Here is a 55,020-nt window from a genome sequence, read left to right on the forward strand (position 1 = left end):
CCAGAGCTTGCCGCCGGGGCTGTATTGGTACCAGATCGGCAACGTCAGGGGACCGCGGTCCGGGCCGGCGTTGACCGACAGTGCCCCGATGTGTGGTTCGGCCAGAAATTGTTCGCGTTCATCCTTGGAAAGGGCCATGAACCCAACGTAGCGAAAAAGGGTGACAGCGCAGCGGCTTCGGCCACACGCGCAGACGTCAGTCGGGCAGCGGCATGGTGTCGTACAGCCGGACGCCCTTCGCGTTGAGCCGGGCCAGGCGCCCGGTCAGGCCCCGCGGCAACACCGAGATGGTCCGCGCGACGCCGACGAGTGTTCGTGCGCCCCAATCAGATCCGGGCACGATGGTCCTGGCGTTGACGCGCGCCATGGTGCGGCTGCCGGCCACCGGCGCGGCCATGGTGCGCTCGTAGGCGGCGAACGCGGCAGTGTGATCGCCGCGAGCCGCGGACAACGCGTGGGCCAAGACGTATGCGCCGTACACCGCCAGGCTCGTGCTCCCGCCGACGGCAGGGCCGGGGCAATACCCCGCGTCACCGACCAACGTGACCCGTCCCCGCGACCAGGTGCTCATCTCCAGTTGGGTGATGGCGTCGAAGTAGAACGCCGGGGTGTGGTCCACCTCGCGCAGCCAATGGTCGACCTCGGGAACCAGGCCGGCGAACGCCGCCCGCAGGTGGCGCTGCTGAGCTGCGATGTCGCGGTAGTGGTAGTCCAGCGGCTCATCGGTGCGAAACAGGAACACCGCCCGGGCATCCTCGAGGTGGTCGGCGCTGTACACCATGGCCATCTTCCGCGGCGCCAGGTAGCCGCTCATCTCACCTTTTGGCGCAAGCATTTTCGGCACCGACACCACGGCCAGATAGCCGCCGAGGAACCGTTCCCGAACCTCATCGCCGAAGGTCAGTTGCCGGACCCCCGAGTGCAGCCCGTCGGCGCCGACCACCAGGTCGTAGCGCTCGGGCGCACCGTTCTCGAACGTCACCTCGCCGGCGTCGGTGATGGACGTGATCTGGTCGCCGAAGCGGAACTCGGCGTCGTCGCGGACGGCGTCGTAGTACGCCTGGCTGAGGTCGTCGCGCATGATCTCGACGTGCCGGTCGGACATGGCCGCGATGAGCTTGACGTAGTCGATGTGGGTCCACCGGGTACGCGGCGGACGGTTGACGGTGAGCGCGGTCGTCCCGGTGGCCCGGGCCTCGATGCGCCCCAGTACGCCCATCCGTTCGGAGATTTCCATGGCCGGCCGGAAGAGGTCGACGGCATGGCCGCCGGTCTTGCGCAGGGCCGGTGCACGTTCGACGACCGTCACATCGAATCCGCTGCGGGACAGCCAGTAGGCCAGGACCGGGCCGGCGATGCTGGCGCCGGAGATGAGCACTTTCATGGATTCCTCCGCATTTACTTAACGGTCGGTAAGTGGATGTCGGGTCAGCTTACCGCCCGTTAAGTAAGTTAGGGTGGCTACGTGGCGAGAACCCCGTCCGAGACCCGTGTGCGCATCCAGGATGTGGCGCGCGAGCTATTCAGTCAGAAGGGCGTGCAGCGGACCAGCCTGCAGGACATCGCCGATCGGCTCGGCATCAGTAAACCCGCGCTCTACTACCACTTCAGCTCGCGTGAGGACCTCGTGCGCAGCATCCTGCAGCCGCTGGTCGAGGAGGGCGAGGAATTCGTCGCCGCCCACGAACGCCTGCGCGGCTCGGCCCGCGCCACTCCGCGCGAGCTGTTGCAGGGCTACTTCGACTTCCACTACCGGCACCGCGCCGACCTCATGCTCATCGTCACCGACCTGACCACGCTGGCCGACCTGGGACTGATCGACAGCATGCTGGCGTGGCGCGAGCGGCTGGGCAAGCTGGTCTTCGGACGTCGGCCCACCCTCGAACAAGCCACCCGCGCCGTCATCGCGTTCGGCGGCCTCCAGGACTGCTGCCTGCAGTTCCCGGACGTGCCGGCCGACCAGCTGCGGCGAGCGGCGGTCGACGGCGCGATGGCCGCGCTCGGACTGCCGGACTGACGGACCGATCGCGTCCGGCGCCGGCCGCATCCGGTACCGCACTCGTCGGCGTCGGTACGATTGCCCCATATCAGTCCGAGCGACGACGCCGAACGCAACGGAGAGTGCCTGTTGGAGATCCCCTTTATCGGGCCACTGACGCTGTCCGGGTTCTCGAGTGCCTGGTTCTTCCTGTACCTGATCGCCGTCGTCGGCGCCGTCGCGATCTACCTGCTGCTGCGCAAGGCCCGTCGCAAGCGGGTGCTGCGGTTCGCCAACACCGAACTGCTCGAACAGGTCGTCGCGGCCCGTCCCAAGACGCGCTCGCGCTGGCGGCACCTGCCGGCGGTGCTGCTGGTGATCTCCCTGGTCCTGCTGACCACCGCCATGGCCGGACCGACCCACGACATCCGGATTCCGCGTAACCGCGCCGTCGTCATGCTCGTCATCGACGTCTCCGAATCGATGATCGCCACCGACGTCAAGCCCAGCCGCATCGAGGCGGCGAAAAGCGCCGGCAAGACGTTCGTCAAGGGCCTGACGACCGGGATCAGCGTCGGCCTCGTCCAATTCTCGTCCAGCGCAACGATGCTGGTTGCGCCGACCAGCGACCACGACGTCGTGGCGCGCACCATCGACACCCTGGAGCCGTCGCCGCGCACCGCGACCGGCGAGGGCATCTTCACGGCCTTGCAGGCCATCGCCACGCTCGACGCGGTCATGGGCGGCGGTGACGGTCCGCCGCCCGCGCACATCGTGCTGATGTCGGACGGTAAGGAAACCGTGCCGGCGGACCCGAACGACCCGCGCGGCGCACTGACGGCGGCCCGCGCGGCCAAGGACCAGGACGTCGTGATCTCGACCATCTCGTTCGGTACACCGTCGGGTGTCATCACCTACGAGGGTCAGGAAGTGCCGGTCCCGACCGATGACCTGTCGCTGCAGAAGATCGCGAAGGTCACCGGCGGCGAGTCATTCCGCGCCGAGACCCTCGATCAGTTGACCCGTGTGTACGCCAACCTGCAGGAGCAGATCGGCTACCAGACCATCCGCGGCGATGCCAGCGGCAGCTGGACGCGCGTCGGGTTCTTCGTGCTGGTGCTCGCGCTGTTCGCGGGCCTGCGGATCAACAACCGCCTGCCGGGCTGATCAGCGTCCCGGCATCGTCGTGCCGATGGCATTGCCCGCCGCGGCGTCGGTGCTCTGGTAGTTGGTGGCCGCGGTGCGCAGCGAGTCGGCGAAGCCGGTGACGGCCTTGCCGAGGTTCTCGCAATCGGTGTTGAGCACCGGGCCGACGCGCTGACAGGCGGCGCCGGAGGCGAGCCCGGACATGCCGGCCGCGGCCGAATTCAGCGATTCTCCCGGCTTGGCTCCGCCGACCGCGGAGCCGCACGACGCCATGGTGCTCGCCGCGGCCGTCAGAACCTGCGGATCGACGCGCAATTCGGGTGCCATGGTCTTCAGCCTAAGCCCGGGCCGTGATGGTTCCCGACGCCGTTTCGTGGAGCGGCCCGCACGTATTGCATAAAGTCGGGACCATGCGCTTCGGATTGTTCATCCCGCAAGGTTGGCGACTCGATCTGGTGGGGATCGCGCCACAGGACCAATGGCAGGTGATGCGCGACCTGGCCGCGTACGCCGACGCCGGACCCTGGGATTCGCTGTGGGTCTACGACCATTTCCACACCGTGCCGATGCCGACGGCGGAGGCCACGCACGAGGCGTGGACGCTGATGGCGGCATACGCCGCCACGACCTCGCGGATCAAGCTGGGCCAGATGTGTACGGCGATCAGCTACCGCAACCCGGCGTATCTGGCGAAGGTCGCGGCGACCACCGACATCATCTCCGGCGGCCGGGTGCAGATGGGCATCGGCGGCGGCTGGTACGAACATGAATGGCGCGCTTACGGTTACGGCTTCCCGTCGGCCGGTGTGCGACTCGCCCGGCTCGACGAAGGCGTGCAGATCATGCGCACCGCCTGGCGTGACGGCGTCGTGAGCTTCGACGGCAGGCACTACCAGGTCGACGGCGCCATCGTGCAACCCAAGCCGTTGCAGGACAAGGGCATTCCGCTGTGGATCGCGGGCGGCGGTGAGAAGGTGACGCTGAAGATCGCCGCGAAGTACGCGCAGTACACCAACTTCACCTCCGAGCCCGATGGCTTCGCGCACAAATCCGAAGTCCTGCAACAGCATTGCCGCGAGGTCGGCACCGACTACGACGGCATCGTCCGCTCGGCCAACTTCAACGTGGTGATCGGGGAGTCCGAGGCCGACGTCGCCGCGCGCATCGCGCGGATCCGGGACCGCCAGGTCACCGTCGCGCACGAAGCTGCCGTCGACGCGATGGTCAAGAACCTGACCTCGCCCGACTCCGCTTGCGGCACAACCGAACAGGTCATCGAGACGCTGCGGAAGATCAAGGATCTCGGCAGCGAGTACGCCATCGTGTACTTCCCGGAGGCCGCCTACGACAGGTCGAGCATCGAGGCGTTCGAGCGCGACGTCGTCCCCGCACTCAGTGACTAGCGAGCATGGACGGGTTTCTGGTCGACGCACCGCCGCTGCGGCCGCCGGTGTGGGTCGAACAGTTCTGGGGTGACCTCACGTTCCTGCACTGGCCCGTCGATCCGGCGAGCGTCGCGCACCTGTACCCGCCCGGCACCGCGCCGGACATCTTCTCCGACGGGCTGACGTACGTCGGCCTGGTGCCGTTCGTCATGCACCGGTCGGCGGTGGCCGGCGGTGTGCCGCTGCCGTACTTCGGGACCTTCGCCGAAACGAACGTGCGGCTCTATTCGGTGGACGCCGCCGGCCGGCACGGGGTGCTGTTCCGGTCGCTGGAGACGACGCGGCTCGCGGTCGTCGGGGCGACGAGGCTCGGCATGGGCGTGCCGTACACCTGGGCCAAACTGCGCGTCACCCGCACCGCTGACCGGATCACCTACGCGGGCACGCGCCGGTGGCCGGAGCGCGGCCTGCGGACCCTGGCGGAGCTGGCCATCGGTGCGCCCGTCGACCCCACGCCGTTGGAGGTGTGGCTGACCGCGCGGTGGGGCGCGCACACCCGCAAGGCCGGCCGGACCTGGTGGGTGCCCAACGAGCACCCCGCCTGGCCGCTGCGCCAGGCCGAGGTGGTCGAGCTGACCGACGATCTGGTGCCCGCCAGCGGTGTCGTGCCGGTGGGGCCGCCGTTGCGCGCGTTGTTCTCACCGGGCGTGCCGGCCCGCTTCGGGCGGCCCACCGCGCTCCGTTGAGCCTTTCCTCGAAGGTGTCCGGTTGCGGTCCGGAAGATGAACGGCTGGTAGCGCAAAGGTGCAGTCTCGGTGATCATTGCGCCATGTTGCCGACGATGCGCGAAACCGGACGCCGAGCCGCCCCGGTGCCGATCCCTTCCAATGCCACGGCCACCCGGCGCACGGTGCGCCCCGGCGCCGTGGGCGGGCGGTCGCGGTTCGATGCCGAGGCCCGGCCCGCCCACCGCGCGGACCTGGCTCAATCGCGCCTGTTCGCGGCACTGCTGCTCGACGAGATCGCTGATCTGGAAGACCAGATGACGGTGCTGGAGCGGCGATCGCGGCGCGCGCAAGCCACCGCGCAGGCGGCAGTGGAGTCCCCGACGGACGCTCTGCTGGCCCTGCGCCGGAGGGTGCTGGAGGTGCAGCGGATGCTCGACGCACTGCGTCGTCGCTTCCCGGGCGAGGGGGATTCGCTGCGCGTGATTTAAACCGTCAAACGGTTCCGGCGGGCATTGCTGAAGCGGATATTTGAGGCATGGAGAAAATCTCGCTGACCGCGCTGGCCCGCCAGCATCTGGACATCGCGCGCGATGGAAATGGCGGGCGCAGCGCTCACACGGTCTTCGGCGGCCACGAGCATGCATTGCGGCAGACGCTGATCGCTCTCGCCGACGGCAACGAGTTGGGCGAGCACGAGAGCCCCGGCGAGGCCACGCTTCAGGTGCTGCAGGGCCGGGTGCGCCTCGTCGCCGAACAGGCCAGTTGGGACGGCATGGCCGGCGACCATCTCATCATCCCGTCCACCCGGCACAGCCTGAAGGCGCTCGCCGACTCGGTGGTGCTGCTGACCGTCGTCAAACAGCCGGCGCGTTAGCCGGGATGAACGTCATCGCGCGCTCGGCGAGCGCGGTGATCGTCAGGCTCGGATTGGCGCCCACATTCGCCGGGACGGCCGCACCGTCGGTGACCAGAAGGTTCTCGTAGCCGAAGACGTGGTTGCGGCTGTCGACGACACCGGTCTCGGGGGACTCGCCGATCACCGCACCGCCGAGGATGTGCGCTGTCGACGGGATCGCGAAAATGCCTTCTGTCACACCGGAATACGCGACGCCGCCCATGCGGCGGGCAAACCATTTCGCCGCGTCGTAGGCGGCCGGCACGAAGTCGGGATTGGGGTTGTCGGGGTCCTGCTCGGTGGTCAGGGCGACGTTGCCGTTGGGGAGGCGCATCTTCACCTTGAGGCGCATCGCGTTGTCGATGGACTGCATGACCAGCAGGATGATCACGCGCCGCGACGTGTCCTTGATCTTCCAGGCCGCCAGCGCCGCTTTCGGGTTCTTCGCGGCGGCGGCCAGGAAATGCAGCGGCCGGCTGCCCCGCTTGCCCGCCTCGATCATCAGATTGAACAGCAGCGACTGGGTGTCGCCACCCTTGCCGTAGGTGACGACCTCGATGTGCGTGGACGGGTCGGTGTAGATGCTCGAGGTGATCGCGATCGAGTGCGTGAAGTCGTCGGGGTAGTCCTTGGGCGCCATCACCGCCATGATCGATTCACTGTTGGTGCGCACCACATAGCCGAGCCGATCGGAGATGTTCGGTAGCGAACCGCCGAGCTTGCAGCGCTGCAGGAGGCGGTTGGTGCCCAGCGCCCCGGCTGCGACGACGACCCCGCGGGCGCGCAGTTTCTCGGCCGACCGCTTGCCGAGCGCGCCGCTCTTCTGGTGTGTCACTTCGTATCCCGTGGCACCGTCGGCGTCGAGCGGTTTGATGTCGGTGACCGCGCGCTCGCTGAAAATCTGCACGCCGAGCTTCTCGGCGAACCACAGGTAGTTCTTGCGCAACGTGTTCTTGGCGCCGTGGCGGCAGCCGACCATGCACGAACCACACTTGATGCACCCCGTCCGGTCGGGGCCGTCGCCGCCGAAGTACGGGTCCGGCACGGTCTTTCCCGGCTGCCCCAGGAACACGCCGACATGTGCCCGCCGGTACGTGTCGCCGACGCCGATCGCCTCGCCGTACTCCTTCAACAGCAGGTCCGCCGGTCCGTCGTCGTCGTACTCGACGACACCGAGCATGCGCTCCGCCTCGTCGTAGTGCGGCGCGAGTTCGGACTCCCAGTCGGCCAACCCTTTCCACTGCGGGCTCTCGTAGAAATTCGGGAACGCCCGGTAGAGCGTGTTCGCGTACCCCAGGCTGCCGCCGCCGACGCCGCAGCCGGAGCCGATGAAGATGTCCTTGAACAGCGTCAGCCGGAGGATGCCGCGCATCCCGACCTGCGGTGCCCAGTAGTAGTTCTTGGCGTCCTTGGTCTCATCCGCGAAGTCGGCGTCCTCGAATCGGCGGCCGCATTCGAGAATCGCTACGCGATAACCCTTTTCGGCCAGCCGCAGCGCCGAGACGCTGCCGCCGAAGCCGGAGCCGATGACCAGCCAGTCATAGTCGTACGTCATCAGTGACCTCCGCAGGTGGGCGAACTGCGAAGAGCGTATGTCCCGGCGGTCGCGGCCGCATCCGATTGCTGGGACTGGCTAAATAGCCGGCCCCAACAGGTCGTCGGCGTCCTTGATGACGTAGCCGTAGCCCTGCTCGGCCAGGAAGCGCTGCCGGTGCGCGGCGTACTCGGCGTCGAGGCTGTCGCGCGAGACCACCGAGTAGAACACCGCGCCGCCACCGTCGGCCTTCGGGCGCAGCAGCCGGCCCAGGCGCTGGGCCTCTTCCTGACGCGATCCGAATGTGCCCGAAACCTGAACGGCAACAGAGGCTTCCGGCAGGTCGATGGAGAAGTTGGCGACCTTCGACACCACCAGGGTGCGGATCTCGCCCGACCGGAACTGGTCGAACAGTGCCTCGCGTTCGGCGTTCTTGGTCGAGCCCTGGATCACCGGGGCGTCCAACTCCTGGCCGAGCTCTTCCAGCTGGTCCAGGTAGGCGCCGATCACCAGCGTCGGCTCGTCGGGATGCCGGGCCAGGATCGACTTCACCACCGCGATCTTGGTGTGCGCCGTCGAGCACAGCTTGTAGCGCTCCTCGGGCTCGGCCGTCGCGTACGTCATGCGCTCGTTCTCGGTCATGGTGACCCGGACCTCGACGCACTCGGCCGGCGCGATCCAGCCCTGCGCCTCGATGTCCTTCCACGGGGCGTCGTACCGCTTGGGCCCGATCAGCGAGAACACGTCGCCCTCGCGGCCATCTTCGCGAATCAGCGTGGCGGTCAAGCCGAGTCGCCGGCGGGACTGCAGATCGGCCGTCATCCGGAACACCGGCGCGGGCAACAGGTGCACCTCGTCGTAGATGATCAGCCCCCAGTCGCGGCTGTCGAACAGCTCCAGGTGCTTGTACTCGCCCTTGGTGCGCCGGGTGATCACCTGATACGTCGCGATGGTGACGGGCCGAATCTCCTTGCGCTCGCCGGAGTATTCGCCGATCTCCTCTTCGGTCAGCGAGGTGCGCGCGATGAGTTCGCGCTTCCACTGCCGGCCGGCGACGGTGTTGGTCACCAGGATCAGCGTCGTCGCACCCGCCTTGGCCATGGCCGCAGCGCCGACCATCGTCTTGCCCGCGCCGCAGGGGAGCACCACGACGCCCGACCCGCCGGCCCAGAACGAATCCGCGGCCAGCTCCTGGTAGTCGCGCAGCTTCCAGCCGTCCTGCTCCAGCGTGATCGGGTGTGCCTCGCCGTTGACGTATCCCGCCAAATCCTCTGCGGGCCAACCGATCTTGAGCAGCATCTGCTTGACGCGGCCGCGCTCGGACGGGTGGACGATGACGGTGTCGTCGTCGATCTGGGCGCCCAGCATCGGGGTGATCTTCTTGTTGCGCAGCACCTCGGCGAGCACCGCGCGGTCCAGGCTCACCAGCGTCAGTCCGTGTGCCGGGTGCTTCACCAGCTGCAGGCGCCCGTAGCGGCCCATGGTGTCGACGATGTCGACCAGCAGCGGCTGCGGCACCGCATACCTGGAGAAGCTGACCAGCGCGTCGACGACCTGCTCGGCATCGTGGCCCGCGGCGCGCGCGTTCCACAGCGCCAGCGGCGTGATCCGGTAGGTGTGCACGTGCTCGGGCGCACGCTCCAGCTCGGCGAACGGCGCGATCGCCGCCCGTGCCGCCCCGGCCTGCTCGTGGTCGACCTCGAGCAGCACGGTCTTGTCCGACTGGACGATCAGGGGTCCGTCAGTCATGCGCCATCCACTCCATTACTTGCTCGCAAGCCATCCGATCCATTATCCAGACGCGCGCGAGTGGTCCGTTTTTCCGCGCGAGCAGACGTAAAACTGTCAGTTTTGGCTCGAAAATGACAGTTTTACGTCTGCTCGCGAGGAGAACGTGACCTCGCAGCGTCCTATTCCGGCGCGACGACCGAGGTCACCCGGTGGATCGCGAATTCGCGGACCCGGCCGGCGGCCGGGTCGTAGGCGGTCAGCTGGCCGCCACGCACGTTCACCGGCGCCACCACGCGCTGCGTGGCAACCCCGGCGGCGTCGACGTACCCGATCACCACCGACGACTGGGTCACCGCGGCGTCGGTCAGCAGCGAGATCGCGGCCGCCGGGTCCAGTCGCTCCCCGTTGCCGCCGCGGCCGGTCTGGCGCAGGACGGCGACGATGGCGCCGAGAGTCTTCTCGTTCGGTGCCTGCGGGTGCCGGAAGGTGCGCCGGTGGATCGGCGTGGACACCCGCGCGCCGAGCGGGCGCAGGTCGACGATGGTGCCCGACCAGTCCTCGGCGGCCGGGGCGAAGCCCGCGGTGCGCAGGCCGGCCAGCACGTCGGCGATCGGCGCTGGTGACACCGCGACGGTGGGGGCCAGGGCCCGCAGGCTCAACTGCTCGAGCGTGGGGGAGGCCAGCGCCTGTGCCAGCAGCGCCGGGTCCTCGCACCGGATGAACGACGACGCCATGCCGACCCGCAGCTGTCCGTGCCGGCGGGCGACGTCGTCGATCAGATAGGTGAGGCCCTGCGGCACCGGCGTCTTGGAGTGCCGGGCGAACAGGGTGTGGATCTCGCTGGCGGTCCTGCCGGTATCGAGGGCACGCCGGATGGACTGCTCGCTGATGCGGTAAACCGTTGCGGCCCCGGCGGATTCGATGTCGGCGACGGTCGCCAGCTGGTCGGCGAGGTCGCGTTCCAGCGGCCCGGGGACGACGACCGTCAGATCGGCCTGCAGCAGGAAATGGTCGATCGGATCGGGCAGTGCCGCCGCCATCGCGGCGACGACGTCTTCTTCGGGTGCGCCGGCCAACAACATCCGGATCGGCCCGGCGAGCGCGCCGCGGCCGACCATGCCCAAAGCGTGTGCCTCGGTGAGCAATTCGTCGGTGGGCTCGGGCTGCAGGCGGGCGGTCCAGCGCGGCCGGCGCCACAGCATCGCCGCCGAGGCGGTGGCGGTGTCCATGGTGCCGCCCGGCGGCAGTTCGGCGAGCACCGTCAGCAGCAGCCGGCGGTCCAGCGGGGCGGCCGACGAATACAGCGCATTGGTCAGGGCGGCATACGGCTTGCCGTCGGGCCCGCGCTTACCCACCAGGCCGGGGCGGCACGGCAGGTCCAGCCAGGTGGTGGCCAGCAGGTGCCAGCGCGTCGCGGCGCTCGACTCGATGAATCGGTCCGCGGCCACGGTCGGTGCCCAGTACGGGCCGTCGTCGTAGTCGTCCGAGTCGGGGATGCCCGACGCGATCAGCGTCGCCGACGCGCACAGTTCCAGGATCAGCGACAGCCGACTCTCGTCGATCCCGGTGACCTTGGTCAGCCGCTTGGCGTCGCGCACGCCGAGGCCGCCGCTGCGCAGCTCGGGAACCGGTGTCGCCGAGAGGGTTTCGAGAACCAGTTCGACTTCACGCAGCAGGTCGATGGCCGAGCCGGCCGCGGCCGCGTCGACATCCTTCTCGGCCAAGACCGGAGTCGAGGGTGTCGGCGGCGTCAGCGTCGTCGGCCCCGGCGTCTGTCCCCGCAGGACCTGGCCGACGAGCCGTGGCAGGATCACCGTCTCGTCGTCGATCGGGCGCAGCAGTCCGGCCGCGATCAGCTGCGGCACCGGACGGTCGGGTGCGGTCCCCGGCGCCGCATCCTTGGTCCGGCCGATCGGCGACCCGTCGGCCAGCCGCTCGAGCAGGTCCCGCTGCGGCGTATCGATGGCGGCCAGCTTCGCGGCGATGCCGTCGGCGTCTGGGTCCTCGACGGTGACCTGCCCCGGATACCAGGGCAGCACCGACGCCGCCTCCGAGACCACCCGCACCGTGTCGGCGCCCCACACCAGCCCGCGGGTGCGCAGCTCGTCGAGCGCCGAGGTGACGACCTTCTTGTTGGCGCGCCCAGCCAGCAACTTGAACAGCGCGCCGGTCGGCACGGCGATGGTGGTGGCCTGCAGCGTCAGCAGCGCGTCCAGCACGGCGAGCTGCAGAAAATCGAGATCGTCGGTCGCGGCCTTGACCGATTGCCGGGACTGGGCGCGGGCCGCCAGCGCGGACAGGGTTGCCGGCGGCGGTTGGGTGAGGTCGGGCCGGACGCTGAGCAGCTGCACCAGCTGCGCGTCCGACATGTCGGCCAGCCAGGAGCCGAGCGGCACACCCGGGGTTTCGTCGATCATTGCTGACCAGCGTAAAGCAGGTGACTTTGTCCTCCGCGCGTCCTCCGGCGCCCGGCCTCGCCAGCGGGCGCAGCGCCTGCCACAATGTCTCCGTGGCTGACAAGAAGAAGAACCAGTACGTCGACAATGGCTGGCCCGAGGTGTCCGGCGACGACCACGCCGTGAGCGAGCTGGCAACCGACCGTACCGGCGCGCTCTCGCCGTTCGGCGACCTGGAGTTCCCGCTGCCGGCCGAGAAGCTGCCGTACATGCACCCGGTCACCGTCGTCAACAAGTAGCCGTGGAGCTCTCGCACCTGGACGAAACGGGTGCGGCCCACATGGTCGACGTGTCCGCCAAGGACGCCACCCGGCGTACTGCGGTCGCGGCGGGCGTCCTGCACACCCGCACCGACGTCGTCGACCTCATCACCAGCGGTGGACTGCCCAAAGGTGACGCGCTCGCGACCGCCCGCGTCGCCGGCATCATGGCCGCCAAGCGCACCAGCGATCTGATCCCGCTGTGCCACCAGCTGGCGCTCACCAAGGTCGAGGTGGCGTTCGAGACCAGTGCGAGCGGTGACGCCATCGGCATCACCGCCACCGTGCGCACCACCGACCGCACCGGCGTCGAGATGGAAGCCCTCACCGCCGTCAGCGTCGCGGCGCTGACGCTGTACGACATGATCAAGGCCGTCGACCCGGCCGCGCGCATCGACGACATTCGGGTGCTGCGCAAGGAGGGCGGCAAGACCGGTCTCTGGGAACGGGCATGACCCGCACCGCCCGCGTCGTCATCGCCTCCACCCGCGCCGCCGCCGGGGTCTACGCGGACCGCACCGGCCCGCTCATCGTCGCCTGGCTCACTGAGCGCGGGTTCGACGTGCCCGCACCCGTCGTCGTCACCGACGGCGCCCCGGTGGGCGCCGAACTGCGCCGCGCGGTCGCCGACGACGTGGACGTCGTCCTCACCTCCGGCGGCACGGGAATCTCGCCGACCGACGCCACCCCGCAGGCCACGCTCGAGGTCCTCGACTACCAGATTCCCGGGCTGGCCGACGCGATCCGGCAGTCGGGGCTGCCGCACGTCCCGACCTCGGTGCTGTCGCGTGGTGTGTGCGGCGTCGCCGGCCGGACGCTGATCGTGAATCTGCCGGGCTCGTCCGGGGGAGTGAAGGACGGGCTGGGCGTGCTGGCCGGGGTGCTCGACCACGCGCTCGACCAGCTCAGCGGAAAGGACCATGCCGGGTGATCGTGCGCCGCGCCGACCTCAGTGAATCGCCGATCGATGTCGCGTCCCACGAGGCGCTGGTCGACCACAGCTCCGCCGGAGCCGTCGTGAGCTTCGCCGGTGTCGTACGCAACCACGACGGCGGCCGCGGGGTGACACGGCTGGAGTACTCGGCGCACCCGTCGGCCGCGGAGGTCCTGGCCGAGGTCGCCGCCGACGTCGCCGCCGCCTCCGAAGGTGTGCGGGCCATCGCGGTCAGCCACCGGATCGGGGTGCTGCAGATCGGCGACGCGGCGTTGGTGGCTGCGGTATCGGCCGACCACCGCGCCGCGGCGTTCCGCACCTGCGCGCTGCTGGTCGACACCGTCAAGGAGCGGCTGCCGGTCTGGAAGCACCAGTTCTTCACCGATGGCACCGACGAATGGGTCGGCTCGGCCTGAGATCGTGTTCCCGCTCGGCTCGCCCGAAGACGGGCACAGAAGTACATAGCGTCAATCACCGCCGCGCGCAGCCGCCGTGATTGAGGCCAGGTACGTATTTCGGGCGTCGGCAGTCCCTGAGTGCAATAACCGCCCGCTGGTCGCTCACCGATTGCACTCACGTACTTTCGCCGGCGCCCTGCACTGACTGGCCACGAAAAAAATCGCCCCGGTCGAATGACCGGGGCGATTTCTCTATGTACGTATTACGGAGCCGGAGGGGCGTCGACGATCGGGGCCGGGCCGGGCGCCGGAGCGTTCGGCGGGGCCGAGATGCTGCCGCCCGGTGCGCCGGTCCGCGTCGAGGCGACGGCGAGCAGGGCGTCACGACCGGAGATGTCGTTGTTCTGGACCGCGTGCCACAGCTGCTTCAGGTAGCTCATGTTGGCGCTGTCACCCGTCTCGGGCGCATCCATGGTCGAACCCGGGGGCAGGTTGGTCGGGCTGGCGAGGTGCGGCGTGCCGTCCGGCGGGGTCTGCAGCGCGACCGGGGCGGGAGCCGCGGCATCGGCAACCGGAGCGGGGGCCGGCGCCGGGGCGTCGACGACGGGGGCCGGGTCGGCCGGCAGGTCCTGCTTCGCGTGCAGGGCCCACGCGCCGTTCTCGGCGGGGGCCTCGCTGGTGTCCCAGTTGGCGGCCTGGATCACGGGCGCCGGGGCCTCGACCGGAGCTTCCGGGGCGGGCGCTTCGACGACGGGTGCCTCGGGAGCCGGGGCAGGAGCCTCAGGGGCCGGGGCGGGGGCCTCGGGGGCGGGCGCGGGAGCCTCGGGCGCGTCCAGGACGGGGGCCTCGGGGGCGGGGATCTCGTTGGAGACGTTGACGATCGCGGGGCCCTCGGGGGCCTCCGGCAGCGGCGCGTCGAGCGGAGCGGCGGCCTCTTGCACCGGAGCCGGATCGGCCGGGGCGTTGAGTTCGGGGTTGTCCAGCGTGGCGGCCGGGGCCGGCGCCGGGTTGTTCTTCACGGCGTTGCGCGGGGTGGAACCGGACAGGCCGGTGCCGCAGACCGGCCAGGCGCCGCGGCCCTGGCTGGCCAGAACGCGCTCGGCGACGGCGATCTGCTGGTCCTTGCTGGCCAAGTTGGCGGCGGGCGCGTACTCGCCACCGCCGTGGGCACTCCAGGTGCTGGGCGAGAACTGCAGCCCGCCCTGGTAGCCGTTGCCGGTGTTGATGGCCCAGTTACCGCCGGACTCGCAGCGGGCTACCTTGTCCCATTCGCCGTCGGTCGCGGCGGTGGCCTGGGCGGCGAGGGCGATGCTGCCGCCACCAAGAACCGCGCCGGTGAAGGCGATCTTGGCGACAGAGACGCTGGACGTGGTCGGTTTGCGGTGGCGTCCACTCATGAAAAAAGCAGTCCTCTCGTCAACGCCTGCGAGGTCAGCTGTCGGGTTCGGGCTGGAGAGGTTGCCCGGCCTGCAGAGCAGGCTTCACCCCAAGGAGCCGAGGCTCCTGGTCCTGATTTCTCGGTGGACCGGTTGGGTCCCCCGCCTCCATCCACGGGTTGTCGTCGGCCGCACCTGATGGATGGAGCTAGGCGTTTCAAGTGCGGGTGCCAAAGGGTCGCTCTGGCTTGAGAGACGACGGTATCGGGTCAGGTGGGTTCCGTCACCTCGACCGATTTCGGGCGTTTCGGGCCCGAGCAAATCATGAGAGGACTTTAAAGCCGCTGGCTGATTCGGCGTTTTCGCAGGTATCGATGCCGGTCAGGGGCGCCGCAGCCAGGTCGTTACCGTTTCGTTATGTGAGGCATTTCACAATTAGCCGCCGGCGAAGGGGGGTAGGACATCGAGCGTCCCGCCCGTGGCGAGCGCGGTGTCCAGATCGCGCACGGCGACGCCGTCGCGCAGAAATGAGCAGCGTGAGAGCACTTTTGCCACATCTGCCCCACGTGTACCAATGGAGTTCACCAGATCGCGGACGGTTACACCCTCATTGAGCTGCAACGTTTCGGTCTCGATTCCGGTTGCGGCCTTCGCGGCGGCGAAATAGCGCACCGTCACCACCAAATCCGCCACCGTCAGCCGCCGATCGCGCTCATCGGGCGGTCCGGCTGGACGAAACCCGGATCGTTTATTCCATGGCCCGCCGGCTTGGCCCACATCGCGGCCCGCCAGGCGGCCTCCACCGCATCGTCGTCCGCGCCGCCGCGCAGCAACGCCCGCAGATCCGTCTCCTGCTGTGAGAACAGACAGCTGCGCACCTGACCGTCGGCCGTGAGCCGGGTGCGGTCGCACGTGCCGCAGAACGCGGCCGAGACGGACGCGATGACGCCGACGGTGCCGAGCACCGCGCCGTCGTCGTGCACCTGCCACAGCTCGGCCGGGGCGGAACCCCGCGGCGCCGGGTCCGGGCGCAGGCTGAATTCGCGGCGCAGCGCCGCCAGAATCTGGTCGGCCTGCAGGACCGAACCCCGCTGCCAGTGATGCCCGGCGTCGAGTGGCATCTGCTCGATGATGCGCAGCTGGTACCCGTGCTCGAGGCAGAAGCGCAACAGCGCCGGGGCGTCGTCCAAGCCGGTTTCCGGGTCGAGCACAGCGTTGACCTTGACCGGACTCAGCCCCGCCGCCTTTGCGGCGGCCAGGCCGTCGAGCACCTCGGGCAGTCGCCGACGCCGCGTGATGGCCGCGAAGCGGTCCGGGTCCAGGGTGTCGAGCGAGACGTTGACGCGATTCAGGCCGGCCTTCTTGAGCGCTGCCGCGCGCTTGGCGAGTCCGATGCCGTTGGTCGTCACGGCCATGGCCGGCCGCGGCTGCAACGCGGCGGTCGCCGCGACCACTTCCTCCAGATGTGGAACCAGCAGCGGCTCACCGCCGGTGAACCGCACACCCGTGATGCCCAACCGCGTCACGGCCACCCGGATCAGCCGGGTGAGCTCTTCGGGAGTGAGCAGGTCGGCGCCGGGCAGCCAGTCCAGGCCCTCGGCCGGCATGCAATAGGTACAACGCAGATTGCAGCGGTCGGTGAGCGACACCCGCAGATCGGCGGCGACACGGCCGTACGTGTCGATCAGCGGCCCGGATGCCGGGGCCGGACCGACAGGCCGCGCGACGGTGGGGAGGCCGAGGGGTGTGAGTGTCATCGTTCGGGGCGAGCGAAGCGACGGGATGATGTGGGCCAGGTGGGTTCGGCATGAATCTGGTCGACCGGGACGATCTGCTTGCCCAGCGGCAGCAGCGACACCGGGATCAGCTTGAGGTTGGCCAGCGCCAGCGGGATACCGACGATGGTGATGGCCTGCGCGATGGCGGTGGCGATATGGCCGAGCACCAGCCACCAGCCGCACAGCACCAGCCAGATCACGTTGCCGACCAGCGCCCCCGGGCGCGGTCCGGGCTTGTCGACGACCGTCTGGCCGAACGGCCACAGGGCGTAGACGCCGATGCGGGCCGCCGCGACGCCGAACGGGATGGTGACGATGAGGACGAAGCAGATCAGGGCTGCGAGGAAGTAGCCGAGCGCCAGCCAGAAGCCGCCGAAAACCAGCCAGATGATGTTCAGGATCAGGCGCATGTCACCTCCTCTACATAGAACCTTCAGCCTACCGAGTAATGGGGATGCTGCGATCTGAGGTGGCCGAGTAGGATCAACGGCAACGCGTCCTGCGGAGGTGGGGCGCTTTCGTTATGTAACCGTATGTTGAGAACGAGCAGGTGAGACCAGTGCCAAGCGGCCGGGTTAAGTGGTACGACACGGAGAAGGGCTTCGGCTTCCTCTCCCAGGAAGAGGGCGAGGACGTCTACGTCCGGTCTTCGGCGCTGCCCGCCGGGGTTGAAGGTCTCAAGGCCGGTCAGCGCGTCGAGTTCGGTGTCGCGGCCGGGCGTCGCGGTCCGCAGGCGCTGAGCCTCAAGCTGATCGACCCGCCGCCGAGCCTGTCGCGCACCCGTCGCGAGGCCGCGGCCCCCGAGCACAAGCACACGCCCGACGAGCTGCACGGCATGGTGTCGGACATGATCACCCTCCTCGAGGACGTCGTTCAGTCCGAGCTGCGCCGGGGGCGTTACCCCGACCGCAAGACGGCCCGCAAGGTGTCCGAGGTGGTCAAGGCCGTCGCCCGCGAGCTCGACGCCTGATTCACACGCCGAAGGTTGGCTTGTGTTCGAGAGTCGGCTGATTTCTCGCACACAAGCCAACTTTGGGCGGGCAGACTGGGGATGTGACCTACGTCAACCCCGGTTCTGAGTTCACCCGCGACACCAACTACATCAGCACCCGGATCACGGCCGACGGTCGTGACGGGTACCCCGTCGAACCCGGGCGGTATCGGCTGATCGTCGCCAGGGCCTGTCCCTGGGCCAACCGCGCCATCATCGTCCGTCGGCTGCTGGGCCTGGAAGATGTTCTCTCCATTGGCTTTTGCGGTCCGACGCACGATCAGCGTAGCTGGACATTCGACCTGGATCCCGGCGGCGTCGACCCGGTGCTGAAAATCCCGCGGCTGCAGGACGCCTACTTCAAGCGCGACCCGGACTACCCCAAGGGCATCACGGTGCCCGCGATCGTCGACGTGCCCACCGGTGCCGTCGTGACCAACGACTTCGCGCAAATGACGCTGGACCTGTCCACCGAATGGACGGCGTACCACCGCGACGGTGCGCCGCAGCTGTACCCCGAGCATCTGCGCGACGAGATCGACAGCGTCGCCAAGCGCGTCTACACCGAGGTCAACAACGGCGTCTACCGCTGCGGGTTCGCGGGATCACAGGAGGCGTACGACGCCGCCTACGACCGGCTGTTCACCGCGCTGGACTGGCTGAGCGAAAGGCTCAGCGGCCAAAGGTATCTCGTGGGGGACACCATCACCGAGGCCGACGTGCGGCTGTTCACCACGCTGGCCCGGTTCGACCCGGTCTATCACGGGCACTTCAAGTGCAATCGGTCCAAGCTCGCCGAGATGCCGGTGCTGTGGGCGTACGCCCGGGACCTGTTCCAGACCCCCGGCTTCGGCGACACCGTCGACTTCGTGCAGATCAAGCAGCACTACTACATCGTGCACGCCGACATCAATCCGACGCAGATCGTGCCGAAAGGTCCCGATCTGGCAAATTGGCTGACGCCGCACGGCCGGGAAGCGTTGGGCGGCAGGCCTTTCGGTGACGGCACGCCGCCCGGGCCGGTTCGCGACGGTGAACAGGTGCCGGCCGGCCACGGCGCTGGGTAGGTCAGGGCCAGACGGTCCGCACGGACCATTCGGCGTGCGGCAGGGGGAACTCGTTGCCGTCGGAATCCCTTGCCAGAGTGGGCAGTTGGACGGCGAGCCCGAGCAGCTTGCCGTGATGCGGGTCGACGGTCGGGATGGTCACGGCCAGCCGCTGGTTCGGCCGGAACTCGCTGACGGTGGAACCGCCGTCCTCGTAGGCGAGCAGCAGCACCCACGGCGCCCGCGCCACGGGCTGCGGCACGGACAGCTGAATGGGGTGCCGCGCCGTGACGCGCAGTTCGCCCGTCGTCGCGGGGACGTCGCACGCCTTCAGGTGGACGTCGCAGTAGCGGTACGGCCCGATGCGGGTCAGCTGGCCGTCGGTGAAGGCGCTGATCTCGGGGAAGTCGGGACCCTGGTGCCGCGTCAGCCGCCAGACCAGGACACCTGTAGCCGTCGCCGACAGCACCGCGACCACTGCCAACAGCGCGAGAACTCGTTTCATATCCATCCTTGACGCGCCCCGGGCATTGCCGCGGGATCGGGCCGTGGTCCTTCCTGCTCGGCGAGTACGGGCCGGTTGCCGCCGAAGCCCGGGATCAGTGAGCCACCGTTGTAGCTCACGAGGGTCTGGGCGAGCCCGGGGATCAGCAGGGCGCTGACCGCGGTGAACCCGACCCAGAGGTCGGTATAGATCAGCACACCGACGGCGCCGCCGACCACCCAGGCCAACTGCAGCACCGACTCGGACCGGCCGAAGGCCGACGCCCGGGACGCCTCGGGCAGGTCGTGCTGCAGCGAGGCGTCCAGCGACGCCTTGGAGATCGCCGTGGCGGCCGAGGTGATCAGCGCGGCGGCCGCGGCCACCATCAGGTTGCCGGCCACCGCGGCGGCGATTGCCGCAGCAGTGACGATGACAGTTGCGCGCACGACCACCTGCGCGGGATGCCCCAATTTGAGGCGAGCACTGGCGATGTTGCCGGCGAAGTTCCCGATGCCGGCGGCGGCGCCGATGAGGCCGAGGATCTTCAGCTGTTCCCACGCACCCGCGTCGTGCGACTTGGCGACGAACGCGGGGTAGAGGAACAGAAAGCCGACGAGCACCTTGATGGTGCAGTTGCCCCACAGTGACGTGATGATGTTGCGGCCCAACGGCTGTCGCGGGGACTTGTCGTGATGCGGATGTCGCAGCTGCTCGGTCGGCGCGTGATACGACAGCGTCGCCGGCACCTCACCCTCGGTGACCTCGACCCACTTGGGGATGCGCATCGTCAGGACGGCGCCCGCGACCGCCACGACGGCGACGACGTAGAGCGCGCCCGGCAGATGCATCAGGCCGAAGGTGTACTCGAACGCGGCTGCGACGCCACCGCCCAGACCGGTGCCACCGAGCAGCCCGAACATGGTGAGCCGGGAATTGACCCGGACCAAGTCGATCGTCGGTGGCAGCACACGTGGCGTCACGGCGCTGCGCAGCACGCTGAACGACTTGGACAGCACCATCATCCCCAGCGCGCACGGGTAGAGCACCCACGGGGGATAGCTGCCCGTGGCGCCGTCGTAGTTGCCGATCAGCACCAGCGCCAGCACCACGCGCAGCGCGAACGACACCGCAAGGGCGACGCGCCGGCCGTGCTGCACGCGGTCCAGCGCCGGCCCGATGAGCGGGGCGATCACCGCGAACGGCGCGATGGTGATGAGCAGGTACAGGGCCACCTTGCTCTTGGACTCACCTGAGGCCGCCGCGAAGAACAGCGTGTTGGCGAGCGCGATGCCCATCGCCGCGTCGAGCGCGTTGTTCGCGACGACGGGCCACGTCAGCGCCGTCAGACCGGATTTGTCGGCGCCGTCGGCCGTCGCGGCCCGGTGCACCAGGCCATACACCTTGGTGCCCATCTCACGGCTGCGCTGCGCGGCGGCCCGGGTGACGGTGATCTTCTCGCCGCCCGCGGGGCCGCGGCGCCGGTCGTCGTCATCGCGGCGCCGGTCGTCGTAGCCGTCGTCGTATCCACGGTCGTAGCCATGGCCGTCGTGGTGATCGTCGTCGAGCGGCGGCAGCCAGCGGTTGTCGCTGTGCGACGACGACCCCCGCGGCGGCGGCCGGCGGCGGGCCTGACCAGGATCGCTCGGGTAATTGGCCATGCCTGGATGCTCTTCGTCATCGCGGCGCGGTGGGCGCGGCGGGTAGTAACGGGGATCCCCCGACCTCCCGGCATCCCGCGGTCCACTCATGAGCACGATTGTTCCCCATGCTGCCGACGGCGGCGCGCAGGCAGGCGGTGTGGCCTTGTCCTGGGTGGTCAGGCAGTATTGATCACGATGGACATGCCCAATGACACCGAATCGGCAGCCGTGACGCCGGACGAGTCGACGCCGACCGAGGCGCCGGTCGAGGTGCCGACCTCTGAAGCCGCCGTGGAATCCGTCGACGCCGTCGAAGCTCCCGCCGCGGCACCGGAATCGGCCGAAGTGCCCGAGACCGTCGATGAGCCGCAGGCCGCCGACGAGTCCCCGGCCGCCGACGCTGCTGTCGACGAGGCCCCGGCTGCGGAGACCGCTGACGCGCCCGCGACCGAAGCGGCCCCCGAGGCCGCGGCGGCTGTCGAAGAAGAGGCCGAGCTGCCCGACCTGACCCCGATCCTGATGGGCGCGGTCGACCAGGCCCGCGCCGCGATCATCGAGTTCAGTGGCGAGGGCGTCGTCGGTGACTACCTGGGCGCCAGCTTCGACGACCCGGCGTCGGTGACCCATCGATTCCTCGCGTCGATGTCCGGCTACCACGGCTGGCAGTGGGCAGTGGTGCTGGCGACCTACCCGGGCGCCGACCACACCACCGTCAGCGAAGTGGTCCTGGTGCCGGGACCTGATGCGCTGCTGGCCCCGCAGTGGGTGCCGTGGAACGAGCGCGTGCAGCCGGGCGATCTGAGCCCGGGCGATCTGCTGGCGCCGCCGCCCAACGATCCCCGGCTGGTGCCGGGCTATCTGGCCTCCGGCGACCCCGAGTGGGACGAGGTGGCTGCCGAGGTCGGGTTCGGCCGCAAGCAGGTACTCAGCGACTGGGGCCGGACAGATGCCGCACAGCGCTGGCAGGACGGCGACTACGGTCCGAACGCCGCCATGGCCCGGGCCACGCGCCGGACGTGCCGTGGCTGCGGTTTCTACGTGCCGCTGTCGGGGTCGCTCGGTCTGGTGTTCGGCGTCTGCGCCAACGAGTTGTCCGCCGACGGCCGTGTGGTGTCGGCGGAGTACGGCTGTGGCGCCCACTCGGACACGCCGCCGCCGGAGCCCATCGGCTCACCGGCCTTCGAGCCCTTCGACGACGGCGTGCTCGACCTCGGCTAAGCGCCTTCGGCCGCGGCCTTGATCCGGCCGAGCGAGGTCTTCATGCCCTCGACCAGTTCCACCTCGAAGTTGGGCACGCCGCCCATGAAGCGGTTGATCAGCGTGCTCGAGATCGGCTTGACGGCTTCCGCACGCCGGCTCACGGTCACCTTGGTGCCGGTGCCCGCAGGCTCGAGGTCATAGGTCCACTCGGTGTTGTTGGTGTTGACCCGGAACGACAGCTTCCTCTGCGCGTCGAGCGCGGTGATGGTCGAGGTCGTCGGCCAGAACATCGCGCCACGGCGGTTGACGTTCACGGTCTTGGTGCCGACCTTGACGGCGCCGACCGCCTTCATCACCCGACACTGCGGGCTCCACTTGGGCATGTTGTCGAGGTCGGAGATCAAGGCCCAGACCTTGGCCACCGGCGCGTTGATGGTGATGTCTGCCTGCAGCAGAGGTGTTTCGCCAGCCATCGGACTTCTCCCTTGTCGAGACGTGAATGGTCAGCGCAGGCCGCGTTGGGCACCTCGTGCGCCGCGACGGGCCGCGCTGCGTTGCCACAGAAATATAGATGTGCCCAGTACGCCGACACCGAGGCCCGCGACGGACACCGGCCGCCAGTCGTGCAGCGCCGCGACGGTGAAGGCCAGCACCACCGCCACCAGCCAGCCGACGGCGATCACCACGATCACCGGAACCGGGTCGAGGAGGCGGTCGGGGAGAGCCGGCGGAACGGGTTCCGCCGGATGTTCGTGCGCGGGCGTGGCCATCTCCTCTAACGCTAGTCGATCGATCGGTACGCTATCTGCTCGTGACGGACGCCGATGACCGCTTGGCCAATGACCTGTCGCTGGCCGTTGTGCGGCTGGCACGGCAGTTGCGATTCCGTCGTCCCGATTCCCCGGTGTCCCTGACGCAGTTGTCGGCCCTCGCCACGCTCGCGAAGGACGGCCCGATGACGCCGGGCACGCTGGCCACCCGGGAGCGGGTACGGCCGCCGTCGATGACGCGCGTCATCGCGTCGCTGGTCGAGCTGGGGCTGGTGGAGCGCAGTTCGCATCCGGATGACCGGCGCCAGGTGCTGGTGGTGGTGTCCAAGGCCGGCGAGGAGCTGTTCGAGGCCGAGCGCCGGGCCGGCATGGAGTGGCTGCAGGGCCGGCTCGAGAAGCTCAAGCAGGAGGACCGCGCGACCTTGCTGGCCGCGGCGGACCTGATGTTCGCGATCATCGACGAAGCCCAGTGAGTGCCGCGACGGACCTCGACGCGATGGACGACGTCATCGTTGTCGACGTCACCGACCCCGCCGACCCGCGGCTCGACGATTTTCGCGATCTCAACAGCGTGGACCGCCGGCCCGACCTGCCGTCGGGCAAGGGACTGGTGATCGCCGAAGGCGTATTGGTGGCGCAGCGCATGCTGGCCTCGCGGTTCAGTCCGCGAGCGTTCCTCGGCACCGATCGCCGGCTCCGTGAGTTGTCCGACGACCTGGCCGGCTGCGGCGTGCCGTACTACCGCGCCAGTGCCGAGGTGATGGCCGAGGTCGTCGGCTTCCATCTCAACCGCGGCGTGCTGGCCGCGGCACCCCGGCCTGTCGAACTGTCGCTGCCCGAGGTGCTGCAGGGTGCGCGGACCGTCGTGGTGCTCGAGGGCGTCAACGACCACGAGAACCTCGGCTCGATCTTCCGCAACGCCGCGGGCCTCGACGTCGACGCGGTGGTGTTCGGCGCCGGGTGCGCCGACCCGTTGTACCGGCGCGCGGTCCGGGTGTCGATGGGACACGCACTGCTGGTGCCCTATGCTCGCGCCGAGTCCTGGCCCGGCGATCTGAAGTTGATGCAGGACAACGGCTTTCACTTGATCGCCATGACGCCGGGGGAGGGCTCCGTGCCGTTGGCCGACGCGCTTGCGCCCCTGGCGGGCCAGAAGGTCGGCGTGCTCGTCGGCGCGGAAGGCCCGGGGCTCACCGAACACACCATGCGGGCCTGCGAGGTGCGGGCGCGCATCCCGATGTCCCGAGGCACCGACTCGCTGAACGTCGCCACCGCCGCCGCGCTGGCGTTCTACGAACGCGCCCGATCGGCGGGCTAGATTGGCTCAGATGACGACACCGGCGCAGACGCCCTGGGGCACCGGACTGACGGTGTCGGGGTTCGTCGCCGCCGTGACGGCCGCCGCCATCATCGTCCTGTCCCTCGGGCTGCTGCGGGTGCATCCGCTGCTGGCGGTCGGGTTGAATGCCGTCGCAGTCGGTGGCCTGGCCCCGACGGTGTGGGCCTGGCGGGTGCGCCCGGTGTGGCGCTGGTTCGTCTGGGGCGCCGGTGCCGGCGTGGCGCTCGGCTGGATCGCGACGCTCGCGATCGCGTTGGGCCGCTAGCTTCGCCGGCCGTTGACACTGCGGCTACGGCGCAAAAGTGCGAGTGAGGCAGGCCGTAGGCGCAGAGCCAACGTGAGGCTGGCGTTGATCCTGTAACTGTGGCGCGAAAGTGCGAGTAGCCGAGGCCCTCAGTACAGGGTCAACGTAAATGGGGTCAGCGCTGGCCGTTGGCCCGCACACCCAGCAGGACGTCTTCCCACGCCGGAATCTCGGGCTTCTTCTTGCGCGGCTTTGCCGCGGGCGCAGCCGGCTCGGGGGTCTCGACGACGGCGGCCGGCTCCGGCGCAGGGATGGGCTCGGGTGCCGGCGGGGCAACCGGTGCCGCCGGCACCGGGGGAGCGACAGGCGCCGGCGGCATGACGACGACCGGGGCCGGCGTGGGCTCCGGGGCGGGCTCGGGCTCCGGCTGGTAAGCGGGCATCGGGATCTCGGCGACCGATTCCTCGAAGTGCAGCTGCGCGAGCGGCGCGACCGACCGCAGCGCCGGACGGGTGTAGTTCGGGTCGATCAGTTCGGTCGCGGCGTCGTCAAAGGCCGTGGTGGTGCCGCCATGGGCGCCGGGGCTGAACCGGAAGTGCGCGACGTTGTCCGAACGTCCGGCCTTCCAGCCGAACTGCACGGTCCACCGGCTGTCCTCGTTGCGCCAGGCGTCCCACTTGGTGGCCTCGGGGTCGAGGCCACGGGAGATCAAGGCGCCGGTCACCGTCTCGAGCAGGGTCAGCACCGACGGGCCGTCGGGCAGGATCGGGTGCGACGCGCTGGCGAGCTCGGCGGCGCGGGACCGCTCCAGCAGCACCGGGTGGGCGAAGCGCATGATGCGCTCCGGGCTCACGCCCGACGCTGCGGCGAGCTGCTCGACGGAGGCGCCGGCCCGGATGCGGGACTGGATGTCACGGGGGCGCAAAGAGTTGGGCACCTCGACCTCGACTTCGATCTGGGTCTGGTTGCTGGCGGCCCGATCCCCGCGGACGGCGGCCTTCAGTCGATTGTCGACGCGCACCGCGAATTTCTCGGCGGTGTCGGCGGTTTCGCAGATGATGCGCTTGCCGTCGGCGTCGAGTCCGACGACCTTGAGTTCCCTCATTGGTGACCTCCTAGGACGCGGCTTAACGGCTCACCCTAGCGCGTTATCGACTCGTAACCCTTCTGACACACCGAGGCGCGCAGCTCGTTGTGAGCTGCACGCCTCGGATCGTGTTCTTGATTGTGCGGAGAGGCGTGCTACAGCTTTTCCACGACCCAATCGACACAGGCCGTCAGCGCGCTGATGTCGTCGGGGTCGACGGCCGGGAACATGGCCACGCGCAGCTGGTTGCGGCCCAGCTTGCGGTACGGCTCGGTGTCGACGATGCCGTTGGTGCGCAACACCTTTGCGACGGCCGCGGCGTCCACGTCGTCGTTGAAGTCGATGGTGCCGACCACCTGGGACCGCAGCGCCGGATCGGCGACGAACGGCGTGGTGAACGGACGCGACTCGGCCCACGAGTACAGCCGCTGCGACGAGTCGGCGGTGCGCTTGACGGCCCAGTCCAGGCCGCCGTTGCCGTTGAGCCAGTCCAGCTGCTCGGCGAGCAGGATCAGGGTCGCGATCGCCGGGGTGTTGTAGGTCTGGTTCTTGAGGCTGTTCTCGACCGCGATGGGCAGCGACAGGAAGTCGGGCACCCAGCGGTCGGTGGCGGCGATCTGCTCGACGCGGGCCAGTGCGGCGGGGCTCATCACGGCGAGCCAGAGGCCGCCGTCGGAGGCGAAGTTCTTCTGCGGCGCGAAGTAGTAGGCGTCGGTGTCGGCGATGTTGACGGGCAGACCGCCGGCGGCCGAGGTGGCGTCGATCGCGACGAGCGCGTCACCGGCGGGACGCTGGATCGGCACCGCGACACCCGTCGAAGTCTCGTTGTGGGCCCAGGCCACGACGTCGACGTCGGGGTCCGACTGCACGGCGGGGGCGCTGCCGGCGTCGGCCTTGATGATGATGGGGTCGCCGACGAACGGGTTCTTGGCGACGCACGACGCGAACTTGCTGCTGAACTCGCCGTAGGTGAGGTGCAGTGAGCGCTTGTCGATGAGGCCGAACGCGGCGGCGTCCCAGAAAGCGGTCGAGCCGCCGTTGCCGAGGATGACCTCGTAGCCGTCCGGAGTGGAGAACAGTTGCTTGACGCCGTCGCGCACGCGGCCGACCAGATTCTTGACCGGGGCCTGGCGGTGCGAGGTGCCGAACAGGTCGCCGGCGGCGGCCAGCGCGGTCAGCTGCTCGGGGCGAACCTTGGACGGGCCGCAGCCGAAGCGTCCGTCGGCGGGCTTGATGTCGGCGGGGATGGTGAGCTCAGCCATGGGTGTCAGCGTAGTTGCAGGTCGACGGCCGGTGTCGTGGGGATCCGGCTGCTCGCCCGACGGTTCTGCACGTAGGTGTGATCACGGTCACAATAGGTGTGCAGATGTGTGACGGCGGCCACTAGTTTTTAGGTGGTACCTCCGGTACCGTTCGACACAAGACAGCCGAATGTAAAGCTGACAGAAAAGCCTTGGGAGGCTCGAAAATGGCTCGTACCCGGATGATCCGTCGTTGGCGCCGGAACATGGACGTGCTGGATGACGCTGTCTACGTGGAGAAGCTTGCCACGCTGTCCGAGGGGTCGGTGCGGCGCAACTTCAACCCGTATCAGGACATCGCCTGGGACTCTCCCGAGTTCGCGGTCGTGCCCAATGACGAGCGCTGGATCCTCCCCGACACCGATCCGCTCGGTGGCCACCCGTGGTACCAGGCGCAGTCGCAGGAACGCAAGATCGAGATCGGCATGTGGCGCCAGGCCAACGTCGCCAAGGTCGGCCTGCACTTCGAGAACATCCTGATCCGCGGCCTGATGGAGTACGCGTTCTGGGTTCCGAACGGTTCGCCCGAGTTCCGCTACTGCACCCACGAGGCCATCGAAGAGGGCAACCACACCCTGATGTTCCAGGAGATGGTCAACCACATGGGGGTTGACGTCCCGGGCATGCCCAAGCTGCTCAAGTGGATTCAGCCGCTGATCCCGCTGGCCGCCGGCCCGGCGCCCATCCCGTTCTTCTTCGGCGTGCTCGCCGGCGAGGAGCCCATCGACCACACCCAGAAGAACATCCTGCGTGAGGGCTCGGAACTGCACCCGATCATGGAGCGGGTCATGGCCATCCACGTGGCCGAGGAAGCCCGGCACATCTCGTTCGCCCACGAGTACCTGCACAAGCGCGTTCCGGGGCTGAGCCGCTGGAAGAAGTTCTGGCTGTCGCTGTTCGTGCCGCTGACCATGCGCATCCTGTGCTCGGCGATCATCGTGCCGCCGCGGGTCTTCTGGAAGACCTTCGACATCCCGCGCTCGGTGCGCGACGAACTGTTCTTCGACGCTCCCGAGTCGCGCATGTTCCTGCGCAACATGTTCTCCGACGTCCGCATGCTGGCGTACGACACCGGTCTGATGAACCCGCTGGCCAAGCTCATGTGGAAGATCTGCAAGATCGACGGCCCGCCGAGCCGGTACCGCAGCGAGCCGCAGCGTCAGCACGTCGTGGTCGCCGCCTGAGCATCTGAAAGATTCAGAGGACGCACGACATGCCTCATGTGATTACCCAGTCGTGCTGTAGCGATGGTTCATGCGTCTTCGCATGCCCGGTGAACTGTATTCACCCGTCCCCGGACGAGCCGGGTTTCGCTACCGCCGAAATGCTGTTCATCGATCCCGCCGCCTGCGTGGACTGTGGTGCCTGCATCACGGCCTGCCCGGTCGGCGCGATCAAGCCGGACACCAAGCTGACCGAAGCGCAGCTGCCGTTCATCGAGCTCAACGCGTCCTTCTACCCGAAGTACGAGGGCAAGCTGCCGCCGACGTCCAAGCTGGCGCCGGTGCCCGACGCCCCGGCGGTCGACCAACGGCCGCACGGTCCGCTGCGCGTCGCGATCGTCGGCTCCGGGCCGGCCGCCATGTATGCCGCTGACGAGTTGTTGACCCAGCGCGGGGTCCGGGTCAACATCTTCGAGAAGCTGCCGACGCCCTACGGGCTGGTGCGTGCCGGGGTCGCCCCCGACCACCAGAGCACCAAGGGCGTGACGCGGTTGTTCGACCAGATCACCAAGCGCCGCGGGCTCGACTTCTACCTCAACGTCGAGGTGGGTCGGGACGTCACGCACGCCGAGCTGCTGGAGCACCACCACGCCGTGCTGTACGCGGTCGGTGCGCCGAACGACAAGCGCCTCGACATCGAGGGCATGGAGCTGCCCGGAACCGGAACCGCCACCGAGGTGGTCGCCTGGTACAACGGGCACCCCGAGTTCTCGCATCTGCCGGTCGACCTGGGGCACGAGCGGGCGGTGATCATCGGAAACGGCAATGTCGCGTTCGACGTCGCCCGCATCCTGACCACCGATCCGGATGTGTTGGCGCGCACCGACATTTCCGACCATGCGCTGGCCGCACTGCGCGACTCGAAGGTGCGCGAGGTGGTCATCGTGGCCCGGCGTGGGCCCATCCACTCGGCGTTCACTCTGCCGGAGCTCATCGGCCTGACGTCGACGTGCGACGTGGTGCTCGACGCCGCGGACCACGAGCTGGTTCGTCGGGATCTGGAAGCCGAGACGGACGCACTGACGCGCCACAAGCTCGAGATCCTCACCAAGCTGCCCGACAGCTCGGCCCCGCCGACGCGGCCGCGGATCCGGCTGGCCTACGAGCTGACTCCGGCCCGCGTGCTCGGCTCGGACAAGGTCACCGGCATCGAGTTCACCGTCACCGGCACCGACGAGGTCCGTCAGCTCGACGCCGGCCTGGTGCTGACGTCAATCGGCTACCACGGCAAGGCAATTCGTGGTCTGCCGTTCGACGATGCCGCCGGCGTGGTCCCCAACGACGAGGGCCGCGTCATCGATCCGGCCACCGGTGAACCCGTCCGCGGCAGCTACGTCGCGGGCTGGATCAAGCGTGGTCCGACGGGCTTCATCGGCACCAACAAGTCGTGCGCGGCACACACCGTGGACCGGCTGGTCGCCGACTACAACGCCAGCCGGCTTCGTGAGCCGACCGCGAAAAGCGGTGCGCTGCAACAGCTCATCCGCGACCGCCGGCCCGACGTGGTCGACATGGCGGGGTGGCGGGCCATCGACGCGGCAGAGATCGCGCGCGGGGGCGCCGAACGGCCGCGGGACAAGTTCATCGACGTGTCCGACATGCTGGCCGCTGCCGCGAGCGCGCCCAAGCCGACGCTGCGTCAGCGACTCCTCAGCGCCTTCTCCTGAGTGGTTCGTGCACGATTTTCCGCGGTCACCGCGGAAAATCGTGCACAAATCACTGGTCGCTAGCCCTGCTGGGCCGCCATCGCCTCGGCGATCTCCTCCGGGCTGACCACGCGCACGGTCTGCGCCAGCGACCAGTGGTGCCCGAACGGGTCCTCCACCTGGCTGTAGCGGTCACCCCAGAACATGTCCTGCGGGGCCATCAGTTCGCGTGCGCCGGCGTCGATGGCGCGCTGGTAGGCGGCATCGACGTCGGGCACCTGCAAGTGGATGGTCACCGGCGTGCCGCCGAAGGCCGTCGGGGTCTGCGACTTGCCGCCACACATCTCCGGGAAGTCGTCGTTGAGGTAGACGTTGGAACCGTTGATGGTGAGTGCGGCGTGCATGAGTTTGCCGTCGGGCCCGGGCACCCGGCCGAGCTCGGTGGCGCCAAAAGCCTTGACGTAGAAGTCGATTGCAGCGGCGCCGTCGCCGACGACGAGGTGCGGGGCGAGGAAGGTCTGGGACTCGGTCATCGTGTTCTCCTCAGAGCGGTACTGCGTGGATTGGGGTCATTCGTTATGACCATCTCCAACGCTACTTCTCATCGGTGACAAGAAATCGAGCCCGAAGTGTCAGCTGTGCGCGATGCTGTCCCAGCCGGCCACCGAGTCCGCGCTGCGGGGCTGCGGGCCGACGTAGATGGCCGCCGGACGGACCAGCTTGCCGAGGCGCTTCTGCTCCAGGATGTGGGCGCACCAGCCCGCGGTGCGGCCGCAGGTGAACATGGCGGGCATCATCGCGCTGGGCACCTGGGCGAAGTCCAGGATCACCGCGGCCCAGAACTCGACATTGGTTTCGATGGCGCGGTCGGGACGACGCTCGCGCAGTTCGGCGAGGGCGGCCTGCTCCAGCGCGGCGGCGGCCTCGAAGCGCGGGGCGTCCAGGCGCTTGGCGGTGGCGCGCAGCACGCGGGCGCGTGGATCCTCGGCGCGGTACACGCGGTGGCCGAAGCCCATGAGCTTTTCCTTGCGGTCCAGGATGCCCTTGACGACGCCCCGGGCGTCGCCGGTGCGCTCGGTCTCCTCGATCATCGGCAGCACGCGGGCCGGGGCACCGCCGTGCAGCGGGCCGCTCATGGCGCCGATGGCGCCGGACAGTGACGCGGGCACGTCGGCCCCGGTGGACGCGATGACGCGCGCGGTGAAGGTGGACGCGTTCATGCCGTGCTCGGCGGCGCTGACCCAGTAGGCGTCGATGGCCTCGATGTGCCGCGGGTCCGGCTCCCCCTGCCAGCGGGTCATGAAACGTGCTGTCACAGTGGGGCATTCGTCGATGATGCGCTGCGGCACCGCGGGCTGATAGATGCCGCGGGCCGACTGCGCGACGAACGACAGGGCCGTCACCGACGTCTGGGCCAGCTGGTCGCGGGCGGTGTCGTCGTCGATGTCGAGCAGCGGCTGGAAACCCCACATCGGGGCCAGCGTGGGCAGCGCGGCCTGGACGTCGACACGGACGTCGCCCGAGTGCACGTGCAATGGGAAGGGCTCGGCGGCCGGCAGGCCCCGGCCGAACTCGCCGTCCACCAACAGCGCCCAGACGTCACCGAACGTGACGCGGTGGCGCACCAGATCCTCGATGTCGACGCCGCGGTAGCGCAGGGCGCCGCCGTCCTTGTCCGGTTCGGCGATCTCGGTCGTGAAGGCCACGACGCCTTCGAGGCCTGCGACGAAGTTCTCGGGGACCTGCGGCGTCGACACTGACGTTGCCTCTGTCATGCCGAAATTGTTCCACTAGCCGATGAGCCGGGGCCTACCGGCCGGTAACAAGCGGTCAGACGACGGAGAAACCGGCAGGTAGACCACCGCGTCCGGTGAGCGCCGGCAGCACCGCCGCGGCCTGACCGGTCAACGCCGCGATCTGTGCGGCCAGGACGGTGGCGTCGCGCAGCGCCTCGTCGGGCAGGGTGCTGTCGATTCCGGTGGCGCGCGCGATGTCGAGGCTGTGCACCGTGAGCTCGAACACGCGGGTCGGCAGGTAGTTGCTCAGTCGGATGCCGAGGCCGCCGATCACGGTGATCAGCGGGTCGCCCGCTCCGTCCAGGTCGGTCAGCACCTGGTGGAGCAGATCGGCGACCTTGGCGGCGGGGTCCGTCCCGAGATTGCGCCCGGCTTCCCGGCCGCGCTCGACGATGTCGGGGCTGCCGGCGGCGTAGCCGCGCATCAGCGCGTAGTAGTGCGCCGGTCCGGTCACGTCCTCCCGGTCGGCGGGCGTGCGCAGGTAGCTGCTGACGGTGATCAGTGACCGCGACGTGTGCCCCACCAACGCCCGCAGGTCCCAGTCTCCCAGACCGGGACCGTCCCATGCCGTGGTCGGGATCAGTGCCACGAGGTCCGTGAAAGCTGTTGCCGCCGAGGCGAATACTGCATGGTCCCGCGGTGCGTCCGACGCCATGTCTGCATTGTGTCACCGTATGGGCGTACCGTCGCCGATCATGGTGTCCGACCACAGTGATCATCTCGCCCGGATGCGGGTCGAATACGGCTCGACGGAGAAGGACGGCAGTGTCGACCTCGACGTCGACTGGCTGAGCCGGGGCTGGCTGGCGCTGTTCCGCGACTGGATGGCCGAGGCCGTGCAGGCCGGCGTCTCCGAACCCAACGCCATGGTGCTGGGCACCGTCGATGCGCAGGGCCATCCCGTCACGCGCTCGGTGCTGTGCAAATCGATCGAAGAGACGGGCGTCTCCTTCTACACCAACTACGACTCCGACAAGGGTGAGCAGCTGGCGGCGGTGCCCTACGCGTCGGCGACGTTCCCCTGGTACCTGCTGGGCCGTCAGATCCATATCCGCGGCGCGGTGACCAGGGTCGACGCCGAGCACACCGCCGAGTACTGGTCCAAGCGGCCGCGTGGTTCGCAGCTGGGGGCATGGGCGTCACACCAGTCAAAATCGATTGCCTCGCGGGCGGCGCTGCTGGAACAGTTGCGTGACGTGACCGAGCGATTCGCCGACGTGCCGGACGTGCCGGTGCCGCCGAACTGGGGCGGCTACCTCATCGCCCCGGAAGTGATCGAGTTCTGGCAGGGCCGAGAGAACCGGGTGCACAACAGGATTCGCATCACCGGCGACCGCATCGAACGGCTCCAGCCGTGAATTTCCCCGTCGCTTCGCTCGCCCGCCGATGAGAGGCCTCATCGCCGACACCACACCGCTGCGCAACCCCGACTACCGCCGCTTGTGGGGGTCCAGCGTCGTCACGGTGATCGGGGCCAACCTGACGATCTTCGCGGTGCCGGTGCAGCTGTACGCGCTGACGCAGAACTCGGCCTACGTCGGGCTGGCGGGTGTGTTCAGCGTGGTGCCGCTCATCGTGTTCGGCCTGTGGGGCGGCGCCTGGGCCGACGCGATGGATCGCCGGCGGCTGCTGATCATCGCGTCCTGCGGGCTGGCGGTCGCGTCGGTGCTGTTGTGGGTGCAGGCCGCGGCCGGGCTCAACAACGTCTGGCTGGTGCTGTGCCTGCTGTCGGTGCAGCAGGCGTTCTACGCGATCAACTCACCGACGCGCTCGGCTGCGATCCCGCGGATGCTGCCGGCCGAGCAACTGCCCGCCGCCAACTCGCTCAACATGACGGTGTTCCAGGCAGGCGCGATCATCGGCCCACTGCTCGCCGGTGTGCTGCTGCGGTGGGTCGACCTGTCGACGCTGTATTTCATCGACGCCCTCACCACGATCGCGCCGATCTGGGCCACGTTCCGGCTCACCCCGATGCCACCCGAGCACTCGCCCGACGACGACACCTCACGCTGGGGCTTCGCGGCCGTGCTGGACGGTTTTCGCTATCTGTCGGGCAACCGCGTCGTCCTGATGTCCTTTGTGGTCGACCTCATCGCGATGATCCTCGGCATGCCGCGCGCGCTGTTCCCGCAGATGGCCCACGAGAACTTCGGCGGACCGGTCGCGGGCGGGACGGCGATGGCGCTGCTGTCGGCGGCCATGGCGGTCGGCGCGGTGGCCGGCGGGGTGTTCTCGGGGTGGCTGCCCCGGGTCCGCAGGCAGGGGTTGGCGGTCGTGGTCTCGATCGTGGTGTGGGGCGTCGCGATGGCCGGTTTCGGGCTGGCGGTCGGCCACGCCACCGGCCGGCCCGACGGATTCCTCTGGATCGCGCTGGTGCTGTTGGCCGTCGGCGGTGCCGCGGACATGGTGTCGGCGGTGTTCCGCAGCACGATCCTGCAGGAAGCCGCGTCCGACGAGCTGCGTGGCCGTTTGCAGGGCGTGTTCACGGTGGTGGTCGCGGGCGGGCCGCGGATTGCTGACGCGGTGCACGGCGCGGCGGCCGCGGTCGTGGGGACGACGGTGGCCGCGGCCGGCGGCGGCGTCCTGGTGGTGGTCGGCGTCGTCGTCTCGGTTCTGGTGGTACCGGCGTTCGTGCGCTATCAGGTGGCTCGCAAATGATGCTTGACAGCGGGGTTATGGCGACCCGAGCAAGCACATAGTTCTCTTAACGACTACCGTCTAGTCCCGGACGTTTCACCTGCCGACACTGCAAGTCGACACCGCAAAAGGGGTTCAAGTGGCCGACACCTCCAGCTCTGACGACGTAGCCAACCTCCGGTATCCCGGGGGCGAGGTCGATCTCAAGATCGTGCGCGCCACCGAGGGATCGGACGGCATCGAGCTCGGCTCGCTGCTGGCCAAGACCGGCTACACCACGTACGACGGTGGTTTCGTCAATACCTCGGCCACCAAGAGCGCCATCACCTACATCGACGGTGACGCGGGCATCCTGCGCTACCGCGGGTACCCGATCGAGCAGCTCGCCGAGAAGTCGAACTTCATCGAGGTCAGCTACCTGCTGATCTACGGTGAGCTGCCGACGGCCGCCGAACTCGAGGCGTTCACCACCAAGATTCAGCGGCACACCCTGCTGCACGAGGACCTGAAGCGGTTCTTCGACGGCTTCCCGCGCAACGCGCACCCGATGCCGGTGCTGTCGTCGGCGGCCAACGCGTTGAGCGCCTACTACCAGGACTCGCTCGACCCGAAGGATCCCGAGCAGGTCGAGCTGTCGACCATCCGCCTGCTGGCCAAGCTGCCGACCATCGCGGCCTACGCCTACAAGAAGTCGGTCGGGCAGCCGTTCCTGTACCCGGACAACTCGCTGAACCTGGTCGAGAACTTCCTGCGCATGACGTTCGGCCTGCCGGCCGAGCCGTACCAGGTGGACCCGGAGCTGGTCCGCGCCCTGGACATGCTGTTCATCCTGCACGCCGACCACGAGCAGAACTGCTCGACGTCGACGGTGCGTCTGGTCGGCTCGTCGCAGGCCAACCTGTTCACCTCGATCTCCGGCGGCATCAACGCGCTGTGGGGCCCGCTGCACGGCGGCGCCAACCAGGCCGTGCTGGAGATGCTGGAGAAGATCCGCACCGAGCACAGCGACGTCCGCGACTTCGTCAAGAAGGTCAAGAACCGCGAAGACGGCGTGAAGCTCATGGGCTTCGGCCACCGGGTCTACAAGAACTACGACCCGCGTGCGCGCATCGTCAAGGAGCAGGCCGACAAGATCCTCGGCAAGCTCGGCGGCGACGACGAGCTGCTGGACATCGCGAAGTCGCTGGAGGAGATCGCCCTCACCGACGACTTCTTCGTCGAGCGCAAGCTGTACCCGAACGTCGACTACTACACCGGCGTGATCTACCGGGCCATGGGCTTCCCGACCCGCATGTTCACGGTGCTGTTCGCGCTCGGCCGCCTGCCGGGCTGGATCGCGCACTGGCGCGAGATGAGCGCCGACCCGAGCACCAAGATCGGCCGCCCGCGCCAGATCTACACCGGCTACACCGAGCGGGACTACCCCAACCACTGAGTTTCACCGAGACGGCCCCTTGCGCACTGTGCGCGAGGGGCTTTCTCTTTTCCCGCGAGTGGCCGTGTCTGTACGGCAACACGCCGCTTTTCACGTGCACTTCGGGGCCGCTCGCGGGCGCCGAGCGCGCGCGTTCTGCTCATGTCGCCAATGTCACTCCGGTACGACGTTGCGTCAAAGACAGTTGTAGTTTCACAATGGTTGTGTGAATACAACTATCGGCGCGCTCGACTCGCGGCGCAAGACGATCATCCTGATCTCCTGCTGCCTGAGTCTGCTGATCGTGTCGATGGACTCCACCATCGTGAACGTCGCCATCCCCTCGATCCGCCGCGACCTCGGCGCGAGCGCCGCCCAGATGCAGTGGGTCGTCGACGTCTACACGCTGGTACTGGCCTCGCTGCTGATGCTCTCGGGCGCCGCCGGTGACCGGTTCGGCCGTCGGCGGGTGTTCCAGATCGGCCTGACGATCTTCGCGTGCGGGTCCCTGCTGTGCAGCCTCGCGCCGACCGCCGACGCGTTGATCGCGGCCCGCCTGGTTCAGGGCATCGGCGGCTCGATGCTCAATCCTGTTGCCCTGTCGATCATTTCGCAGGTCTTCACCGACCGGGTGGAGCGGGCGCGGGCGCTCGGTTTCTGGGGTGCGGTCGTCGGTATCTCGATGGCGCTGGGCCCGACCGTCGGCGGCCTGCTGATCCACGCCGTCGGCTGGCGGTCCGTGTTCTGGATCAACCTGCCGATCTGTCTGGCCGCCATCGTGCTGACCGCGATCTTCGTCCCGGAGAGCAAGTCGGGCACGATGCGTGACGTCGACCCGGTCGGCCAGGGATTGGCGGTGCTGTTCCTTTTCGGCCTGGTCTTCACCCTCATCGAGGGGCCGGGCATGGGCTGGAGCCACCCGCGCACCGTGGCCATCGCGGTCATGGCGGCGGTCGCCCTCGTCGCGTTCCTGCGCTACGAGCGCCGGCGTCGCGACCCGTTCATCGATCTGCGCTTCTTCCGCAGCATCCCCTTCGCCGGCGCGACCGTCACAGCCGTGATGGCGCTGACCGGCTGGGGCGCGTTCCTGTTCATGATGTCGTTCTACCTGCAGAACGAGCGGCACTACTCGGCAATGCACACCGGCATCATCTATCTGCCCATCGCCATTGGTGCCCTTGTCTTTTCGCCATTGTCCGGACGCATCGTCGGGCGCTACGGCGCCCGGCCGTCACTGATGGCCGCCGGCATCTTGATGGCGTCCGCGGCACTGATGCTGACGACGCTGACTGCGACGACGCCGATGTGGCGGGTAGTCGTCATATTCGCGGTGTACGGCATAGGGTTCGCGATGATGAATGCGCCAGTGACCAACGCCGCCGTGAGCGGCATGCCGGTGGACCGTGCCGGCGCCGCGGCGGCTGTGACCTCCACCAGCCGCCAGGTCGGCGTGAGTATCGGTGTGGCACTGTGCGGTTCGATCGCCGGCTCGGCACTGGCCGGCAGCGGTGTCGACTTCGCCGCGCAGGCCCGGCCGCTGTGGTGGATGTGTGTCGGCGTGGGTGTGGCGGTCACCGTGCTCGGATTCGTCTCGACCTCGCCACGGGCGCTGCGCTCCGCGGAGCGGCTGGCGCCACTGATCGAGGGGCCACGCGAGCCGGAGCCGGCCGGTGTCCACTGATCCGCTGGCCGACGAGGTCTGGCAGACCATGGCCGCCGTCGTGGTCGAGAACCGCGACAGCTGGAAACGCGCGGTGGTCGAGCAGACGGGGTTGCCCTTCAGCCGTGCCCGGATTCTGCGCCGGCTCGATGCCAAGGCCATGACGGCCAAAGAGATCGCCGCCGCGACCGGCATGGACGCGCCGGCCACCACCGTCGCGATCAATGATCTGGAAGAGCGCGGATTGGTTGTGCGCCAACCGGATCCGGAGAACCGGCGTTGCAAACTGGTGTCCCTGACGGACGCCGGTGGCGCAGTGCTGCGCGGCATCGGCCAGCTCGACGACCCGGCCCCGCCCGTGTTTGCCACGTTGGACGCCGACGAGCTCGCCACGCTCCGTGACCTGTTGAGCCGGCTGCGCCGCCACTAGGGGTGCGGTTCCTGTCCGCCCGCGTCGGGTGCCCGACTACGGTGGTCCCCGTGGCTAACACCAAACCTGAGATCGAATTTCCGGACGGCCCGGCACCTGACTCGCTGGTGATCGAGGACGTCATCGTCGGCGACGGTGCCGAGGCAGTGCCGGGCGGCAACGTCACGGTCCACTACGTCGGCGTCGAGTACGACACCGGTGAGGAGTTCGACAGCTCCTGGAACCGCGGCGAGACCATCGAATTCCCCCTGCGCGGCCTGATCCAGGGCTGGCAGGACGGCATCCCCGGGATGCGTGTGGGCGGCCGGCGCAAGCTGACCATCCCGCCCACACAGGCCTACGGCCCCGCCGGTGGCGGGCATCGCCTGTCCGGCAAGACGCTGATCTTCGTCATCGACCTCGTCGGCGTCCGCTGACCTGATCGACTTTCTGTCGGGCTTAGAGCCCGGCGGTTGTGGCGTGTCATGGCGGCAACGTGCCGTCTTCACAGCTGTCGGGCTCTAGGCTCGAACGTGTTTCAGGGAGGGTTTTTGCAATGCCGGACACAGCTGACGTCATCGAGCCGTCCGGTAGCGGCCGTCGGCTGGGCATGCGCGGCAGGGTCGCTGTCGTGGCTGTCGCGGTGGCCGTCGTCGCCGCCGTCGGCTGGGTGGTGTTCGGCACCTCGGACGAGCATCGGGCTCCGAGTTCCATCGCCGCCTCGGCGGTACCGACGCAGGCGCAACCGGAGCTGACCTCCGCGCCGTTCGCGCTGACCCGCGACGGCAACACCGTCACCCTGACGGGCAGCCTGGCCAACACCCGGTCGAAGTCCGAACTGGCGGCTGCGGTCAAGGCGCAGTGGCTGAATGCCACCCTCAACGACAAGACGACCGTCGTCGACGGTGCAGGCACTCCGGACATGGCGGCCATCGGCAACGTGTTCTCGGCGGCCGATGCCATCGCTGATTTCGGGCTGGCCATCGACGGCGCCACCGTCACGCTGATGGGCACGGCGCCCAACCTCGACGTGGCCGGTGAGGTGCAGAGCGCCGCGGCCCTGTCGTTCCCGGGTGCGAAGCTGGCCAACAACATTCAGATCCCGGCGCCTGGTGGCCCCGTGGCGCCGCCCGCGCCGGAACCGTCGTCAGCTCCGGCTCCCGGACCCGCACCCGCTCCGGCCGGTGGCCCCTGCGCGAAGGTGCAGGCCGACGTCACCGAGCTGCTGCGGACCCCCATCAGTTTCGTCACCGGTGGCTCGCAGATGACGGGGGAGTCCCGCCGGCTGCTGGTCCAGATCGCCGACAAGATCAAGGGCTGCCCGAATGGTGCGGTCACCGTGACCGGCTACACCGACAACCAGGGCAGCGACGCCGTCAACCTCAAGCTGAGCGACACCCGGGCGAAAGCCGTTGCCGCCGCCCTGGTTTCGAACGGCGTGCTGGCGTCGAAGATGACGGCCCGCGGTGCCGGCGCCGCCAACCCGATCGCTGACAACAGCACCGAGGAAGGCCGGGCGAAGAACCGACGGGTCGAGATCACCGTCGGCTGAGCAGGTAGCGCGTCGGCAACTCTCCGAGCCGCCGCGAGCGTGCACACAGATCGGCAATTTTCGGAGAATTGCGATCTGACTGCACATTCGTGGTGAGGACGTCGGGCTATGCATCCGCGAGTGTGCAATGAGAGCCCGGGATCCGCGAATCTTGCCATCTGTGTGCACAGTCGCGGTGGAGGCGGCGCCGGGCTCAGCGATGTCCGGGCAGCCGCAGCAACAGCCGCGTCCCGCCAAGGGGGCTGGTCTCCAATGTCGCGGTGCCGCCGTGCAATTCGGCCTGCTGGGCCACCAGCGCGAGGCCCAGCCCGGAGCCCGAGTGTGATGCCGTGGAGCCCCGGTTGAATCGGCCGAAGACCTTCAGCCGCTCATCCTCGGGGACGCCGCACCCGTCGTCGTCGACGGCGATCTCGACCCCGGCGCGCGAACTGACCGCTGACAGCTGAACTTTCGACGCACCACCGTGCTTGACGGCGTTGGCAATCGCGTTGTCGACCGAAAGCCGCAGCCCGGCAGGCAGTCCCACGATGATGATGGTCGGCGCCGGTACCAGTGACACCTCCAGGTCCGGGTACACGCGCATGGCGTCGTGCGCGGCGCGATCCAGGAGTTCGGTGATGTCCACGGGCACATGGTCATCGACGGTGGACAGCTCACCCTGTGCCAGGCGCTCCAGTGCCCACAGTGTGGTCTCGATGCGCGACTGGGTGCGCACCACGTCGCTCAGCACTTCCTTGCGCTGCTCATCGGGGAGGTCGAGCGTGCTCAGGATTTCGACGTTGGTGCGCATCGCGGTCAGCGGCGTGCGCAGCTCGTGCGCCGATACCGCGGCGAAGTCACGCGCCGACGCCAGCGCGGCCTTCGTCCGGCCCTTCTCTTCCCACACGCGGTCCACCAGACCCTTGACCGCGTCGGCGATTTCGACGGCCTCGGTGGCACCGCGGACGTCGATGTGCGGGGCGTCGCCTTCGGGGTCGATATCGCGCGTCTGCTGCGCCAGCCGTTTGAGCGGACGTACCGCGAACGCGGCCAGCGCCCAGCCCGCGACGGCGGCCGCGCCAATGGCGAACGCGCACAACGCGATCACCCGGCGATGCAGGTTGTTGGTGTCGATGATGGTCGCGTCGTACGTGGCGCCGACCGCCACCAGCATCGGGTCCGGCATGTGGATCTGCACGGTGCGCACCCGGTAGCGGACGCCGTTGACGTCGGTGTCGGCGTAGCCGACGGGTAGCTCGGGCAGGACGACGTTCGAGTTCGAGCTGACCTGGCCGCTCCGGCGGGCGGTGATGACGACGTTCTCGTCGTGCGGTGGCCGCGGAATCTCGTCCAGTCCGCGCGGCAGGAACGGGATCGCGAAGCCGGCGGCCTCGTCGAGGCGGCGGTCCAGCCGCTCCTTGCGGTCGTTGGTGATGCCGATCCACACGATGGTGCCGACGATCCCGACCACGATGGCCGCGGCGATACCGGTGGCGAACGCGACGCGCGACTGCAGCGACGGGGTGCGACGGAAGACGCGCGCCAGGATGTTCACGGGCTACTGCTGCCTGAGTACGAACCCCACACCGCGGACCGTGTGCAACAGTCGCGGCGCACCGTTGGCCTCCAGCTTGCGGCGCAGGTAACCGATGAACACGTCGACGACGTTGGTGTCGGCGGCGAAGTCGTAGCCCCACACCAGCTCGAGCAGCTGGGCGCGGGACAGCACGGCCGTCTTGTGCTCGGCCAGCACGGCCAGCAGGTCGAACTCGCGCTTGGTGAGGTCGACGTCGGCGCCGTTGACGCGTGCCCGCCGGCCTGGGATGTCGACTTCGAGCGGCCCGACGGAGATGGTCTCCGACGAGAACGTCGCGGTCGCGCCCCGGCGGCGCAACAGCGCCTTGACGCGCGCCACCAGCTCGGCCAGCACGAACGGCTTGACCAGGTAGTCGTCGGCGCCGGCTTCCAGCCCCGCCACCCGGTCGTCGACCGAGCTGCGGGCCGAGAGCACACACACCGGCACGTCGTTGTCCATGGCGCGTAGCGCGGTGACGACGCTGACGCCGTCGAGCACCGGCATGTTGATGTCCAGAATGATGGCGTCCGGCCGGAATTCGGTGGCACTGCGCAGGGCTTCGGCGCCGTCGACGGCGGTCGACACCTCGAAGCCGGACAGCCGCAGGCCACGCTCCAATGAGGCCAGCACGTCCGGGTCGTCGTCGACTACGAGCAGGCGGGGGGAGGCGCTTCCGCTATCCATGTGCCTCATCTTGCCCGATGGCCCACTGTTATTGACGGAGGCACGTCTGGCAGCCACTATTCGGTGCTAGCATCCGGCGCTTATGGGGCCTGTGTCGCCGCGAGTCATCGTCCAACCCGATGATGGCGTGCAGCCGGTGCGGGATTTCCTCGCATCGGCGCAGAAGTCGTTGCTCATCAAGCAATTCACGTTCACCGAGCCGTCCCTCGTGGCGGCCGTGATCGAGCGGCATCAGGCGGGTGTCGCGGTGCGCGTCATGCTGAACCCGGCCCGCTCGGGCGGGGACCGCGCCAATGACGAGACGTTCGAACAATTCTCGGCTGCCGGTGTCAACGTCCAGTGGTCCAATCCGACGTTCTACGTGACGCACGAGAAGTCGATCGTGGTCGACGAGACGGCGGCGCTCGTGGCGACGTTCAACCTGTGCGAGAAGTACTTCACCCTTACCCGGGACTACGGCTTCATCACCACCGAGCCGGACCACGTCGCGCAGATCGTCGAGGTGTTCGACGCCGACTGGTCCCACACCGACTGGGAGCCGTCGCAGTATCACGGGCTGCTGTGGAGCAATTCGAATTCCCGCTACCACATGGCGAAATTCATCGACACCGCCGAACACCGGCTGCGCATCCAGCATCCCAAGTACGTCGACGCCGTCATCCTCGACCACATCGCGGCGGCGGTGGGCCGTGGCGTGAATGTCCATGTGCTGTGCGGTGGCAAGCACGGCATCAGCGACTGGGACATCCTCGACACCTTCGCCTCGCTGCGGACCCTGCGCCGGTTCGGCGCGAAGGTGCGCAAGCAGAAGAACCTGCGGGTGCACGCCAAGCTCGTCATCGTCGACGACCACGAAGCCCTCGTGGGCTCGATGAACATCGACCGCAGCGCCTTCGACCTGCGCCGCGAACTGGGCGTGATGGTCAAGGACCCCGACGCCGTCGCGCAGCTATCCGAGGTTTTCGACGCCGACTGGGAGACCTCGCACCACTACGAGCCGCCGGATCCGCTGGATTCGTCGCAGCATCACGAAGACGACTTCCCGCACGACCCCGAGCTGGTCCATGAGTGAGCAGATCGACTCGACGGCCCAACGGGTTTCGTTGTTCGAGTTGGTCCTGACGTTCAACCACATCGCCCTGGCGTCATTCGGCGGCGGGCTGTCGGCCTGGTCGCGTGAGGTACTGGTCGTCGAGAAGGGCTGGCTCGGGGACGCCGAGTTCCTCTCGGCCACAACGATGTGCCGCATCCTGCCCGGCGCCAACCAGGTGAACATGGCGGTGTTCGCCGGCACCAAGATGCGTGGCTTCCCCGGTGCCGCCGCCGCGGTATTCGGCCTGTGCGCCATGCCTCTTGTCATCGTGCTGGCACTGTCGTTCGCCTACTTCCGGTTCAAGGAAGTGCCCGCGGTCAAGGGTGTGTTGCACGGCGCGTCGGCGGCCGCGGTGGCCCTGACGCTGACGATGGTGCTCAAGACGGGCCAGAAGTGCCTGACGGGCGTCGTGCCGGTCCTGCTGTTCGCCGGCGCCTTCGTGCTGAACGGCGTGCTGCGGTTCCCACTGCTGGGGACGCTGGCGATCCTGGCTCCGCTCAGTCTGATCTGGGCGTGGCCGCGGGAGCGCGCAGCGGCAGCAACATGAGCGTCCGCGAGAAGCCGGAGGCGGATCGCGCATGAGCACAGCGGCGCTCTCGACGTACATCCAGCTCATCGGGCTGTTCGGCATGTTGTCGCTGCTCTCGATCGGCGGCGGCAACGTGGTGCTGCCGGAGATGCATATCAACGCCGTCAACGGCAGGCATTGGCTGACGAACAGCCAGTTTGCCGACCTGTTCTCGATCTCGCAGACCGCGCCGGGCCCGAGCATCCTCATCGTGTCGATGGTCGGCTACGGCGCCGGACTGAAAGAGGGCGGCATTCCCGGCGCGATCATCGGCGGCGTCGTCTCGATGGTCGCGATGGTGGTGCCGGCCGCGGGTTTCGTCTACGCCATCACGCTGATCTGGCAGAAGGCCGAACGCTCCAAACTCCGCCGCGCCGTCGAAAAAGGTTTCGCCCCGCTGACGGTGGGCCTGATCCTGGCGGCATCGCTGGTCATGAGCCGAGCCGCCGACCACGACTGGCGGGCCTACACCGTCACCGCGGTCTGCACGGTGATCTTCATGCTCACCAAGCTCAACCCGCTGATCGTGGTGGCCGCGGCAGGCCTCGTCGGGTACCTGGGTTTCATCTGACCAGCCGGGCGGGTCAACCCGCCCGCACGGGTTTTGTCAGTGGCACGTGCGAGCATTGAAGTTGCTGTGTCTGATGTAGCCCAGCCCCTGCATTCGGCTCCGGCGATAGCTCCGGTGCCGCGGCGTCGGCGTGCGTCGACCGATCTGCTGCGCCTGCTGCCGTACCTCGGCCCCTACCGCGGTCGCTGGGGCGCCATGCTGCTCACCGCGTTCGCCGGTCTGGGCGTGACGGTCGCGATTCCGCTGATGACCAAGGCCGTGATCGACGGTCCGGTGCGGCATCAGGATCAGCACGGCCTCTGGGTTCTCGGTTCGGCGGCGCTCGGGTTGGGCCTCCTCGAGGCGGTGCTGTGGTTCATCCGGCGCTGGCTCGGGGCGCGGGCGACCATGGGCGTCGAGGCCGACATCCGCAAAGAGCTCTACGCGCGGTTGCAGATCCTGCCCATGTCGTTCCACCGGCAGTGGCAGTCCGGGCAATTGCTGTCCCGTGTGATGAACGACCTTGGCACCATTCGCCAATTCCTCGGGTTCGGCCTGCTGTTCCTGGTGCTCAACTCGATTCAGATCGTCGTGGTCACGGCCATCCTGCTGGCCATGTACTGGCCGCTGGGTGTGGTGGTCCTGGCCTCTGTGGTGCCGGTGTCGGTGACGGTCTTCAGATTCGAGCGGCAGTTCAGCCGGCTGTCCCGGCTGGCGCAGGATCAATCCGGCCATGTCGCAACGCATGTCGAGGAGTCGGCGCTGGGCCTGCGGGTGATCAAGTCGTTCGGCCGGGAGGACTACGTCTACCAGCGGTTCGACGAGCGGGCCACGGCCCTGTACGACGCCGAGGTCGGCAAGGTGGCGGTATCGGCCCGGTTCTGGACACTGCTCGAGGTCATCCCGAATCTCACGCTCATCCTGGTGCTCGGATTCGGCGCGTACGCGGTCGGCCACGACCTGGTCACCATGGGCACGCTAGTCGCGTTCATCACCATGATGCTGTCGCTGGTGTGGCCCATCGCGTCGCTGGGTTTCCTGCTGTCGATGATGCAGGAGTCCATGACCGCGGCCGATCGCGTCGCCGAGATCTTCGACGCACCAGTGGATATCACCGACGGCCCGGCCACCAGCGTGCCCCGCGGCGGACACCTCGAACTGCGCGACGTCGGCTTCCGGTTCCCCGACGCCGCACCCGACGACTGGGCGCTGCGCCACGTGTCGGTGACGGTCGAACCCGGGCAGACATTGGCTCTGGTCGGCGCCACCGGCTCCGGGAAATCGGTTCTGGCCGCGTTGTTCTCACGGCTGTACGACGTCACCGAGGGTGCGATCCTGCTCGACGGCCGGGACATCCGCGAGCTGTCGCTGCCCGCCCTGCGGACGGCCGTGGCCACCGCGTTCGAAGACCCGACGCTGTTCTCGATGTCCGTCGCCGAGAACCTCGCCCTCGGCCGCGGCGCCGACAATCCCGCCACCGACGACGAGATTCGCGCAGCCATCGACATCGCCGCCGCCCAGTTCGTCTACGACCTGCCGTTCGGGCTGGACACGCGTATCGGCGAGCAGGGGATGAGCCTGTCCGGCGTTCAGCGGCAACGCCTTTCGCTGGCCCGCGCGATCCTCGCCGCGCCGTCGCTGCTGGTGCTCGATGACACCCTGTCGGCCTTGGACATGCACACCGAAGCGGAGGTCACCGTCGCGCTCCGGCGGGTGCTGACGTCGGTGACGGGCATCGTGGTGGCGCACCGGGCGTCGACTGTCCTGCTGGCCGATCGGGTGGCACTGCTGCAGGACGGCACCATCACGCGCATCGGCACACACGCCGAGTTGCTGGCGGAAGCACCCGAATACCGCTATCTGTTGTCGGCCGACGACGAGCTCGACGACGGCTGCGAGCGCAGTTGCGATTGGGAGCAGGACGCCGAGCGCGAACGGCTCGAGCAGCTGTATCTCGAGCAGGCCGACGAGTCCGAAGAGGTGCGCCGCCGATGAGCGCTCGCGCGAAGAGCAGAGGGCGCCGATGACCACCGAGAGCTGGCGCGGCCAGACGGTGGACAAGGTCGAGGACCTGCCCATCGACGAGAGCGTCTCGCGTCGCTGTGAAGCGCGGGCGCTGTTGGGTTCATTGTTGAAGCCGTACCGGTTCGCGGTTCTGCTGCTGGGCCTGGTCGTGGTGGTGGAAAACGTTGCGCGGCTGTCCGTTCCGCTGCTCGTGCAGCGCGGCATCGACCACGGTATCCCACCGATCGTGCAGGGCGGGCCGGCCCGCGAACTGTTGCAGATCGTCGCGGCCCTGTGCGGTGTCGTGGTGCTGCAGGCCACCTTCCGGTTGTTCTTCCTGAACCGCTCGGGCCGGATCGGGCAGAAGGTGCTGCTCGAACTGCGCCGCCGGGTGTATCGACAGTTCCAGCGGCTCGACGTCGCCTTCCACGACCGCTACACGTCGGGCCGCGTGGTGAGCCGGTCCACCAACGACATCGAAGCCATCCAGACCATGCTGTCGACGGGTTTCGACAGCCTCATCACCGCAATCCTGACCCTGGGCGGCACCGCGGTATTGCTCGTCACGCTGGACGTGCGACTCGGGTTGATGTGTCTGGGCGCGTTCCCGCTGCTGGTGTTGCTGGTCGCCTGGTTCCGGCGCGAGTCGTCCAGGACGTACCGCATCGTTCGGGAACGCGCGGCCCTGGTCATCGTGCAGTTCGTCGAAACCATGACGGGCATCAAGGCCGTGCAGGCCTACCGGCGTGAGCCGCGTAACCAGGAGATCTTCGACGACGTCGTCGACGACTACCGCGTCATCAACGAGCGCACCATGACCCTGCTCGCGGTGTTCATGCCCGGCGTCAAACTCGTCGGCAACGTCACCACCGCGGTGGTGCTGCTGTACGGCGGCTACCTGGTGCTGCACGGGCAGATGACGATCGGCACGCTGACGGCCTTCCTGCTGTACCTGCGCATGTTCTTCGAACCGATGCAGGAGATTTCGCAGTTCTTCAACAGCTTCCAGTCCGCGGCGTCGGCGCTGGAGAAGCTGGCCGGGGTGCTCGGTCAGCGGCCGGCCATCATGGACCCCGCCGACCCCGTCGCGCTGACGACGGTCAAGGGGGACATCGCTTTTCGGGGCGTCAGCTTCGGCTACACCCCGGACCGTCCGGTGCTGCCCGAACTGAATCTGACGGTGCCCGCGGGGCAGACCGTCGCCCTCGTTGGTGCCACCGGCGCGGGCAAGACGACCATCGCCAAGCTCATCGCGCGCTTCTATGACCCGGTCACCGGCACGGTCACCCTCGACGGCATCGACCTGCGGTCCATCGCCCAAACCGAGCTGCGCCAGCACGTCGTGATGGTGACGCAGGAGAACTTCATGTTCGCGGGCACCGTCGCCGACAACATCCGGTTCGGGCGGCCCGACGCCACCGACGCCGAGGTCCGCGCGGCCGCGGAAGCCGTTGGCGCGGACCGGTTCATCGACAACCTGCCGGACGGCTACGACACCGACGTCGCGAACCGGGGCGGACGGTTGTCGGCGGGGCAACGCCAGTTGGTCGCGTTCGCCCGCGCCTTCCTGGCCGATCCCAAAGTGCTGATCCTGGACGAGGCGACGTCGTCGCTGGACATCCCGACCGAGCGGCTGGTCCAGCGCGCGCTGGCCACCGTGCTGGCCGGGCGGACCGCGCTCGTGATCGCGCACCGACTCTCCACGGTGCAGTCCGCGGACCGGGTCCTGGTGCTCGACGGCGGGCGCATCGTCGAGGACGGCGCGCCCGACGATCTGGTCGCGCAGAACGGTCGGTATGCGGCGCTGCACCGCGCCTGGGTCGACTCGTTGGCCTGACCGGTCAGGGGATCAGCCGCAGCTGCCGCGCCTTCGAAACCGCCTCGTGCCGGCTGTGGGTGCCGAGTTTCGTTGCGGCGCTGCGCAGATAGCTCTTGACGGTCTCGGGTTTCAGCGAAAGACGCTGGGCAGCTTCGGTATTGGTGCACCCCAGCGCGATCTGCGCGAGGACGTCGACTTCGCGCGGACTCAGCGGACCGGCCGGCGCGGGTCCGCCGGCCAGGGCTTCGGCCAGCCGGTCGGCGAGCCCGGCGAGATCGCTCGATGCGACAGGCACGTTCCCGGCCGCCAGCCGGCGCAGTTCGGCGTGCACCTGGCGGATGTGTTCGGTGTTGACCGCGGTGTCGGCGGCGTGGGCCTGTTGCAGCCGCAGCCGGCGGTCCACTTCGTCGCGGATCGTCAGCTCGTCCGAGAGACGTTGCGCGGAGGCCAGCATCAGGTCCACGGCCCGGCCGCCGAAGGGTGCGCTGGACCGGTAGGCGCCGTAGAGCACGGCCCGGGCCCGGCCGTCGACCACGACGGGCACCGCCAGCACCGACCGGATGCCTTCGGAGAGCACAGGCATGTCGTAGTCGTGCGTGATGGACGGCGCGTGCCGGTAGTCGGCCACCGCGAGCGGCTGACCCGAGACCATGCTGGCCCCGCCGAGCCCGCACATCGAGCGCACCGTCAGACCCCGGAGGCCACCGCCGCGGGTGCCGTAGAACTCGGTGATCAGCAGCGCGTCGTCGTGCACCTCGCCGCCGAACATCACGGGTACCGCACCCTCGGAGCCCAGACGCCGCAGCTCAGCGCGCACCGCGTCGGTGTCGCGCGGGCGCAGCAGGGATGGGCCGGTGGTCACGGTCAGTACCCTCTTTCGGGGGTAGCGGGCGGATGGGTGTGACGTAGATCCTACGTTCATGGCGACAGACGCTGGGATCACCACCAACACCGAGCAGTACCGAGCGGCGCGGGACCGCCTCGTGGCATCGATCGGTGACTACGCGCAGGCCGTCGATTCGTTCAGCTGGCCGCGGCTGACCGGGGCCTTCAACTGGGCCACCGACTGGTTCGACGTCATAGCGCGCAGCCCCGAACGGGCCGGGCAGGCGGCGTTGTGGATCACCGAAGAAGGCGGCGACGAGCAGCGGTACACCTTCGCGGAGATGGCCGACCGGTCTGACCAGGTGGCGACGTGGCTGCGGGCGCTGGGCGTGGGCAAGGGCGACCGCGTCATCGTCATGCTGGGCAACCAGGTCGAGCTGTGGGAGTCGATGCTGGCGGTCGCCAAGCTCGGCGCGGTGGTGATGCCGACGACCGGGGCGCTGGGTTCGGCCGATCTGGCCGACCGGATCACCCGTGGCGGGGCGGGCTTCGTGGTGACCAATGCGGCCGATGCGGACAAGTTCGCGTCCGTGGACGGGCAGTACGTGGGGATCGTCGTCGGGGATCCGGTACCGGGGTGGCACCGCTACGCCGACGCGTACGACGTGGTTTCGGCGGGACCGTTCGCCGCGGTCACCGAGGTCGATGACCCGCTGCTGGTCTACTTCACCTCGGGTACCACCAGCAAGCCGAAACTCGTTGAGCACTCGCAGATTTCGTACCCCGTCGGCCATCTGTCCACGATGGCCTGGATCGGGGTGACGCCCGGCGACGTCCATCTGGCGATCAGCTCGCCGGGCTGGGCCAAGCACGCCTGGAGTTGTGTGTTCGCGCCGTGGATCGCCGAGGCGACGATCTTCGTCTACAACTACAGCCGCTTCGACGCCGCTGCGCTGCTGGGCCAATTGCGTCGCGCCGGCGTCAACACTTTCTGCGCGCCACCGACCGTGTGGCGGATGCTGATCCAGGCCGACCTCGGCGCCAAACCCGAAGGGCTGCGCGAGATTCTGGGCGCCGGCGAGCCGCTGAACCCCGATGTCATCGCCAAGGTGCAGGACGCCTGGGGGCTGACCATCCGCGATGGCTTCGGCCAGACCGAGACCACCCTGCTCGTCGGCAACGCCCCGGGACAGGCCGTCAAGGCCGGCTCGATGGGCCGGCCCATGCCGGGCGTGCCGGTGGTGCTGGTCGACCCGGTGACCGGCGAGCGCACCGACGAGGGCGAGATCTGTCTGGACCTCAGCGCCGAGCCGCTCAACCTGATGACCGGTTATCTTGCTGACCCGCAACGCAATACGGCCGTCATGGCGGGCGGTTACTACCACACCGGCGACGTCGCCTCCCGTGACAGCGACGGCTACATCACGTACATCGGCCGCACCGATGACGTGTTCAAGTCGTCGGATTACAAGGTGTCGCCGTTCGAGCTGGAGAGCGTGCTCATCGAGCATCCCGCGGTGGTGGAAGCCGCGGTGGTGCCGCAGCCCGACGACACCCGGCTCGCCGTGCCGAAGGCGTACGTCTGTCTGGCCACGGGCTGGGACGCCGACGCGGACACGGCGCGGTCCATCATGGAATTCGCCCGTGACCACCTGGCGCCGTACCTCAAGGTGCGCCGGGTGGAGTTCGGTGACCTCCCCAAGACGATTTCCGGCAAGATCCGGCGCGTTGACCTGCGCAAGCGCGAAGATCAAGCGCATGCGGCCGGCACCCCGATCGCATCGGAATACCGCTATGAGGACCTGGTGAACTGATGCTGAGCTACGACGCGGGGCCCACCGACACCCCGATCCTCGAAGAGACCATCGGGGCCAACTTCGAGCGCACCGTCGCGGCCCATCCGGATACTCTCGCGTTGGTCGACCGCGGGCAGGGACTGCGGTACACGTATGCCGAGTTGAACGCCGAGGTCGACCTGATCGCGCGCGGCCTGATGGCCCGCGGCGTCGACAAGGGTGACCGTGTCGGGGTCTGGTCACCGAACTGCGCGCAGTGGATCGTCACGCAGCTCGCGACGGCCAAGATCGGCGCCATCCTGGTCAACGTGAATCCGGCGTACCGGGTGCACGAACTTGCCTACGCGCTCAACCAATCCGGGATGCGTGTGTTGGTCTCGGCGACGTCGTTCAAGACATCCGACTATGCGGCGATGATCGACGACGTGCGTCCGCAGGTTCCCAGCCTGAGTGACGTCGTCTTCCTGGACGGCGCGGACTGGGACCGGTTGCGAGCGGACAGTGCGGCCGTCGGTGCCGATGCCCTGGCGACCCGGCAGGCCACGCTGGCCAACACCGACCCGATCAACATCCAATACACCTCGGGCACAACCGGATTCCCGAAAGGTGCGACGCTGTCGCACCGCAACATCCTGAACAACGGCTACTTCACGACGGAAGGCATCAACCTCCGAGCGGGCGAGCGGTTGTGTGTTCCGGTGCCGTTCTACCACTGCTTCGGCATGGTCATGGGGGTGCTCGGCTGCATGGCTCATGGTGCGGCCGTGGTGATTCCGGCCCCCGGCTTCGACCCGGCGGCGACGCTCGACGCCATCGAAGCCGAGCAGTGCGCCGGCGTCTACGGGGTGCCGACGATGTTCATCGCGATGCAGCACCACCCGTCGTTCGCCGGGCGGGACCTGTCGAGCCTGCGCACCGGCATCATGGCCGGCTCGGTATGCCCTGTCGAGGTGATGAAGCACTGCGTCTCCGACATGCACATGGCCGAGGTGGCTATCGCGTACGGCATGACGGAGACGTCGCCGGTGTCCTGCCAGACGCTGATCGATGACGACCTGGACCGCCGCACCGCGACCATCGGGCGGGCGCATCCGCACCTGGAGGTCAAGGTCATCAACCCGGAGACCGGCGAGACGGTGGAGCGCGGCGAGCCGGGGGAGTTCTGTACTCGTGGTTACTCGGTGATGTTGGGTTATTGGGACAACGACGAAAAGACCCGGGAGGCCATCGATTCCGAGGGCTGGATGCATACCGGCGATCTCGCGGTGATGCGGTCGGACGGTTACTGCGCCATCGTCGGCCGCATCAAGGACATGGTGATCCGCGGTGGGGAGAACGTGTACCCGCGCGAGATCGAGGAGTTCCTCTACACCCACCCGGACATCGAAGACGCCCAGGTGATCGGCGTGCCCGACGCCCGGTACGGCGAAGAGATCTGCGCCTGGTTGCGGATGCGGCCGGGAGCGCCGCCGCTGGACGCCGCCGCCATCCGGGAGTTCACCGCGAATCGGCTGGCGCACTTCAAGATTCCGCGCTACGTGCACATCGTCGACGAGTTCCCGATGACGATCACCGGCAAGGTGCGCAAGGTCGACATGCGCGCCGAGAGCATCCGCATCTTCGGGCTCGAGCAGCCCTAGCGTCCGGCTTTGTCGCCACGAACGTGCAGCCAGGTCATGCCGGCGGCAACTTTTGCGGTCTGGTGGCACGTTCGTGACGTCGCCACGTGGCCGTCGTCACGAATGTGCTTGGAGATCGCGATGTTCGACGAAATCGCGCACTGTTGCACGCTCGCGGGGAAGCGGCCCAGGTAATCGAGTTGACGGGTCAGTGCACCCGGGTTACCTTGGCTACGTCAGCACCTCGCTAGGCGAGGCTCCTGGACGAACAGAAGCCACTGATCCGACGACGTCGAGAGACGCCCAGGGTCAGGACAGGTCTCCCCGGATTAAGGGGTTACCCAAAGTGGCTATCCACCTCGGTGGATTACGTCGTCCAGTGCCGAAGCTCTGACGAGAGGGGTGCGGCAGCGCCAGGTTTTAACAGCCTTTTAATGGGTACACGGTCGCTGCCATCTCCCTTTTGTGTTGTCATGGGATAGCTGCCCCGACGCGGGCCCGACGGCTAGGAGGTGAGGTACGACGTGAGATCTGGCGATGGCGATAGGTCCAGTTTGGGACGAAAACATCACGTAGACACCATCATCCGCGCACTCCCGTCAACCTGCCGACCGGCCGGTTCCGCCTGACCGACAGGCCACGGGAGTCCGATCCCGACAGGAGCTCTGTCATGACCGTATTTCGCAACCGCGCCGTCCGTCGTATCGCCCGACTGGTGCACTCCCGCACGCACCTGACGCCGCAGGAACGCTACAACCTGCAGTTGTCGCACACGCCGCTCGCGGTGATCTCGGCGTCTCTCGGGGCGCACCCCAACTTCTGATCCGTTCGGCCGCACGGTCCGCCCACCGATTCCGGTGGGCGGACCCCTGTTGTGCTGCCATTTTCCCGGGAGGAATCTCGACATGGCCCTCTTCGCTCGTACCCCGCGCCCCGCCGGCGAAACGTCAGTGCGGCAACGTGATTCACCAAGCACCGCAGTACTCGACTCCGCGCATGTCGGCGACATCGTCGGCGCGCTCGGCACCATCCGTACCGACGAGACCACCACCGGCCGCAGCCGCCGGCAGCGACTGAAGATGCTGCTGGTCGTGATGGGGCCCGGCCTCATCGTCATGGTCGGCGACAACGACGCCGGCGGCGTCGCGACCTACGCCCAGGCCGGCCAGAACTACGGCATGGCGCTCATGTGGACACTGGCGCTGCTGATTCCGGTGCTCTACGTCAACCAGGAGATGGTGGTCCGGCTCGGCGCCGTCGCCGGGGTAGGGCACGCCCGGCTGATCTTCGCGCGATTCGGCAAGTTCTGGGGTGCCTTCAGCGTCGGCGACCTGTTCATCGTCAACGCGCTGACCATCGTCACCGAATTCGTCGGGGTGTCCATGGCGTTGAACTACTTCGGGCTGCCCAAGGCCATCTCGGTGCCGCTCGCGGCGGTCCTGCTGTTCGCCGTGGTGGCCGGTGGTTCGTTCCGCCGTTGGGAGCGTTTCATTTTCGCGCTGATCGCCATCAACATCGTGATCTTCCCGCTGGCGTTCATCGTCCACCCGTCGGTGTCGGAAACCGCGCACGGGTTGATCCCGTCCTTCCCGGGTGGCCTGAACTCGACGCTGTTGCTGCTGATCGTGGCCATCGTCGGCACCACCGTCGCACCGTGGCAGTTGTTCTTCCAGCAGTCCAACATCGTCGACAAAACAAGGCGGTGCTGGGTCCGTGGGTCAACACCATGCGGCAGAACATCATGGCGGGCGTGATCGTCTGGGCGTTGGTGCTGTTGTCACTGGCGCTGACGGCGGCGACGTTCTTCCCGAATCTGACTGCCGGACAGCTGGAATGGGGCTTTGGGGCCGGGGTTGCCGTCGGCGTGCTCGGTGGCGGCGCCATCGCGGGGGTGACGCTGCGGTCTCGGCGGCGGGAGCGGAAGCAGGACGCTGTCCAGGTGGCCGCCGAGTTGGGTGGCCTGGATCCCGAGCAGGTGGAGGATCTGGACGAAGAGCCGGACGACCGCAAGGTCCGCAAGGCACTGCGGAGCCAGGAGCGCGACAGCTTCCGCACGCCTGCGCTGGAGACGCTCGATCGGCCCGCCTGGTCACCGCTGCGGGTAGCCGGGATGGTCGCGCTACGCGGCTATCTGCTGGTGGCAGTGGTGCTGGTCGGGGTGAAGGTCGCCGAAGCCATCAGCGGTTGACTGTGGTGGGGCGCGGTGCCGGTGGCGCCGCGCCCCGGCTCACAGGGAGTCGCGTGCCGGACAGTTCGAAGGGTCGCCGTCCCCGCAGGTGCACAGGTCCGTGTGCCGGCGCTCCGGATCGATGCCAGCAACGTCAGCTGCCGAACTCCGCACAGCGGTGACGATCGAGGCCGTCCCGGCCGCCGCGGTGAGCAGCAACTCGAATTGATTTGCCGACTGCAGCAGAACGACCAAATCATGCACTGTGAGCAGCCGATTTACCATGCTGACCGTCCGATGCATTGCATTGCTGTGCGTACCTGGATTCGTTCCCGACGACTGTCGCACAGTACCGACGTGGGCGTCAATTCCGCAAACGGTGTGTCCCGGGTCGAGGAACCTGGCGACAGCTGATCGCCAGCGCCGGAGGCCCCGCCGACGGGCGAAGCGTGACGCCGGCAGTGGCACCAATTGTGTTGCGTCGTCCAGCGATACGGGACGTACGCTGCCGCCGGTCCAGGCGTCCCGGACGGCAGATTCGTGCCCCTCGGCATGCCGGGCGACGTAGGCTGAGTGTCCGACTCTCGGGTCGGCGTGGCGACGACGAAAGGTGTTGGCACAGTGAAGGTGACAGTCATGGGGGCCAGTGGCCTCATCGGGAAACTGCTGGTCGACCTCTTGACCCGGGAGGGCGAGGACGTGGTCGCCGCGTCCCGGCGCTCCGGTGTCGATGTGCTCAGCGGCGTGGGCCTCGCCAAAGCCCTGGCGGGCGCAGACGCCCTTGTTGACGTCACCAACTCGCCGTCCTTCGAAGACGACGAGGTGATGGACTTCTTCGTCGGGGCGACCACCAATCTGGTGGCCGCGGCCCGGGCGGCCGGGGTGGGCCATTACGTCGCCCTGTCGATCGTGGGCGTCGACGGACTGCCCGACAGCGGCTACCTGCGAGCCAAGGCCGCGCAAGAGCGGATCATCGCGTCGTCGGGGTTGCCCTACACGATCGTGCGTGCCACGCAGTTCCACGAGTTCGCAAGGGCCATAGTCGATTCGATGGTGGTCGAGGCCGACACCGATGAAGGTGACGAGCGCGATGTGCGCGTGCCGGATGCCTTGATCCAGCCGATCGCGGCCGACGAAGTGGCGGCGTACCTGGCCGAGGTCGCGATAGAGCCACCGCGCAACCACGTCATCAACATCGGCGGGCCCGAGAAGTTCCCGTTCTCGAGGCTGGCTCGGGAGGTGCTGGCGCTCCGTCACGACGATCAGCGGGTGGTGATCGACCCGCACGCGAAGTACTTCGGC

General features: G+C 68.3%; 56 protein-coding genes, 1 pseudogene and 2 riboswitches (2 of these 59 cut by a window edge). Of the genes and pseudogenes, 35 read left to right on the plus strand and 22 right to left on the minus strand.

The genetic code is table 11. The annotated features are described in order from the left end of the window. Both ACZ5IQ_RS03235 and ACZ5IQ_RS03240 read right to left on the minus strand, forming a co-directional pair. Positions 1–138 carry the beginning of a pyridoxamine 5'-phosphate oxidase family protein gene (locus ACZ5IQ_RS03235; RefSeq protein WP_212813242.1) on the minus strand. The gene continues 288 nt to the left of window position 1, outside the view, so only the first 138 of its 426 coding nucleotides appear in the window; its start codon is at positions 136–138; its stop codon lies off the left edge, out of view. A 58-nt stretch (positions 139–196) separates the two neighbouring features. Next, the gene (locus ACZ5IQ_RS03240) at positions 197–1,384 is read right to left on the minus strand and encodes an FAD-dependent monooxygenase (protein ID WP_464480789.1); all 1,188 of its coding nucleotides are present in this window, start codon (positions 1,382–1,384) and stop codon (positions 197–199) included. A gap of 81 nt (positions 1,385–1,465) precedes the next feature. Here ACZ5IQ_RS03240 and ACZ5IQ_RS03245 point away from each other — a divergent pair, with 81 nt between their 5' ends. Next, positions 1,466–2,017, plus strand: coding sequence for a TetR/AcrR family transcriptional regulator (locus tag ACZ5IQ_RS03245; RefSeq protein ID WP_464480790.1), 552 nt, complete (start codon positions 1,466–1,468; stop codon positions 2,015–2,017). Between the two features lie 111 nt (positions 2,018–2,128). Next, positions 2,129–3,145 (plus strand): VWA domain-containing protein, encoded by a 1,017-nt coding sequence (locus ACZ5IQ_RS03250; protein WP_318986778.1) that lies wholly within the window; start codon positions 2,129–2,131, stop codon positions 3,143–3,145. Here ACZ5IQ_RS03250 and ACZ5IQ_RS03255 read toward each other — a convergent pair whose 3' ends face one another. Then, positions 3,146–3,451, minus strand: coding sequence for a type VII secretion target (locus tag ACZ5IQ_RS03255; protein WP_318986777.1), 306 nt, complete (start codon positions 3,449–3,451; stop codon positions 3,146–3,148). Positions 3,452–3,534: 83 nt separating this feature from the next. Between ACZ5IQ_RS03255 and ACZ5IQ_RS03260 the strand changes: the two genes are divergently transcribed. The 4 genes from ACZ5IQ_RS03260 (at position 3,535) to ACZ5IQ_RS03275 (ending at position 6,111) form a co-directional block, all read left to right on the plus strand. Beyond that, the gene (locus ACZ5IQ_RS03260) at positions 3,535–4,527 is read left to right on the plus strand and encodes an LLM class F420-dependent oxidoreductase (RefSeq protein ID WP_464480791.1); all 993 of its coding nucleotides are present in this window, start codon (positions 3,535–3,537) and stop codon (positions 4,525–4,527) included. A gap of 5 nt (positions 4,528–4,532) precedes the next feature. After that, positions 4,533–5,255 (plus strand): YqjF family protein, encoded by a 723-nt coding sequence (locus ACZ5IQ_RS03265; RefSeq protein WP_464480792.1) that lies wholly within the window; start codon positions 4,533–4,535, stop codon positions 5,253–5,255. An 83-nt stretch (positions 5,256–5,338) separates the two neighbouring features. Next, positions 5,339–5,725 (plus strand): hypothetical protein, encoded by a 387-nt coding sequence (locus ACZ5IQ_RS03270; protein ID WP_346416333.1) that lies wholly within the window; start codon positions 5,339–5,341, stop codon positions 5,723–5,725. Between the two features lie 47 nt (positions 5,726–5,772). After that, positions 5,773–6,111 (plus strand): cupin domain-containing protein, encoded by a 339-nt coding sequence (locus ACZ5IQ_RS03275; protein WP_020098876.1) that lies wholly within the window; start codon positions 5,773–5,775, stop codon positions 6,109–6,111. On the opposite strand, the gene ACZ5IQ_RS03280 is transcribed toward ACZ5IQ_RS03275, so the two are convergent. The 3 genes from ACZ5IQ_RS03280 to ACZ5IQ_RS03290 all read right to left on the minus strand — a co-directional run bounded on the left by ACZ5IQ_RS03280 (position 6,092) and on the right by ACZ5IQ_RS03290 (position 11,814). Then, positions 6,092–7,687 (minus strand): GMC oxidoreductase, encoded by a 1,596-nt coding sequence (locus ACZ5IQ_RS03280; RefSeq protein ID WP_464480793.1) that lies wholly within the window; start codon positions 7,685–7,687, stop codon positions 6,092–6,094. The genes ACZ5IQ_RS03275 and ACZ5IQ_RS03280 overlap by 20 nt on opposite strands. Before the next feature lie 78 nt (positions 7,688–7,765). Beyond that, positions 7,766–9,415 carry a DNA repair helicase XPB gene (locus tag ACZ5IQ_RS03285; RefSeq protein ID WP_464480794.1) on the minus strand — a complete coding sequence of 550 codons (1,650 nt, stop codon included), beginning with the start codon at positions 9,413–9,415 and terminating at the stop codon, positions 7,766–7,768. Between the two features lie 161 nt (positions 9,416–9,576). Beyond that, positions 9,577–11,814 carry a helicase-associated domain-containing protein gene (locus ACZ5IQ_RS03290; protein ID WP_212813229.1) on the minus strand — a complete coding sequence of 746 codons (2,238 nt, stop codon included), beginning with the start codon at positions 11,812–11,814 and terminating at the stop codon, positions 9,577–9,579. Positions 11,815–11,906: 92 nt separating this feature from the next. Here ACZ5IQ_RS03290 and ACZ5IQ_RS03295 point away from each other — a divergent pair, with 92 nt between their 5' ends. Genes ACZ5IQ_RS03295 through ACZ5IQ_RS03310 form a run of 4 tightly spaced genes read left to right on the plus strand, consistent with a single transcriptional unit; the run spans position 11,907 to position 13,463 of the window. Beyond that, positions 11,907–12,092: a hypothetical protein gene (locus tag ACZ5IQ_RS03295; protein WP_110811866.1), complete on the plus strand. Its 186-nt coding sequence runs from the start codon at positions 11,907–11,909 to the stop codon at positions 12,090–12,092. 41 nt (positions 12,093–12,133) lie between these two features. Further along, a complete protein-coding gene (gene moaC / locus ACZ5IQ_RS03300; protein ID WP_244872989.1) occupies positions 12,134–12,568 on the plus strand; it encodes a cyclic pyranopterin monophosphate synthase MoaC in 435 nt (144 codons plus the stop codon). Further along, positions 12,565–13,044 carry a MogA/MoaB family molybdenum cofactor biosynthesis protein gene (locus tag ACZ5IQ_RS03305; protein WP_212813225.1) on the plus strand — a complete coding sequence of 160 codons (480 nt, stop codon included), beginning with the start codon at positions 12,565–12,567 and terminating at the stop codon, positions 13,042–13,044. The genes moaC and ACZ5IQ_RS03305 overlap by 4 nt, the downstream gene beginning before the upstream one ends. Continuing rightward, positions 13,041–13,463 (plus strand): molybdenum cofactor biosynthesis protein MoaE, encoded by a 423-nt coding sequence (locus ACZ5IQ_RS03310; protein ID WP_212813216.1) that lies wholly within the window; start codon positions 13,041–13,043, stop codon positions 13,461–13,463. The genes ACZ5IQ_RS03305 and ACZ5IQ_RS03310 overlap by 4 nt, the downstream gene beginning before the upstream one ends. Before the next feature lie 245 nt (positions 13,464–13,708). Here the strand turns inward: ACZ5IQ_RS03310 and ACZ5IQ_RS03315 are convergent, their stop codons facing one another. The 4 genes from ACZ5IQ_RS03315 to ACZ5IQ_RS03330 all read right to left on the minus strand — a co-directional run bounded on the left by ACZ5IQ_RS03315 (position 13,709) and on the right by ACZ5IQ_RS03330 (position 17,009). Continuing rightward, positions 13,709–14,842, minus strand: a complete 1,134-nt coding sequence (locus tag ACZ5IQ_RS03315; RefSeq protein ID WP_464480795.1) for a transglycosylase family protein — start codon at positions 14,840–14,842, stop codon at positions 13,709–13,711. Positions 14,843–14,850: 8 nt separating this feature from the next. Next, positions 14,851–15,022, minus strand: a riboswitch (cyclic di-AMP (ydaO/yuaA leader). A gap of 234 nt (positions 15,023–15,256) precedes the next feature. After that, positions 15,257–15,514: a MoaD/ThiS family protein gene (locus ACZ5IQ_RS03320; RefSeq protein WP_082934726.1), complete on the minus strand. Its 258-nt coding sequence runs from the start codon at positions 15,512–15,514 to the stop codon at positions 15,257–15,259. A gap of 2 nt (positions 15,515–15,516) precedes the next feature. Further along, positions 15,517–16,578 carry a GTP 3',8-cyclase MoaA gene (gene moaA / locus ACZ5IQ_RS03325; RefSeq protein ID WP_464480796.1) on the minus strand — a complete coding sequence of 354 codons (1,062 nt, stop codon included), beginning with the start codon at positions 16,576–16,578 and terminating at the stop codon, positions 15,517–15,519. Continuing rightward, the gene (locus ACZ5IQ_RS03330; RefSeq protein WP_464480797.1) at positions 16,575–17,009 is read right to left on the minus strand and encodes a YccF domain-containing protein; all 435 of its coding nucleotides are present in this window, start codon (positions 17,007–17,009) and stop codon (positions 16,575–16,577) included. The genes moaA and ACZ5IQ_RS03330 overlap by 4 nt, the downstream gene beginning before the upstream one ends. Positions 17,010–17,158: 149 nt before the next feature. Here ACZ5IQ_RS03330 and ACZ5IQ_RS03335 point away from each other — a divergent pair, with 149 nt between their 5' ends. Then, on the plus strand, positions 17,159–17,569 hold the full coding sequence (locus ACZ5IQ_RS03335; RefSeq protein ID WP_053854517.1) for a cold-shock protein: 411 nt from the start codon (positions 17,159–17,161) through the stop codon (positions 17,567–17,569). Positions 17,570–17,652: 83 nt separating this feature from the next. Then, positions 17,653–18,657 (plus strand): glutathione S-transferase family protein, encoded by a 1,005-nt coding sequence (locus tag ACZ5IQ_RS03340; protein WP_318986770.1) that lies wholly within the window; start codon positions 17,653–17,655, stop codon positions 18,655–18,657. 1 nt (position 18,658) lies between these two features. On the opposite strand, the gene ACZ5IQ_RS03345 is transcribed toward ACZ5IQ_RS03340, so the two are convergent. Together ACZ5IQ_RS03345 and ACZ5IQ_RS03350 are read right to left on the minus strand one after the other, a co-directional pair. Further along, entirely contained in the window at positions 18,659–19,141 is a 483-nt protein-coding gene (locus tag ACZ5IQ_RS03345; RefSeq protein WP_464480798.1) for a DUF2771 domain-containing protein, read from the minus strand. Continuing rightward, positions 19,138–20,778 carry an MFS transporter gene (locus ACZ5IQ_RS03350; protein WP_064859310.1) on the minus strand — a complete coding sequence of 547 codons (1,641 nt, stop codon included), beginning with the start codon at positions 20,776–20,778 and terminating at the stop codon, positions 19,138–19,140. Before ACZ5IQ_RS03350 ends, ACZ5IQ_RS03345 begins: the two co-directional genes overlap by 4 nt. A gap of 501 nt (positions 20,779–21,279) precedes the next feature. Between ACZ5IQ_RS03350 and ACZ5IQ_RS03355 the strand changes: the two genes are divergently transcribed. Then, positions 21,280–21,978, plus strand: coding sequence for a DUF3027 domain-containing protein (locus ACZ5IQ_RS03355; protein WP_234789681.1), 699 nt, complete (start codon positions 21,280–21,282; stop codon positions 21,976–21,978). On the opposite strand, the gene ACZ5IQ_RS03360 is transcribed toward ACZ5IQ_RS03355, so the two are convergent. Beyond that, positions 21,975–22,433, minus strand: coding sequence for an SRPBCC family protein (locus ACZ5IQ_RS03360; RefSeq protein WP_464480799.1), 459 nt, complete (start codon positions 22,431–22,433; stop codon positions 21,975–21,977). The genes ACZ5IQ_RS03355 and ACZ5IQ_RS03360 overlap by 4 nt on opposite strands. A gap of 30 nt (positions 22,434–22,463) precedes the next feature. Beyond that, entirely contained in the window at positions 22,464–22,730 is a 267-nt protein-coding gene (locus tag ACZ5IQ_RS03365; RefSeq protein ID WP_464480800.1) for a DUF2530 domain-containing protein, read from the minus strand. Positions 22,731–22,771: 41 nt separating this feature from the next. Here ACZ5IQ_RS03365 and ACZ5IQ_RS03370 point away from each other — a divergent pair, with 41 nt between their 5' ends. From ACZ5IQ_RS03370 to ACZ5IQ_RS03380, 3 genes are read left to right on the plus strand one after another with little or no spacing between them, the layout of a single operon-like run. Beyond that, positions 22,772–23,203 carry an Rv0880 family HTH-type transcriptional regulator gene (locus ACZ5IQ_RS03370; protein WP_133426540.1) on the plus strand — a complete coding sequence of 144 codons (432 nt, stop codon included), beginning with the start codon at positions 22,772–22,774 and terminating at the stop codon, positions 23,201–23,203. Positions 23,204–23,226: 23 nt separating this feature from the next. After that, the gene (locus ACZ5IQ_RS03375) at positions 23,227–24,048 is read left to right on the plus strand and encodes a TrmH family RNA methyltransferase (RefSeq protein ID WP_464481411.1); all 822 of its coding nucleotides are present in this window, start codon (positions 23,227–23,229) and stop codon (positions 24,046–24,048) included. A 10-nt stretch (positions 24,049–24,058) separates the two neighbouring features. Further along, a complete protein-coding gene (locus ACZ5IQ_RS03380) occupies positions 24,059–24,334 on the plus strand; it encodes a DUF2537 domain-containing protein (protein ID WP_060998952.1) in 276 nt (91 codons plus the stop codon). A 154-nt stretch (positions 24,335–24,488) separates the two neighbouring features. On the opposite strand, the gene sepH is transcribed toward ACZ5IQ_RS03380, so the two are convergent. Together sepH and serC are read right to left on the minus strand one after the other, a co-directional pair. After that, positions 24,489–25,418 (minus strand): septation protein SepH, encoded by a 930-nt coding sequence (sepH, locus tag ACZ5IQ_RS03385; protein WP_464480801.1) that lies wholly within the window; start codon positions 25,416–25,418, stop codon positions 24,489–24,491. A 137-nt stretch (positions 25,419–25,555) separates the two neighbouring features. Beyond that, on the minus strand, positions 25,556–26,662 hold the full coding sequence (gene serC / locus ACZ5IQ_RS03390; protein WP_060998956.1) for a phosphoserine transaminase: 1,107 nt from the start codon (positions 26,660–26,662) through the stop codon (positions 25,556–25,558). 206 nt (positions 26,663–26,868) lie between these two features. Here serC and ACZ5IQ_RS03395 point away from each other — a divergent pair, with 206 nt between their 5' ends. Both ACZ5IQ_RS03395 and ACZ5IQ_RS03400 read left to right on the plus strand, forming a co-directional pair. Next, the gene (locus ACZ5IQ_RS03395) at positions 26,869–27,885 is read left to right on the plus strand and encodes an AurF N-oxygenase family protein (protein ID WP_464480802.1); all 1,017 of its coding nucleotides are present in this window, start codon (positions 26,869–26,871) and stop codon (positions 27,883–27,885) included. 29 nt (positions 27,886–27,914) lie between these two features. Beyond that, positions 27,915–29,591, plus strand: a complete 1,677-nt coding sequence (locus ACZ5IQ_RS03400) for an FAD-dependent oxidoreductase (protein ID WP_464480803.1) — start codon at positions 27,915–27,917, stop codon at positions 29,589–29,591. A 59-nt stretch (positions 29,592–29,650) separates the two neighbouring features. On the opposite strand, the gene ACZ5IQ_RS03405 is transcribed toward ACZ5IQ_RS03400, so the two are convergent. From ACZ5IQ_RS03405 to ACZ5IQ_RS03415, 3 genes are all read right to left on the minus strand, one after another. Further along, positions 29,651–30,103, minus strand: a complete 453-nt coding sequence (locus ACZ5IQ_RS03405) for a VOC family protein (protein WP_020098902.1) — start codon at positions 30,101–30,103, stop codon at positions 29,651–29,653. A 99-nt stretch (positions 30,104–30,202) separates the two neighbouring features. Then, positions 30,203–31,345 carry a citrate synthase 2 gene (locus tag ACZ5IQ_RS03410; protein WP_464480804.1) on the minus strand — a complete coding sequence of 381 codons (1,143 nt, stop codon included), beginning with the start codon at positions 31,343–31,345 and terminating at the stop codon, positions 30,203–30,205. Positions 31,346–31,400: 55 nt separating this feature from the next. Next, positions 31,401–32,021 carry a maleylpyruvate isomerase N-terminal domain-containing protein gene (locus ACZ5IQ_RS03415; RefSeq protein ID WP_464480805.1) on the minus strand — a complete coding sequence of 207 codons (621 nt, stop codon included), beginning with the start codon at positions 32,019–32,021 and terminating at the stop codon, positions 31,401–31,403. Between the two features lie 40 nt (positions 32,022–32,061). On the opposite strand from ACZ5IQ_RS03415, the gene pdxH reads away from it, so the two are divergent. The 7 genes from pdxH (at position 32,062) to arfA (ending at position 39,038) form a co-directional block, all read left to right on the plus strand. Then, positions 32,062–32,724: a pyridoxamine 5'-phosphate oxidase gene (pdxH, locus tag ACZ5IQ_RS03420; RefSeq protein WP_464480806.1), complete on the plus strand. Its 663-nt coding sequence runs from the start codon at positions 32,062–32,064 to the stop codon at positions 32,722–32,724. 28 nt (positions 32,725–32,752) lie between these two features. Then, positions 32,753–34,024 carry an MFS transporter gene (locus ACZ5IQ_RS03425; protein WP_464480807.1) on the plus strand — a complete coding sequence of 424 codons (1,272 nt, stop codon included), beginning with the start codon at positions 32,753–32,755 and terminating at the stop codon, positions 34,022–34,024. A 118-nt stretch (positions 34,025–34,142) separates the two neighbouring features. Next, entirely contained in the window at positions 34,143–35,438 is a 1,296-nt protein-coding gene (locus ACZ5IQ_RS03430) for a citrate synthase (RefSeq protein ID WP_020098907.1), read from the plus strand. A 205-nt stretch (positions 35,439–35,643) separates the two neighbouring features. Then, positions 35,644–37,098 (plus strand): MFS transporter, encoded by a 1,455-nt coding sequence (locus ACZ5IQ_RS03435; protein WP_133426549.1) that lies wholly within the window; start codon positions 35,644–35,646, stop codon positions 37,096–37,098. Continuing rightward, on the plus strand, positions 37,088–37,507 hold the full coding sequence (locus ACZ5IQ_RS03440) for a MarR family winged helix-turn-helix transcriptional regulator (RefSeq protein WP_061005598.1): 420 nt from the start codon (positions 37,088–37,090) through the stop codon (positions 37,505–37,507). The genes ACZ5IQ_RS03435 and ACZ5IQ_RS03440 overlap by 11 nt, the downstream gene beginning before the upstream one ends. Before the next feature lie 50 nt (positions 37,508–37,557). Then, a complete protein-coding gene (locus tag ACZ5IQ_RS03445; protein ID WP_064860349.1) occupies positions 37,558–37,923 on the plus strand; it encodes an FKBP-type peptidyl-prolyl cis-trans isomerase in 366 nt (121 codons plus the stop codon). Positions 37,924–38,042: 119 nt separating this feature from the next. Beyond that, complete coding sequence (arfA, locus tag ACZ5IQ_RS03450; protein WP_464480808.1) at positions 38,043–39,038, plus strand: channel-forming protein ArfA/OmpATb; 996 nt, start codon at positions 38,043–38,045, stop codon at positions 39,036–39,038. 193 nt (positions 39,039–39,231) lie between these two features. Here the strand turns inward: arfA and ACZ5IQ_RS03455 are convergent, their stop codons facing one another. Together ACZ5IQ_RS03455 and ACZ5IQ_RS03460 are read right to left on the minus strand one after the other, a co-directional pair. Continuing rightward, the gene (locus ACZ5IQ_RS03455) at positions 39,232–40,572 is read right to left on the minus strand and encodes a sensor histidine kinase (RefSeq protein WP_061005594.1); all 1,341 of its coding nucleotides are present in this window, start codon (positions 40,570–40,572) and stop codon (positions 39,232–39,234) included. Between the two features lie 3 nt (positions 40,573–40,575). Next, positions 40,576–41,286: a response regulator transcription factor gene (locus ACZ5IQ_RS03460; RefSeq protein WP_029104649.1), complete on the minus strand. Its 711-nt coding sequence runs from the start codon at positions 41,284–41,286 to the stop codon at positions 40,576–40,578. Positions 41,287–41,359: 73 nt separating this feature from the next. Here ACZ5IQ_RS03460 and ACZ5IQ_RS03465 point away from each other — a divergent pair, with 73 nt between their 5' ends. The 5 genes from ACZ5IQ_RS03465 (at position 41,360) to ACZ5IQ_RS03485 (ending at position 47,329) form a co-directional block, all read left to right on the plus strand. Then, a complete protein-coding gene (locus ACZ5IQ_RS03465; RefSeq protein ID WP_464480809.1) occupies positions 41,360–42,349 on the plus strand; it encodes a phospholipase D-like domain-containing protein in 990 nt (329 codons plus the stop codon). Next, on the plus strand, positions 42,342–42,917 hold the full coding sequence (locus ACZ5IQ_RS03470; RefSeq protein ID WP_464480810.1) for a chromate transporter: 576 nt from the start codon (positions 42,342–42,344) through the stop codon (positions 42,915–42,917). The genes ACZ5IQ_RS03465 and ACZ5IQ_RS03470 overlap by 8 nt, the downstream gene beginning before the upstream one ends. Positions 42,918–42,948: 31 nt before the next feature. Next, positions 42,949–43,509, plus strand: coding sequence for a chromate transporter (locus ACZ5IQ_RS03475; RefSeq protein ID WP_464480811.1), 561 nt, complete (start codon positions 42,949–42,951; stop codon positions 43,507–43,509). Between the two features lie 66 nt (positions 43,510–43,575). Continuing rightward, the gene (locus tag ACZ5IQ_RS03480; protein ID WP_464480812.1) at positions 43,576–45,483 is read left to right on the plus strand and encodes an ABC transporter ATP-binding protein; all 1,908 of its coding nucleotides are present in this window, start codon (positions 43,576–43,578) and stop codon (positions 45,481–45,483) included. Positions 45,484–45,511: 28 nt separating this feature from the next. Then, entirely contained in the window at positions 45,512–47,329 is a 1,818-nt protein-coding gene (locus tag ACZ5IQ_RS03485; protein WP_464480813.1) for an ABC transporter ATP-binding protein, read from the plus strand. A gap of 4 nt (positions 47,330–47,333) precedes the next feature. On the opposite strand, the gene ACZ5IQ_RS03490 is transcribed toward ACZ5IQ_RS03485, so the two are convergent. Next, positions 47,334–48,173 (minus strand): LuxR C-terminal-related transcriptional regulator, encoded by an 840-nt coding sequence (locus ACZ5IQ_RS03490; protein WP_464480814.1) that lies wholly within the window; start codon positions 48,171–48,173, stop codon positions 47,334–47,336. A 76-nt stretch (positions 48,174–48,249) separates the two neighbouring features. Here ACZ5IQ_RS03490 and ACZ5IQ_RS03495 point away from each other — a divergent pair, with 76 nt between their 5' ends. The 5 genes and pseudogenes from ACZ5IQ_RS03495 to ACZ5IQ_RS03515 form a co-directional block, all read left to right on the plus strand. Continuing rightward, entirely contained in the window at positions 48,250–49,950 is a 1,701-nt protein-coding gene (locus ACZ5IQ_RS03495) for an AMP-binding protein (RefSeq protein WP_464481412.1), read from the plus strand. Continuing rightward, a complete protein-coding gene (locus tag ACZ5IQ_RS03500; RefSeq protein ID WP_464480815.1) occupies positions 49,950–51,572 on the plus strand; it encodes an AMP-binding protein in 1,623 nt (540 codons plus the stop codon). The genes ACZ5IQ_RS03495 and ACZ5IQ_RS03500 overlap by 1 nt, the downstream gene beginning before the upstream one ends. Before the next feature lie 215 nt (positions 51,573–51,787). After that, positions 51,788–51,960, plus strand: a riboswitch (M-box (ykoK) riboswitch). A gap of 261 nt (positions 51,961–52,221) precedes the next feature. Beyond that, positions 52,222–52,374, plus strand: coding sequence for a hypothetical protein (locus tag ACZ5IQ_RS03505; protein ID WP_212813170.1), 153 nt, complete (start codon positions 52,222–52,224; stop codon positions 52,372–52,374). Between the two features lie 82 nt (positions 52,375–52,456). Then, positions 52,457–53,739 (plus strand): annotated as a pseudogene (locus tag ACZ5IQ_RS03510) (NRAMP family divalent metal transporter). A 600-nt stretch (positions 53,740–54,339) separates the two neighbouring features. Further along, a protein-coding gene (locus ACZ5IQ_RS03515) for an SDR family oxidoreductase (RefSeq protein WP_464480816.1) crosses the window boundary here: on the plus strand, positions 54,340–55,020 show its 5' portion. 66 nt of this gene lie beyond the right edge of the window; only the first 681 of its 747 coding nucleotides appear in the window; it begins with the start codon at positions 54,340–54,342; its stop codon lies beyond the right edge, outside the window.

The sequence above is a fragment of the Mycobacterium toneyamaense genome, from assembly GCF_055384815.1.

Bases quoted from the DNA above. Each gene is read 5' to 3' on its own strand.
- ACZ5IQ_RS03280 (WP_464480793.1), bottom strand. From the start codon at position 7,687: ATGACGTACGACTATGACTGGCTGGTCATCGGCTCCGGCTTCGGCGGC.
- ACZ5IQ_RS03400 (WP_464480803.1), top strand. From the start codon at position 27,915: ATGCCTCATGTGATTACCCAGTCGTGCTGTAGCGATGGTTCATGCGTC.
- serC (WP_060998956.1), bottom strand. From the start codon at position 26,662: ATGGCTGAGCTCACCATCCCCGCCGACATCAAGCCCGCCGACGGACGC.
- ACZ5IQ_RS03330 (WP_464480797.1), bottom strand. From the start codon at position 17,009: ATGCGCCTGATCCTGAACATCATCTGGCTGGTTTTCGGCGGCTTCTGG.
- ACZ5IQ_RS03475 (WP_464480811.1), top strand. From the start codon at position 42,949: ATGAGCACAGCGGCGCTCTCGACGTACATCCAGCTCATCGGGCTGTTC.
- ACZ5IQ_RS03255 (WP_318986777.1), bottom strand. From the start codon at position 3,451: ATGGCACCCGAATTGCGCGTCGATCCGCAGGTTCTGACGGCCGCGGCG.
- ACZ5IQ_RS03265 (WP_464480792.1), top strand. From the start codon at position 4,533: ATGGACGGGTTTCTGGTCGACGCACCGCCGCTGCGGCCGCCGGTGTGG.
- ACZ5IQ_RS03360 (WP_464480799.1), bottom strand. From the start codon at position 22,433: ATGGCTGGCGAAACACCTCTGCTGCAGGCAGACATCACCATCAACGCG.
- ACZ5IQ_RS03275 (WP_020098876.1), top strand. From the start codon at position 5,773: ATGGAGAAAATCTCGCTGACCGCGCTGGCCCGCCAGCATCTGGACATC.
- ACZ5IQ_RS03465 (WP_464480809.1), top strand. From the start codon at position 41,360: ATGGGGCCTGTGTCGCCGCGAGTCATCGTCCAACCCGATGATGGCGTG.
- ACZ5IQ_RS03305 (WP_212813225.1), top strand. From the start codon at position 12,565: ATGACCCGCACCGCCCGCGTCGTCATCGCCTCCACCCGCGCCGCCGCC.
- ACZ5IQ_RS03375 (WP_464481411.1), top strand. From the start codon at position 23,227: ATGGACGACGTCATCGTTGTCGACGTCACCGACCCCGCCGACCCGCGG.
- pdxH (WP_464480806.1), top strand. From the start codon at position 32,062: ATGGTGTCCGACCACAGTGATCATCTCGCCCGGATGCGGGTCGAATAC.
- ACZ5IQ_RS03355 (WP_234789681.1), top strand. From the start codon at position 21,280: ATGGGCGCGGTCGACCAGGCCCGCGCCGCGATCATCGAGTTCAGTGGC.
- ACZ5IQ_RS03485 (WP_464480813.1), top strand. From the start codon at position 45,512: ATGACCACCGAGAGCTGGCGCGGCCAGACGGTGGACAAGGTCGAGGAC.
- ACZ5IQ_RS03405 (WP_020098902.1), bottom strand. From the start codon at position 30,103: ATGACCGAGTCCCAGACCTTCCTCGCCCCGCACCTCGTCGTCGGCGAC.
- ACZ5IQ_RS03240 (WP_464480789.1), bottom strand. From the start codon at position 1,384: ATGAAAGTGCTCATCTCCGGCGCCAGCATCGCCGGCCCGGTCCTGGCC.
- moaA (WP_464480796.1), bottom strand. From the start codon at position 16,578: ATGACACTCACACCCCTCGGCCTCCCCACCGTCGCGCGGCCTGTCGGT.
- ACZ5IQ_RS03365 (WP_464480800.1), bottom strand. From the start codon at position 22,730: ATGGCCACGCCCGCGCACGAACATCCGGCGGAACCCGTTCCGCCGGCT.
- ACZ5IQ_RS03345 (WP_464480798.1), bottom strand. From the start codon at position 19,141: ATGAAACGAGTTCTCGCGCTGTTGGCAGTGGTCGCGGTGCTGTCGGCG.
- ACZ5IQ_RS03290 (WP_212813229.1), bottom strand. From the start codon at position 11,814: ATGATCGACGAAACCCCGGGTGTGCCGCTCGGCTCCTGGCTGGCCGAC.
- ACZ5IQ_RS03500 (WP_464480815.1), top strand. From the start codon at position 49,950: ATGCTGAGCTACGACGCGGGGCCCACCGACACCCCGATCCTCGAAGAG.
- ACZ5IQ_RS03505 (WP_212813170.1), top strand. From the start codon at position 52,222: ATGACCGTATTTCGCAACCGCGCCGTCCGTCGTATCGCCCGACTGGTG.
- ACZ5IQ_RS03270 (WP_346416333.1), top strand. From the start codon at position 5,339: ATGTTGCCGACGATGCGCGAAACCGGACGCCGAGCCGCCCCGGTGCCG.
- moaC (WP_244872989.1), top strand. From the start codon at position 12,134: ATGGTCGACGTGTCCGCCAAGGACGCCACCCGGCGTACTGCGGTCGCG.
- ACZ5IQ_RS03260 (WP_464480791.1), top strand. From the start codon at position 3,535: ATGCGCTTCGGATTGTTCATCCCGCAAGGTTGGCGACTCGATCTGGTG.
- sepH (WP_464480801.1), bottom strand. From the start codon at position 25,418: ATGAGGGAACTCAAGGTCGTCGGACTCGACGCCGACGGCAAGCGCATC.
- ACZ5IQ_RS03380 (WP_060998952.1), top strand. From the start codon at position 24,059: ATGACGACACCGGCGCAGACGCCCTGGGGCACCGGACTGACGGTGTCG.
- ACZ5IQ_RS03410 (WP_464480804.1), bottom strand. From the start codon at position 31,345: ATGACAGAGGCAACGTCAGTGTCGACGCCGCAGGTCCCCGAGAACTTC.
- ACZ5IQ_RS03350 (WP_064859310.1), bottom strand. From the start codon at position 20,778: ATGGCCAATTACCCGAGCGATCCTGGTCAGGCCCGCCGCCGGCCGCCG.
- ACZ5IQ_RS03285 (WP_464480794.1), bottom strand. From the start codon at position 9,415: ATGACTGACGGACCCCTGATCGTCCAGTCGGACAAGACCGTGCTGCTC.
- ACZ5IQ_RS03460 (WP_029104649.1), bottom strand. From the start codon at position 41,286: ATGAGGCACATGGATAGCGGAAGCGCCTCCCCCCGCCTGCTCGTAGTC.
- arfA (WP_464480808.1), top strand. From the start codon at position 38,043: ATGCCGGACACAGCTGACGTCATCGAGCCGTCCGGTAGCGGCCGTCGG.
- ACZ5IQ_RS03395 (WP_464480802.1), top strand. From the start codon at position 26,869: ATGGCTCGTACCCGGATGATCCGTCGTTGGCGCCGGAACATGGACGTG.
- ACZ5IQ_RS03315 (WP_464480795.1), bottom strand. From the start codon at position 14,842: ATGAGTGGACGCCACCGCAAACCGACCACGTCCAGCGTCTCTGTCGCC.
- ACZ5IQ_RS03425 (WP_464480807.1), top strand. From the start codon at position 32,753: ATGAGAGGCCTCATCGCCGACACCACACCGCTGCGCAACCCCGACTAC.
- ACZ5IQ_RS03415 (WP_464480805.1), bottom strand. From the start codon at position 32,021: ATGGCGTCGGACGCACCGCGGGACCATGCAGTATTCGCCTCGGCGGCA.
- ACZ5IQ_RS03470 (WP_464480810.1), top strand. From the start codon at position 42,342: ATGAGTGAGCAGATCGACTCGACGGCCCAACGGGTTTCGTTGTTCGAG.